Raw genomic sequence first — 56,526 nt, 5'->3', positions numbered from 1 at the left:
CCTGCTCGTTCGGGTAGACCGCGCAGGTGTATGTCATCGAGGGGCCGAGCAACATCTCGTAGAAGGTGTTGGAGACGTCGTAGTGGTGGTGGATCGCCTCGGCATCGCGAATCTTGGAGTGCCGCAGGCCTTCCAGGGCACGCCGCCAGTCGGGCAGCGTCTCCTGCGGAGGGGGCGGTGGCGGGACCAGACGCTTCATGCCCAGGCTGCGGGCGATCCGCATAGTGGTGCGCACGTCGGGGCGGCGCCACTTCAGCTGATCCATGGCTACTAACAGAGCGTAGGGATTTCCGGGGTGAACGCCGGTGACCTGGAGTTCGCCGGTGACGTAGGCCCGGGCCAGCCCGAGCGAACCCGGGGCAGTGGCCAGATAGGCGGCGGCACGGGGAGTGTTCAGGCTGACGGTGATCTCGGCGTCGGCCCGGCCGGTCGAACTGCCGTCGTACGCGGTGAAGCGCACAGGTGAGGGCTCCGCGAGGAGCAGATCGAGGATTTCGGCCAGTAAGAGGGGGGTCTGGGCGTCATCGACGGTACGGCCCAGGATTGTGGTGAGGCTCAACTCATCTCCTCGTGACGAATCTCGCGCGACGATTGAATCGTAAGCCGACAAAAGGACCGTCGCGCGACCAAGCCCGAATCACTTTGCGTGACAGCGGACCCTCTTAGATTGAGCTATTAGTTGCCTTAAGCACAAGTCGTAACTTCAGTGTCGTCCCACCGTTTTGGCGTAGAGGTCCAGAAGTCGCCCCTCGCCGTCGTACTTGGCCTTCAACGCGGGATAGTCGTTACCGCCATAAGCCGCCCAAAACGTCGCCTCGTCGTAGTAGGCGTCCGAGTACAAAGACTTGTGACCCCCGAAACCAGCCACTGCGTCCTCAATTTCACGGTTCTTGTCGCCGTCACGACGGCCCGGCTCGATCGCCACGGTGCCCCAGAAACCGGCGTTCACGTACGTGTGCCCGCTCCGGAGCGGGTAGAGCGACCAGGGTTTCGAGTCGGCCGGCAGACTGTTGCCGGAATCACGCAGCCGCAGCGGGCAGAGCCAGACCGGAGTCATCGGGACGTGCTCCAGGTACCACTCGAGGAACTCGGCGGTGCGCCCGACCGGCAGCTCGACGTCCTGAATCACCCGCTCGCGCGCGGGCTTACCCCGCCAGGCGTCGATCCGCGAGACGAACCCGTACTTGGTCTCCAGCCCGACCAGCTTGTGGAAGACGTCGCTGCGCCGGTACCGGGCCGGCCAGTACTTGCGCACTTTCGGGTTCTGCGCGCCGAACGCGGCCGAGCACCAGAACCAGTCGGTGTCCCAGCGCCAGAGGTAGTCGTGAACGGTGAGTTTGTCCTGCTGCCGCCGCTGGATCGAGCGGTAGTAGGGCTCGGCACCGGTGTAGTCGCTCAGGCCGCTCAGGTCGTCGGTGTAAGTGCCCAGAGTGAGGTAGCTCTCGGTGGCGGAGAACACCACGCCGTCGAGAAAGTCCACGTCGCCGCCACCGGTGCTGATCGTCTCGATCGCCTGGGTCAGCTTGTGCAGATCGTCGAAGCGCACGTGCCGCAGATCGACCGCGGGCCGGACCGGCTCGAGCTCGATCCGCAGCCGGGTGGCGTAGCCGAGCGTGCCGTAGGAGTTGGGGAACCCGCGGAACAGCTCGTCCGGGGGCCGGACCGTGACCAGTTCACCGTCGCCGGTGAGGATGTCCATCTCCAGCACCGACTCGTGCGGCAGGCCGTTGCGGAACGAGCTGGACTCGATCCCCAGCCCGGTCACCGCCCCGCCCAGGGTGATCGTCTTGAGCTGGGGCACCACCAGCGGGATCAGGCCGTAGGGCAGCGTGGTGGCGACCAGCGTCTCGTAGGTGCACATCGCCTGGACATCGGCGGTGCGGGCCGCCGGGTCGATCGAGATCACCCCGTCCAGGCCGGACACGTCCAGCCCGGGCGAGGTGACCGGAGCACGGTTGCGGAACAGGTTCGACGTGCGTTTGGCCAGCCGTACCCGCTGCCCGGCCGGGATCGCCCGGTACGAGGACAGCAATCGCTCGACCGCCGCCCGGTGGGCCTGGGCCCCACGGACCAGCGACACCACCGGGGCAACGGCGGAAGTGGACAGGACAGGCGTCACAGTCATCTGTTCATCCCGTGCTTTCTAGCTCAAAGAACGGCGGACACCAGGTCTTTCGCTGCCTGCTGCACCTGAGCCAGGTGATCGGGACCGCGGTAGGACTCGGCGTAGATCTTGTACACGTCCTCGGTCCCGGACGGCCGGGCGGCGAACCAGGCGCTCTCGGTGGTGACCTTGAGCCCGCCGATCGAGGCTCCGTTGCCCGGCGCCGCGGTGAGCGTCGCCGTGATCGGTTCGCCGGCCAGTTCGGTGGCGCTGACCTGCTCTGGGGACAACTTCGCTAGAACGGCCTTCTGTTCCCGGGTGGCCGGAGCGTCAATCCGCGCATACACCGGGTCACCGTGCTTGGCCACCAGGTCGGCGTACAACTGGCTCGGTGTGCGGCCGGTGTTCACGGTGATCTCGGAGGCCAGCAGGGCCAGCAGGATGCCGTCCTTGTCGGTGGTCCAGACCGAGCCGTCCTTACGCAGGAACGAGGCCCCGGCCGACTCCTCGCCGCCGAAGCCGACCGAGCCGTCGAGCAGGCCGGGCACGAACCACTTGAAGCCGACCGGCACCTCGACGAGCTTGCGGCCCAGGTCGGCGGCCACCCGGTCGATCATCGAGGAGGAGACCAGGGTCTTGCCGATCCCGGCGTCCGGGGCCCAGCCCGGGCGCGAGGCGTACAGGTAGTTGATCGCCACCGCGAGGTAGTGGTTGGGATTCATCAGCCCGCCGTCCGGCGTGACGATGCCGTGCCGGTCGGAGTCGGCGTCGTTGCCGGTGGCGATCGCGTACCGGTCCTTGGCGCCGATCAGCGAGGCCATCGCCGAGGGCGAGGAGCAGTCCATCCGGATCTTGCCGTCCCAGTCCAGCGTCATGAACCGGAAGGTGGAGTCGACCAGCGGGTTGACCACCTCCAGGTTGAGCCGGTGGCGCTCGGCGATCTCGCCCCAGTAGGCCACCGCCGCCCCACCCAGCGGGTCGGCGCCGATCCGCAGGCCGTTCTCCCGGATCGCGTCCAGGTCCAGGATGCTCGGCAGGTCGTCCACGTAGGTGCCGAGGAAGTCGTACCCGGACACCGCGGCCCGGGCCCGGTCGAACGGAATCCGCTTGACTCCAGCCAGATTCGCGGCCAGCAGCTCGTTGGCGCGGCGGGCGATCCAGCCGGTGGCGTCGGTGTCGGCCGGGCCACCGTGCGGCGGGTTGTACTTGAAACCACCGTCGGCGGGCGGGTTGTGGGACGGGGTGACCACGATGCCGTCCGCCAGGCCCTCGGTGCGCCCGCGGTTGTAGGTCAAGATGGCGTGCGACACGGCGGGGGTGGGCGTGTACCCGTCCCGGTCGTCGACCAGCGTGCGCACGTCGTTGGCGGCCAGTACCTCCAGGGCACTGGCCCAGGCCGGCTCGGACAGCGCATGTGTGTCCCGGCCGATGAACAACGGCCCGGAGATGCCCTGACCAGCGCGGTACTCGACGATTGCCTGGGTGGTGGCGACGATGTGCGCCTCGTTGAACGAGCCGTTCAGGCTGCTGCCGCGGTGGCCGGAGGTGCCGAAGGCGACCTTCTGGGCGGCCTCGGCGGGATCCGGCTGGGTGGTGTAGTAACTGGTCACGACGTGTGCGACGTCGATCAGATCTTCCGGCTCGGCCGGCGACCCGGCCCGGTCGTGTGGCATGACTCCTCCTGACAGCGGCGCTCCGCCTGGAGGTTATCCAATGCCTTCACGCCGCGGCAGGTCAGCGTCGCGGCGCGTCCTGCAGCACGTCCTCGATCCGGTCCAGCATCCGCCCGGTGGCGGCCGGCCAGTCGGGCCTTTGTACCCGGTGCGGGCCGGTGGCCAGGCTCATCAGCACCCCGGCGACCCGCATACGCAACTGCCGGGCGTCCACTCGTTCCTCGAAAACCGGCTGCCACAGGCGGGACATGGCGTAGGACCGCTCGGCGTGCGCCGACGAACTCAGGCCCAAAGCCTCACAGTGCGCCAGGGCACAGGCCAGATCGTCCACCCGCGAGCCCGGGCCCACGGTGTCCACGTCCAGCAGGCCCACGATCCGGCCCGAGGAATCCACCATCATCTGCGCCTCGTAGAAGTCGCCGTGAGTCGGATCGCTACCCAGGGGAACGTCTTTCAGGGCCGATGCGATCACCTCGGCGAGCTGGCGGGCACGTTCCGCCTCGGCGGGCAGCGAATGCCCGATCATCTGGGCGTACTGCGGGGCCCGGCGGCTCCAGGGCCGGCGCCGGTTCAGCCCGAGCACCCCGGGTGGGAAACGCTCGAGCACCGAGATCACGTCGTCGGGCTGGGGCAGTTTGCCGTCGGGCTGCAGCAGGCGCCGGCGCAACGGGGTTCCCGGCAGGTTCTCCAGCACCAGCAGCCCGTCGTCGGTCCAGCCCAGGCTGTGCGGCACGGGAACCCCGGCGTTGTAAAGCATCTCGTGCCGCCGGTGCAGCGCCTCGACATCTTCGGGCGGCAGCACCTTGGCGTACAGCATCCCACCGGCTGAACTCACCCGGATCACCGCGCGCCGCTTGGGCCGGTAGGAGACCAGCTCGGTGCGCAGCCCGGCCGGATCCAGCCCGAACGAGCGCAGCAGGGCCGAGAGAGTCTCCGCCCCTAACGCCGCACTCAGCCCGGGCAGACCCGGATCGTCCGGCAGCCGCCAGACACACACCCGGTTCTGGCCGTCGGACAGCGTGAGCGCCCCCGGCGGGGCCTCGTCGTCCGCGGCCAGCGAACTGGCGCCCAGCACGTCGTCGGTCCGCCCGGTCGGCCACTGCACGGTGGCCTGGTAGGCGACCGTGGTGCCCTCACCCCGGTGGTCGACCTGGGTGACCCGCCAGGCCTCCAGATGCCCGCCCGCGGTCGAGACCGCAGCCTCCAGCAACTCGCCGGCATCGGGACCGGTGAGCATGTCAAGGCCCATCTCAGGCCACCTCCACCAGCCGGTAACCCATGCCCCGCACCGTCTCGAACCACTGGGCGCCGAGCTTCTTGCGCAAGTACCGAACGTACACGTCCACCACGTTCGAGCCGGGGTCGAAGTCGTACCCCCAGACGTGGCTGAGCAGCTGTTCCCGGCTCAGGACCTGGCCCGGGTGCCGGATGAAGGTCTCGGCCAGGGCGAACTCACGCGCGGACAACTCCACGGTTCGGCCCTCCACCGCGGCCCGGCGGCTGCGCAGATCCAGCGCCAGCGCACCGTGGGTGAGCACGGTGGCCTCCGGCTCGCGCGGGTCCTCGCGCAGGCGCAGCCGGATCCGGGCCAGCAGCTCCTCGAACCGGAACGGCTTGGACATGTAGTCGTCCGCCCCGCCCTCCAGCCCGGCCACCGTGTCGGTGATCGACTGCCGGGCGGTCAGGATGATCACCGGCAGGCCGCTGCGCCCGGCCCGCAGCCGCTTGAGCACCTCGAAACCGTCCAGCCCGGGCAGGCCGATGTCCAGCACCAGCAGGTCGAACTCACCCGTACAGGCGTAGTCCAGCGCGCTGATCCCGTCGGCCACCACAGTCGGGGTGAACCCGGCGGCCCGCAGCCCCTTCGAGACGAACGAGGCGATCCGGTCCTCGTCCTCCGCCACCAGAATCCGGTTCACGGCACCTCCTGCGCCATCGGCACGGTCGTTGCGGACGCGGGGACCGCGGCCCGCGGAATGCTCAGGGTGAAGATCGCGCCGGACTCCCCGGGCGCGGAGGAGAGCGAGACCGACCCCTCATGGGCGGCGGCGATCGCCCCGACGATGGACAGGCCCAGTCCGGAGCCCTCGACCCGGCGGGCATCGGCACCGCGACCGAACCGCTCGAAGATGCGCTCGGCGTCCTCCGCCGAAACTCCCGGACCGGTGTCGCGCACCGACAGGTGCACCACGTCCGCCCCGGCGCGGCTGCCGAAGGCGATCACCTGCCCGGGCGCCGTGTACTTCACCGCGTTGTGGGCCAGCTGCAGCAGACCCTGGGTGATCCGCTGGGGGTCGGCGTGGATCCAGACCGGGGACTGCTCGTCCAGCCGCCAGTCCCGGTCGGCCAGACCCACGGCCTTGTCCAGCACCTCGGCCATCAGGTCCGCCACCTTCACCGGCTCGCGGCGCACGAAGTCCGGGCGCTTGGTCTGAGCCAGCAGGATCAGGTCCTGCACCAGCCGGGCCATCCGGTCCAGCTCGTCCATCACCAGGGCGCGGGTCTCCTCCACGTCGGCCGCGTCGTCCGCCGCCATCAGCTCCAGGTGCCCCCGGATGATCGTGATCGGCGTCTTCAGCTCGTGCCCGGCGTCGTCCAGGAACTCCTGCTGGGCCCGGAAGGCGTGCTCCAGCCGGTCCAGCATCCGGTTGAACGTCCTCGCCATCTCGCTGACGTCGTCGGAGCCGGTGACCTCGATCCGCTCGGTGAAGTCGGCGTGCGAGATCTGCTCGGCGGTGGCTCGTAGCTGCCGCAGCGGGGCCAGCAGCCGGCCGGCCACGATCCAGCCGACCGCGCCGACCACCACCAGGGAAAGCAGGGAGACCAGGGCGAAGCGGGTGGCGATCTCGGAGATCTGCTTGGCGTTGCGGTCCAGGCCCTGGGCGATCACGTAGTTGCCGACCCGCGGGTCGCCGGGCACCCGGACCTTGATCGCGACGTACCGGATCCGTTCGCCGGATGTGGTGGTGACCTCCCGCATCCGGGTGGGCGCGTCGGCCGGCAGCGCACTCACCGCGCCGATCACCGCCTGCTCCGTCTCCAGGTTGATGAACTGGTCGAAGTTGGGCTTGTAGCCGGTCTGGCCGTCGTCGAGCAGGGCCAGGAAGGCCTCGTCGCGGTCGGGGGCCTGCTTCTGGGTGGCCGAGGCCAGCAGGTCCTCCACCGAGGCGTACGGCCGGCCGGTGGCCGGGTCGGGCTGCTTGGCGATCGCGGTGAACTCCTCGACCTCACCCCGCAGCGAGGCGTTGAGCCGTTCGTCGAGGCTGTTGCGCTGCATGATCACGATGCTGCTGCCGGCCAGGAACATCCCGAGCGCGGCCAGCAGCAGGACGGTGGCCAGGATCAGGGTGCGTACCCCGACCGCGGGCCGCCGGAAGCGCCCGCTACGGCCGGCGGGCAGTGGTTGCGTGGTTCCGGTCATTGTCAGTCGTCATCGCTGTCGTCGTCATCGTCGTCGTCGCTGTCATCATCGTCGTCGTCATCATCGTCATCGTCGTCCCCGACCTTCTTCGGTGCCGGCGGGTCCACCTTCTTGACCACCTTGTCCGCGGTCGGTGTGGGGGTCGCCGGGGTGGTCGCCGGTGAGCCGGTCTGGGTGCCGGTTGCGTTCGGTTCGGGGGTGGCATTGATGTTCGCCGCCGGGTCGGTGGCCTCCACGCTGGCGACCACGGCCGGGCCGATTTCGGCATCCAGGTCGGTGGTGTCGCCGGAGGCCGCAGCGGCGAACACGAACACGGCAAGTCCGCCCGCGCCCAGCAGCGCGGCGGTGATCAGCACGTTCCGTCGTCCCATGGCACTTACCCTGCCGGAGCCCGTAGGAGAGCTGATGAGAGAAAGATGAGAGCCCTCTCATCTAGGGCCTCACGGACGCTTCGGGGCGCCTGGGTCCTACTGCTTGCGGACGTCTACGGGCGCCTTTGGTTCTACTGCTTACGGACGCGTCTGGGCACCGATCACTGACAAGGCAGTGGGTGGCGGGGCATCCTGGGTAGCGTGCCTGAGCTGCCCGAGGTCGAGGCCCTGACCGGATTCCTGCGTGAGCGTCTGGTGGGGCGGGCGGTGGACAGCGTCGAAATCGGGGCGATCAGCGCGCTGAAGACCTACGACCCGCCGCCTACCGCCCTGAGCGGCCTGAGCGTGACCGGAGTGCATCGGCACGGCAAGTTCATCGACCTGGACGTGGACGGCCTGCACCTGATCTTCCACCTGGCCCGGGGCGGCTGGCTGCGCTGGAACGACACCGCGGTGAAGACCGTGCTCAAGCCGGGCAAGAGCCCGCTGGCCCTGCGCGTGCGCTTCACCCCGAACCTCGAGGACCCGGACGACGAGTCCACCCCCGGCTTCGACCTGACCGAGGCCGGCACCAAGAAACGGCTGGCGATCTACCTGGCCCGGAACCCGTCCGAGGTGCCCGGCATCGCCACTCTGGGACCCGATCCGCTGGCCGAGGCCTTCACCCTGGAGGTCTTCGCCGGGATCCTCAAGGGCCAGCGGGCGCAGATCAAGGGCCTGCTGCGGGACCAGAGCACGATCGCCGGCGTGGGTAACGCCTACAGCGACGAGGTGCTGCACGCGGCCCGGATGTCGCCGTTCGCGCTGGCCGCCAAGCTCGACCCGGACCAGGTCCGCACCCTGTACGAGGCGCTGCAGAACACCCTGCGCACGGCTGTCGCGGCGGCCGCGGGCAAGCCGGCCAAGGAGCTGAAGGACGCCAAGCGGGCCGGTCTGGCGGTGCACGCCCGCACCGGCCAGGAGTGCCCGGTCTGCGGCGATGTGGTGCGCGAGGTCTCGTTCGCCGACTCCTCGCTGCAGTACTGCGCCACCTGCCAGACCGGCGGCAAGGTGCTGGCCGACCGCCGGATGTCGCGCCTGCTGAAATAGGGCTCAGACGCGCCGAAGCCCTCGTCCGCAACGCGGGACGAGGGCTTCGGCTTTGGGCGGTTACTTCACCGAGACCGAGAACTCGTTGTAGTACCAGGCGACCGCGCCGTCCACTTCCTTGGTGCGGCTGGTGGTCAGCGGTTCCCCTTCGCCGTCTTCGCTGTAGAGGGTGAGCTGGCTGCTCACCGAGTTACCGGCCGGCAGGTTGTTGAGCTCCTCGATCAGCTCGTCGAGGGCGTCCGGGTCCTCGCCCTCCTCTGCGGCCTTCTGCTCGTCGTAGTACCAGTCGCTGTCCCCGGCCTGGACGCTCAGCCAGCCGGAGGAACCGCTGGTGCTCTCCTCCGGCACCGTGAGGTTGAGGTTCAGCGTGCGCTTCTCGTCAGAGCTGCGGTAACCCTTGAGCGTGGCCCGCACCGGCAGAGTTGCGCCGGGCGAGACCTCCACGTCCTTCAGGGGTACCCACGTCTTGCCTTCCTTGGTCTCCACCTTGTTCACGCTGAACTGGTTGATCTTGGTCGAGACCTCACCGCTGACGTCGATCCCGGTGATCTTCAGGTCCTCGTACGGCTGGCTCACCAGCGGGTACACCAGCGACCAGACCTTGTCGGCGGTCGGGTAGCTGACGTCGTAGGTGTCGGCGAAGTAGTTCTCGTGGGTGATCTTGAACTTCTCGCCGTCCGCCCGGGTGCCCTTGATGGTGATCTTCACCTCGGAGGAGCCGGCCGACTGGGCGCCCAGCGCCTTGATCACGGCCGACTGTACGTGCAGAGCGGCGAAGTCGGCGGTGAACGGCTCGTACAGCGAGACCGTCTTGCCCGAGAACTTCTTACCGGCGTCGTTGGTCAGCGACGTGGTGACCGGGATCTGGTAGTCCGGCTTCTCTCCCAGGGTGCCACGCAGGCCCACCGTGCCGTCCCAGGTGACGGTGCCGACCACTCCGCCCGGGTTGGCCACCTTGAACGCGCTGAACGACGGGTCCGGCTGGATGAACAGGGCCTGGGCCGGGTGCATGCTGTAGCCGACCGGGCCGTTGGACAGGAACGGGTGACCCCACGCGACCGCGGTGTCGTCGCAGACGAACGTGGTGGTGCCGACCCCGCCCGCGGTGATGTCGCCGTAGGACATCGCCGCCACGTAGTTCGAGCCGGCGAAGATCTCGTTGGGCGAGGAGTCGGCCTTGGTGCCCGCGCTCGAGCCGGTGCTGGTCTTGACCGGCACGCCGCTCTTGTCCTCGAGCTGCTTGAGGAACTTGTTCTCCTTCTTGGTCTTGGCCACTCCGGTGACGCTGAGCGGAGTGGAGACCGTCCGGAAACCCTTCAGGGCCTCGGCACTGGTGGCCTCGCCGGTCTTGGCGATCCGGGCGGCGAGCGCGGCCGAGACCGCCACCTTCTCGTTCGCCTCGGTGCCCGACCCGGCCCGGCGGGCGTTCTCCGACGGGTCGTTGCGCAGGGCCAGCATGTCGGCGGCCGGGGTGATGCCGGCAATGTTCGTGTTCCCGGCGATCAGGGTGTACGAGACCGAGCCGATCAGCTTCTTGTCGGCGGTGTAGACCGGGGAACCGGACATCCCGCTCCACACCCCGCCCGCCCGGGTCAGGGCCGGCGAGTCGAGGTCAGCGATGATCATGTCGGTACCCGGCTGGATGCCGTCGGTGATCCGGCCCAGCACCACGGCGCTGAACGGGTCGGCCTTGTTGCCCTTTTCGACCGTGTAGCCGGTGCCCTTCAGCCCGTCGACGGCCTTGTCCGTCGGGAGCGCCTCCGGGCATGCGGTCGCGGCCTTGTTGGCGGCCGAGGAGTTCAGTGCCGGAACGCCGACCAGAAGACCGGATACGGCCACTCCGGCGACCATGGCACTTGCCGTACGAGTTCTGGACATTGAGCCCCCACTCACTTGTCCGAGCTGCCGGCACGGATGTGTGACCGGCAGACAGGCCCGAGATCCGCCCGGTGGTATCCGGTTCGGGTTCTTCGGGTGCGGGTTCACCATAGGGCTTCGGAAAGTGTTATTGGTGGGTAGCTTTCGGTGTCGTGACGGTTGTTTTAATTGCGTGTTACGGGTTTTGCGCACGGACGCGCAACCAGAAGGTGAACATGGGGGCGTTGTGGCCCGGCGGCTGGGGACCTGTGGTAAATGCTGATTCTGATGGGGACAAACGAAAAGGGCTCCCGTTCTGCCGGAACGGGAGCCCTTTTCGTGCTAGGCGCTACTTCACCGTGATCGAGGCGAGCTTCAGGTACGGGCTCACCGCCGCGTCCAGTTTCGTCTTCCGGGTGCTGCTGAGTACGCCGCCGGTCGGGGTGTCCAGGTCGACCTGGCTGATCACCGAATCACTGGAGGGAGTGTTGCGCAGTTGGTTCAGCAGACCGTTCAGCGAGTTCGGTTCCCGGGTGGCCGGCAGGGCACTGAGGCCGTCCGAAATCGTCAGCGCGCCGGTGTATCCGCTGCTCTTCTTCGGCACCCGCACGGTGAGCGGCACGGTGACCTGCTTGGTGCTGCGGTAGGCGGTCAGGGTGGCGCGCAGCGGGATCGTCGCCCCGGACGAGACGCTCTGCGTGCTCGTCAGCTTCACCCACTTGCCCTTCTTCTTGGTCTCCACCTTGGCCACCCGGTACTTCTCGATGTCGGTGGTGACCTTGCCGGTGATCTTCACCCCGGTGATCTTCACGTCCTCGAACGACTGCTCCACCAGCGGCAGCAGCAGGAAGTAGAGGCTGTCGGCGGTGGGGTAGCTGACGTCCAGCGAGTCGGCGAAGTGGTCGCTGTGGCTGAGCGAGAACTTCTTGCCGCCGGCCCGGGTGCCGGTGACGGTGATCTTCACCTCGGCCGAACCGGCCCCCTGGGCGCCGTTCGCCTTGATCACCGCGCTCTGCAGGTGCAGCGCGGCGATGTCGGCGACGTAGGCCTGGTACACCCCCACGGTGCTCCCCTTGACCGTCTTGCCCTCCTCGTTGACCAGCGAGGTGGTGATCGGGAAGTCGTGCTTCGGGGCCTGACCCAGGGTGCTGCGCAGGCCGACCGTGTTGTCCCGGGTGACCGTGCCGACCACGCCGCCGGGGTTGCCCACCTTGAACGGCCCGAACACCGGGTCGGCCTGCACGTACACCGCGGTGGCCGGGTGCACCGAGAACTCGGCCCGGCCGGCCGAGAGGAACGGGTGGCCGAAGGCGACCGCGGTGCCGTCGCAGACGTAGGTGGTGGTGCCCAGGCCGGTCAGCGAGACGTCACCGTACGAGAGGGCGGCCGTGTAGTTGGACCCGGCGAAGATCTCGCTGGGCGAGGACTCGGCCTTGGTGCTGATCTTCGAGCCGCCGCTGCGTACCGCCAGGCCGCTGCTCTTGGCGATCCCGCTGAGGTAGCGCTTGGTGTTCTTCTTGGCGATGCCGGAGGCGCTCACCGGCACCGGCAGTCGCTCGAATCCCTTGGCCGCCAGCGTCTTCGAGGCCTCACCGGTCTTGGCGATCCGGGCCGCCTTCTGCTGCGAGACCGAGATCGTGGGCCTCCCAGTGCTGCTGTCGCGCAGGGCCATCAGGTCCTCGGCCGGGGTGATGCCGGCGATCTTGGAGGATGCCGCCAGACCGTAGGAGACCGAGCCGATCAGCTTGCCGTCCGCGGCGTACACCGGCGAGCCGGACATCCCGCCCCAGACCCCGCCTGCCCGCTCAAGCGCCGGGGAGTCCAGTTCGGCCATGATCATGTCCACCCCAGGAGCGATCCCGTCGGTGATCCGGCCGAGCACCTTGGCGCTGAACTCGTCGGCGGTGGTGCCGCGCTCGACCGTGTAGCCGGTGCCGGTGACTCCGTCGACCGCGTCGGCGGTGGGGAACACCGTCGGGCAGTCCGTTGCCGCCGCGGACGAGGATGTTGCGGGAAGTGCGACGAGCAGACCTGAGACGGCCGCGGTCGTGATGAACCCACAGGCCGCACGGGACCTGGTCATGGTGCCCCCACTTGATCGGGATCCGGCGGGCACGAGCGTGCCGGCCGACGCCTGAGCAGTCGCCCCCGGACCCGGCAGATCCGAACAACCCCCCAGTTGTGAGCGCCACCATAAGCCCTGGGAAGCGGCTGGAAAACACCCCTTTCGGACGTCTTGTGTGCGGTTTCGTCTGATGCACACCGGTTTTGCGATCTTCACACCGATCACCGGTGCCTCACGGGGGCGTCGTTCTCCCCGGCGTACCAGGCGAGCTCGCGATCCGGACGGGCTACTGGGCGCTCTCGGCGGAGACCTTCGGCAGCAGCGGGGCGAGGGCGTCCCAGCGGGAGATCTCACAGCCGTCCTGGCGGCTGAAGGTCGCCTCGACCGCCCTCCCTTGCCACGAGCCGGTGACAACTGCGGTCTGCTCGCCCCCGAAGATCTGCGTGCACACGGTGTCCGGGCCGGTGGCCGGCAGCGCCTTGGCGCCGTGCTCGGCCAGCGCGGCGCAGGCGGCCTTGGCATCGGGGTGGTCGCCGCCGGCCGGATCACAGGACAGTTGCCAGGTGGTGCTCTCGCCGTCGGTCACCTCGATGCTCAGCTCGGTGCCCTCGGCGGTCTGGGCGCCCGGGTCCGCGGTGGCGTCCTGCGGGGTCACCGACCCGTCGGAGGAGCTGCCGCCGCAGGCGCTCAGGGCGACGACCGCGCCCAGCGAGAGGGCGGCGAGCCAGGGGCGACGCGAAGATCGGTGGTTCACGGTCTCATCCTTTCGTGCGGAGGCCGGTACGCGTGGTGTCGCGGGGGTTGCGGAGTGTCGTGCCGGTGATGCGGCATCAGTTTGGACGCGGTCGGTGTCCAGAGGGTTCCCGCCGGGCTTTGCCCGTTTTGCTCGTCTGTTCTGCCGAGAGCCGGCTCCGATCTGCCGAGAACCGGATCCGCCGCACCGGCGACAGGCCGCCGCAGATGTCCGGTCGCTCGCGGGCGCCTGCGAGGATGGAGGAACCCGATCATCCCCCCGGAGGTTGTTGCATGTTCCCGCCGCAGGTCCCCTCGGTGGACCCCGCCCAGGTGCCCGCCGAGGCCGCGATCCTTGATGTGCGTGAGCCCGACGAGTGGGAAGCCGGTCACGTCGACGGCGCGGTCCACATCCCGCTGATGGAACTGCCGGCCCGCACCGGCGAACTGCCCGAGGGCCCGGACGGCCAGGTGTACGTGATCTGCCGGTCCGGCGGCCGCTCCGCCCGGGCGGTGGCCTGGCTCGGGCAGAACGGCTTCGACGCGGTGAACGTCGACGGTGGCATGGGTGCCTGGCAGGCGGTCGGCCGCGAGATGGTGAGCGAGACCGGTGAAGCACCCACGGTCCGCTGAGGACGCCCCGACCCTGACGCTGACGGACCTGGGCGAGCCCGGGCCCGGGTCTGAGCTGGTCGATCACCTTGGGCCGGTGCTGGAGCGGCTGGCCCGGGGTGAGCTGTCCGAGGTCGTCGCGGGGGAGGCGACGTCCGAGACCACCGACGAGGCCTCGGACGTGATGGTCCCGGTCGACGGCACCGACGAGGATGCGCCGGTCGAGGCGTTGCGGGCCGATCTGATCGACCTGTTCGAGGCCCAGGCGGCCAGCCGCTGGCTGGACGTGGCCGCGCGCCGGATGGCGGCCGCCGGGCTGGGCAGTCACACCGTGGCCTCGGCCGGGCACGAGGGCAACGCCGCCGTGGCCCTGGCCCTGCGCAGCAACGACCCCGCGGTGCTGCATCACCGTTCCACCGCTTTCTACCTGGCCCGTCTGGCTTCGGCCGGGCTGGAAGACGGCATCTCCGCCGTGGCCCGGGGCCTGGCCGGCAGCGTGGAACAGCCTGCAGGTGGGGGTCGCCGCGCTACCCCCGCGCATGCTGAGGTCGCGGTGCTGCCCTCGCCCTCCACGGTGGCCGGTCACCTACCCCGGGCACTCGGCCTGGCCTGGGCCATCGGCCGCCAGCCCCGCGATCGCAGCCGGATGAGCAGCGGAAGGCTGAACTGGCCGGCCGATGCTGTGGCGGTGGCCAGCTTCGGCGACGGTACGGCCGGTCACAGCACCGCCCAGGGCGCGATCAACTCGGCGTTGTGGGCGTCCCGTCAGGGTGTGCCGCTACCCCTGCTCCTGGTCTGCGAAGACAACGGTCTCGGGTTTTCCACCTCCGGCCCGCCCGGCTGGATCCGCTCGATGTTCGGCTCCCGCGAGGGTCTGCGGTACTTCTCCGCCGACTCGGCGGGTGATGCCTCCGCCCTGTTCCAGACCGCCCGGCGCGCGGTCGAGACCGCCCGTGCCCACCGACGTCCGGTGTTATTGCACTTGTCGTGTGTACGGATCGGCGGGCACAGCGGGGCGGACGACGAGTCCGGCTACCGCAGGCCCGGCCGGATCGCCGCCGACCTGGCCCGCGATCCGCTCGTGGCCACGATGAACGCGCTGGTGCGGCACGAGGCGATGAACGGCGAGGAGGTGGGCCGGCGGCTGCTGAACCTGCGCGACCGGGTCGCCTCGGCTCTGGAAGACGCTACCCAGCAACGAGTCCGGCCGAAGAGCGCGGCCGAGGTGATGGCCTCGCTCGCCCCGCGTCGCCCGGCCGTGGTCGGCATGGCCGCGGCCCGTGAGCCTTTGGCCGACCAGCGCCAGAGCGTCTTCTCCGCCGGCCGGCCCGAGACCGAAGGGCCGCTGACCCTGGCCGAGAGCATCAACCGCGCCCTGCTCGACGCGGCGATCGCGCATCCCGCAGTTGTGGTGATGGGCCGCGACGTGGCCCGGGCCGGCGGTCTGCACGGAGTCACCCGGGGCCTGCAGAAACGGCTGGGCCCCGGGCAGGTCACCGACACCACGCCCGATGCCCGTTCGATCCTCGGACTGGCCATGGGCGCGGCGGTCAGCGGGTTGCTGCCGATCGCCGAGCTCGGTCTGGACGACCTGCACGCGGCCGAGGAACTGCTGCGGACCGAGGCCGCCACGCTGGCCTTCAGCAGCGGCAACGCGTTCCGCAATCCGATGGTCCTGCGGGTGCCTGGACTGGGCTATCACAGCGGTTTCGGTGGCGCGGTGACGGTGGACAACACGCTCGGTGGGCTGCGTGACATCCCCGGCCTGGTGATCGCCTGCGCAGCTCATCCGGCCCAGGCTCCGGCCCTGCTGCGCACCTGCCTGGCCGCAGCTGAGGCGGACGGCACGATCAGCGTGATGCTCGAGCCGGTAGCCCTTTACCACCAGCGTGACCTGGCTGTGGATGGTGACGACGGCTGGCTGGCGCCCTACCCCGAGCCCGCGCAGTGGGGTGCCCAGCACCTGGCGATCGGCCGCGCGGTGGTGCACGGGACCGGTACGGACCTGACCATCGCGGCCTACGGCAACGGGCTGCGGATGGCGCTGCGGGTGGCGGCCCAATTGGAGGACGAGGGCGTGGGCTGCCGGGTGGTGGACCTGTGCTGGCTGGCGCCCTTGCCGGTCGCCGACCTGATGAGCGCGGCCTCGGCCACCAAGAACCTGCTGATCGTGGACGAGACCCGGCGCACCGGGGGGATATCCGAGAGCATCGTGACCGCGGTGCTGGAGGAGGGCTACGACGGCCGGCTGGCCCGGGTCACGGCCAAGGACAGCCCGCTGCCGGCCGGTCCGGCCGCTGAGTTCGTCCAGCTCACCGAGGCTCGGATCCGGTCCACCGCCCGAGCTCTGTGCGGTGAACTGGCTGATGCCTGAGAATCGTTCTGATGTAGTACTTCTGGTCGATGTCGCGAACGTGATGGGCAGTCGGCCGGACGGGTGGTGGCGCGATCGGCTCGGCGCCGCCACCCGGTTGCTGGGTGGTCTTGCTGCAGTCTCAGAACTGTCGGTGGACGGCGATACTCTCTCGGTGGTCAGGATTCTCGCGGTGGTCGAGGGCAAGGCGAAGGGAGCGGTGGGGCCCGCGCCGGTCGAGGTCATCCGGGCCACCGCCGACGGCGACACCACGATAGTTGCGGTGGCTGAGGAAATCGTTGCCGAGGGCCGGGTTCCGCTCGTGGTCACCGCCGACCGGGGGCTGCGGGCGCGGCTGCCTGAGGGGTCATTGGTGGCCGGCCCGCGCACGCTGCTGGACGTGCTGCCCTGACGGCTTGATGTTTGTGCTCAAGCCGCGCTGATCGCGCCCCGGATCAAGGTCTTGCTGGTCACCGCACCAGTCGGCCGACGAGCGGATCCATTCCTCGCCCGATGCACACGCGGCTCCTAGTCAGTGCCATTGCACAGGACCCGGCGAGCGGCTACTCGCGATGTGTAAAGATGGTCCATCTGGTACCAGGTGTACACATCGTCGAGTTGTCCCCATCCGCCTGACAACTCGCGGTCCGAAGGCCGCTCCTGGACCTGAAGCCGTCTGGTCTGACCGGCCCCACCAGCCTTTTCGCGCTCGGCTTGGCACTGTGAAAGCCGGCCTCATCCGGCCTCATCCGGCCTCATCCGGCCTCATCCGACCGGGGCCGGGGTCCCGGGCGCGTCACAAACCGGGCCGACTCTCCGTTTCCCGCCGGCGTGCCCCAGCTCGAAATCTCCGACCCTCCATTCGGCCGGGGGCTCGAATCGCCCATAAATCGCTATTCGTTGCTCTAGTACCGGGCGTAGACACCTGGATACGCTCTGATCGTGGATCCGGTGCGCAATCCCTATGCCCCCGGCGCCGGGCAGCGTCCGCCCGAGCTGGCCGGCCGTGATGCCGAGCTGGGCAGCTTCGACGTGGTCCTAGAACGGATCAGCCGGGGTCGGCCCGAACGCAGCCTGGTGCTGATCGGCCTGCGCGGTGTGGGCAAGACCGTGCTGCTCAACGCCCTGCGCTCGGGTGCAGTCCGGCGGCAGTGGGGCACCGGCAAGCTTGAGGCCCGGCCCGATACTCCGCTGCGGCGTCCGCTGGCTGCGGCTCTTCACCAGGCCATTCGGGAGCTTGGTCCGGCTCATCGGGACGATGCCACGCATGTGCTCGGCGTCCTGAAGTCCTTCGCCATGAAGGAGCCTGCGGCCCCGTCCAGTCGTGGCAAGACCGCGCTGCGCGACCGTTGGCAGCCTGGCATCGACGTGCCCGCGGTGTCCGGCCGTGCCGATTCTGGCGACATCGAGATCGACCTGGTGGAGCTGTTCACCGACATCGCCGGCGTGGCAGCCGGGGCCGGGCGCGGCGTCGCGGTGTTCATTGACGAGATGCAGGACCTGCTGCCTGAAGACGTGTCCGCCCTCTGCGCCGCCTGCCACGAACTCGGCCAGCAAGGTCTGCCCCTGGTCGTGGTCGGCGCGGGCCTGCCCCACCTGCCCGCGGTGCTCTCGGCCAGCAAGTCATACTCCGAGCGCCTTTTCCGCTACGCCCGCATCGACCGCCTGGACCCGGAAGCCGCCGCCCAGGCTCTGCGCAGCCCGGCTCAGGAAGAGGGAGCAGACTTCACCGAGGACGCCCTGGCCGAGATGTACGAGGTCACGGCCGGGTACCCCTACTTCATCCAGGCTTACGGCAAGGTGGCCTGGGACGTCGCTCCGCGCACCCCGATCACCGCCGACGACGTGCGAGTGGCCGCCCCCGAAGCCGAGGCCGAGCTGGCCGTGGGCTTCTTCGGCTCCCGGTACGAGCGAGCCACCCCGTCGGAACGCGAGTATCTGCGGGCCATGGCCGACGTCTCCGCCGAACTACCGGCCGGACTGTCGATGGCCGACGCCGGCGTAGCCACCTCCGAGATCGCGGTGCTCCTGGGCCGAAAGCCGCAGTCGCTGTCCCCGGCCCGCGACTCCCTGATCAAGAAGGGCCTGATCTACAGCGGTGAACGCGGTCGAATCGCCTTCACCGTGCCGCACTTCGGCCGCTACCTCCGCCGCCAGGCCGGCGACTGAACCTCTCGATCGTTCCTTCTAGCTCTATCTACCTCTCCTTCTAGTCATCCCGATACTCAGCCAGAGCGCCTTCCGCCATCGGGATCGGGAAGACAGAACGACGTCATAGCGACTTTTGTCTTCCCGATGAGCTGGTTGACGAGGCACGGTGGTCGTCGTACGGTCGCTCAAACGATTGACCGGTCGATGGGGACGGACATGACGCAGTTCGGCGACGGCGCTTCTGGGCCGGATCCGGGCGCCGGTGTGGGTACCGCTGAGAACACCGGCGGGGGCGCGGGTGTTGGTGCAGGTGCGGGGTGGCAAGGGCTTTCGGTGAATCTGGCTGGTAGGACGGCGCTGATCACCGGGGGCGGGGGTGGTCTGGGTCAGGCGTGTGCGGCCGCGTTGCTGGGGTGTGGGGCCACCGTGGTGTTGGCGGACTTGCCCGGGGTGCGGCTGGACCGGGCGGTCGGCGAGCTGCTGGCTCAGGCCAGCGCCTTGGCGCCGGTCGGCGGGCGAGCCAAAGCTGAGCGAGCTGATGGTGAGCCAGTCAAAGGTGAGCCAGTCAAAAGTGAGCCAGCCAAAGGTGAGGGCGAAAACTGGGGCGGGCCAACCGTCCATAAGCTCGAATGTGATCTTTCCAGCCCGCGCGAGGCCCGCGAAATCGTGGCCCGAGCGCAGGCCACATCGAACGAACTGCCGCTGAGGATCCTGGTCAATGCCGTGGGGATCATGCAGACCCGGCCGTTCGCCGAAGTCACCGACGAAAGTTGGCAGCGCACCCTGGATATCAATCTGACCGGGGTATTTCAGACCACCCGGGCTGCGGCCGAGCTGATGGTGGCCGATCAGGGCGGCAGCATTGTCACGTTGTCCTCGGTGGCCGGGCGTTCGGGCCGCGCCAATGCCGTGGATTACTCCGCCACCAAGACCGCCCTGCTCAGCCTGACCAGATCGGCGGCCTTGGCCTATGCACCCAAGGTACGGGTGAATGCGGTCTGCCCGGGCGTTTTCCTGACCGATATGTGGGCGCAGATCATGGCCGACCGGGATCGGGAATTCGGTAGTGGGGCCGGGCAGAAATATCTGGACGAGGTGGCCGCGCGCACCCCGCTGAACCGGGTCGGACGGCCGGCCGAGCTGGCTGCGGTGGTCGCCTTCCTGGCCGGTGACCTGGCCTCTTTCATCACCGGCCAGGCCCTGAACGTCGACGGTGGACTGGAGATGGACTGAATGGCCGAGCCCCTGGAACACCTGCTGGGAATGTGGCGGATCCGGATTCTGGAAGAGACGGTTCAGCAGCTGCGGCTGGACGGCGACATCGTCGGATCGGTGCATCTGGCCAATGGGCAGGAGGCGATCGCGGTCGGGGCCTGCGCCCAGCTCAAGAGCCAGGATGCAGTCTTCGCTACTTATCGGGGGCACGGTTGGGCATTGGCCCGGGGCGTTCCGGCGCACGGAATTCTGGCCGAGTTGCTAGCGCGTAAGACCGGGGTGAATGGCGGGCGCGGTGGTTCGGCCTATTTCTCGGCGCCGGAATACGGTTTCTACGGCGAGAACTCGATCGTCGGGGCCGGGGTTCCGATTGCCGTCGGGGCAGCTTTGGCGGCGAAGTTCGACAACAGTGGACGGGTGTCGCTGGCGGTTTTCGGGGACGGCGCGATGAACCAGGGCGGCGTTACCGAGGCGATGAATCTGGCCGCGGTGAAAAGTCTTCCGGTGATTCTGGTGTGCGAGAACAACCGGTACAGTGAACTCACGCCGATCGAAGACATGGTCCGCAACCCTGACCTTTCGGCCCGCGCCGGAGCTCTGGGCATCCCGGCGGTGCGGATCGACGGGAATGACCCGGTGCAGGTGAGTACCGCGATCGCCCTGGCCCGGCAAAATGCTGCGCATGGATTAGGCCCGACCTTCGTGGAGGCGGAAACCCGGCGGATCGTGGGGCATTACATCGGCGACGCCCAGCAGTACCGGCCGGAGGGCGAACTGGAAGCCGATCTGCAAGCCGAGCCGATCAAAAGGTTCCGGAGGCAACTCGAGGGCGCCGGCGTCCCCAATGAAATCGTGGACGGGGTTGAAGAAAAGGCCCGGCGCGAGATCAAGGAAGCCACCGAACGAGCACTCGCCGATCCGCCCGTAGACCCGTCGACCGCGCTGGAGCACCTCTATGTCTGACAAGGTCAAGCTCACCTACGGCGGCGCGGTCAACGCAGCCCTGGCCCGCTGCTTGGAGCAATACCCCGAGACGATCCTCTACGGCGAGGATGTGGCTCTCCCCGGCGGCGTGTTCGGCGTGACGCGTGGTCTGCAGAAAGCCTTCGGGGAGCGCGTTTTCGATACCCCCATCTCCGAGACGGCCATGCTCGGCGCGGCCGTAGGGGCGGCGATGATGGGACGCCGGCCGATCGTCGAGATCATGTGGATGGATTTTGCTCTGGTGGCCTTCGACCAGATCGTCAACCAGGCCGCGAACGTCCGCTACGTCTCTGAAGGCCGCCTCAGCGCCCCGCTGACCATCCGCACCCAGCAGGGCAACGCCCCCGGAGCCTGCGCCCAGCACTCGCAGAACCTGGAGGCGCTGCTCCTGCACGTACCCGGTATCCGGGTGGCCATGCCGGTGAGCGCGCAAGACGCCCACGACGTCTTGATCGCCGCCGTGGCCTGCGACGATCCGGTGGTCGTGATCGAGAATCGGACGCTCTACCCCGGAGCCAAGGCTGAGGTCCAGCTCAACCAGCCACCCCAGCCGATCGGTGGGCACCGCCGGCGGCGCCGCGGTGACGACGTCACCGTGGTCACCTGGGGCGCGATCAGTGCATCAGTCCAGGCCGCGGCAGATCTGGTGGCGGCCGAAGGGATCGGCGCCGACGTGATCGAGGCGGTCTGGCTCAACCCGTTCGACACGGAAGCTGTGCAGGACAGCGTTCGCCGCACCGGACGTCTACTGGTTGTGCACGAAGCCAACGTCACCGGCGGCTTCGGCGCCGAGGTGGTGGCCCGGGTGGTCGAGGCGGGCGTTCCCCTCAAGGCACCGCCGCGACGGCTGGGCGCCCAAGACACGCGCATCCCCGCCGCCGTCGCGCTGGCCCAGGCCGTACTCCCGCAGACCGCGCAGATCGCCGACGCTCTTCGAGCCCTGGTGAAGGGGTAGACGCCGATGCACGGGGTATGGCACTTCAGCTTCACGGTCGCCGACCTCGACCGCTCGGTGGAGTTCTACGCCGGGCTGCTGGGGTTCCAGCTGATCCACCGCCAGGCCCAGAACAACGAGTACACCCGCCGGCTGGTGGGCTACCCCGACGCCGATCTGCGGGTGGCTCAGCTGGCAGTGCCGGGTCAGCCGCGCGGCCGGAGCGGACACGATCTGGAACTGGTGGAGTACCGGCAGCCCCGGGGAGAGGGCTTCGGTCCGCACCACCGGCATCGTCCCGGCGCGGCGCATCTGGCTCTCTGTGTGCCGGATGCGCCGGGGGAGCACGCCCGGCTCACCCGGGCTGGGGTGCGCTTCGTCAGTGAGCCCCAGCGGATCACCGCCGGAATCAACACCGGCGGGTTCACCTGCTACTTTCTCGATCCGGACGACATCACCCTGGAACTGGTACAGCCCCCCGGAGAGCAGTGACCCCGACGAAGCCCGGCCGCACAACGCTGGTAGACGTAGCCCGACTGGCCGGGGTGGATAAGGCCGTGGTCTCCCGCGTGATCAACTCTGACCCCGCGCTGGTGATCCGCCCGGAGACCCGGGAGCGGGTGCTGGCGGCGGTACGGGAGCTGGACTACCGGCCCAACATCGCGGCCCGGAGCCTGCGCACGTCGAAGGCGGCAACCCTCGGCCTGGTCATCCCCGACTTCGCCAACCCGGTCTACGCCCAGATCATCACCGGCGCCGAGAGCGCAGCCCTGGCCCGGGGGTATGTGCTGGTCACGGGCTCTTCGTCGGGGAACCGGACGGGCCCGCGGCGCTATCTGGAGCTGCTCGGGCAGGGTCGGGTGGACGGTCTGCTGCTGGCCGGGGGTCAGCTCACCGCGGCCGATCAGAGCATGCTGGCCACGCTGGGGCTGCCCTGGATACTGGTGAACCGGCACGGCGGGCGCACGTGGAACCGCCACGTAACCTTGGACGATACCCACGCCGCGGCGATCGCGGTGAACCATTTGCTGGACCTGGGACACTCGCGAGTTGCGCACGTGGCTGGGCCGGCGGGGGCGGATACGGCGCGGCGGCGGCGCAGTGGTTACGTCAAGGCGCTCAAGTCGGCTGGGGTAACACCTGAAGACGTAGAGACGGCGGCGGGCGACTACACGCCGGGCGGGGGAGCAGAGGCAACGGCTAAGTTGCTGGACGAAGGTCCGGCGCCGACCGCGATCTTCGTGGCCAACGTCGCGATGGCGGTTGGGGTGCTGAACACGTTGCGGCGCAGGGGGCTGCGGGTTCCGGAGGATGTTTCGGTGGTGGCGGTGCACGACCTGCCGCTGGCCGAGCACCTCGTGCCGGCCCTGACCACGGTGCGGATGCCGCTGCAGACCTTGGGCGCCCGGGCGGTGGATCTGCTGCTGAGAACGCCGCCGGATCAGCCGGTGGAAGAGGTCGTGGGTGACGAGACCGTGCTCGTGATAAGGGAATCCACTGCTGCACCGTCAGGTCAGTAGCCGGTTCAGCTTCTCGTGCGCGTCCTGCAGCGACTCAAAACCCTTGCGGTCGGCGATCAATCCGCGCATCAACTCGTTCACAATTCCCGCCATCCTCGGCCACCGCGGATCGGAAGGAACCGAGCGGGAGTTGCGGTGCGCCGTCTCCAATACCTCGTAATAGGGCGCCGATGAACGGACGCGTGGGTTGGCCCAGGAGTCCCGGCGAGTTGCGGAGCCTCCCGAGAGGGCGGTGACGACGTCCATTTCGGGTGTGGCGAGTTTCCGGATCAGAGCCTGGGACTGCTGCGGATCGGGGGCATCGGACGGAATGGCCAGCACCCAGTAGGCGTTCATCGTGGTGGCTCCGGGCACCGGCGCGCAGCCGTCGTGCGGTGAGGCGAATCCGGCCCAGTTCACCATCATCGCCGCTTCACCGGCCGCGAACCGCTGTCCCGACTCCACGCTGTCCCATTGCGCAGCAGCCGGATTCACCACCTGACTGATGTGCCAGAGGTCGTGGAAGAACGCTACCGTCTCCAGGGCCGGAGCGCTGTCCAGGCCGGACCGACCGCCTACGATCAGGTCTCCGCCGCGGCTCCACAGCTGGGTCAGGAAGTCGTAGACCGGGTTGTGCTCGTCGGGGAATCCGGCCTGCACCGTGCCGTAGAGTCCTTTCTCCGGCCGGTTGAACCAGATCGCCTGATCCATGAACTGGTTCCAGTCCAGCGGGTTCTCGAGCTCGTAGCCGAAGCGCTCCCGGAACCCGGCCTGTTCCTGCGGGTCCCGGTAGAGGTCGGTGCGGTAGAGGAAGAGCATGGGCCCGTCGTGATAGGCCACGCCGTAGGTGCGCCCGTCCGGCCCTTGCTGCAACTGCCGCAGCGCGGGGGCGTAGGCGTCCGGCCAGCCCTGGATGCTGGTGGTTTCGATCGGCAGCAGGCGTCCGGCCTCGATCAGTGCGGGCAGCCAGTCGGTGATCAGGAGCAGCACGTCGGCCTCGGGCGCCCGGGTGTGCACCACCCGCCGTTCCAGCTCCAGGATGTCGACGAGTTCGTGCTCCACATCGAGGTTTTGGAGCTGCTTGGTGAAGGCTCGGTCGAACCCGTCGAAGGCCCGGCCGAGAATCCTTAACGGCATCCATGTCCCCCATGTCCGTCTGAGATCAAACGATTGACTATCCCTATCACGCGGTGATCTGATGGCCAAGGCTCATCTTCGGCGAAGAAGCGGAGAATCACGTGCTGGACCGGCTGCGCCCTCTCGCTCAAGCCTGTGACCTGACCATTGCGGCCGAACTGCACCGGCCCGTCGCGGTGGTCGGGGCCGGGGCGATCACCCGCCTCGCGCACCTGCCGGCCTACCGCGCGGCTGGGCTACCAGTGCTGGGTATCTGCGATCTGGATGTCGCTCGCGCCGAGGCGGTGCGGGCCGAGTTCGATCTGCCGCGCACTTACACGCTGGAGCAGATCCTGGCCGACGACGAGATCGAGGTCGTCGACGTGGCGGTGTTCCCCGAGGCCCAGCCCGCCATCGTCCAGGCCCTGCTGGCGGCGGGCAAGCACGTGTTGGCGCAGAAGCCGCTGGCCGTGAGCTCCGGGCTCGGCGCGCAGCTGGTGGCCCAGGCTCAGGCCGCTCAGCGCTCGCTCGTGGTGAATCAGCAGATGCGTTACGGCGAGGGCATGGCCGCGGCCCGGGCGATCGTCGAGGCCGGCTGGATCGGCGAGGTCACCGCGGTCACCATCGACGTCAGCATCATCACCGACTGGTCGGCCTGGCCCTGGCTGGTCAAGTCCCCGAAGCTCGACCTGATGTACCACTCGATCCACTACTTCGACACCGTGCGCTCCTTCCTGGGCACCCCGGACTCGGTGTACTGCGTGGCGGGCCGCCGCCCCGGGCAGCTGGCCGTCGGGGAGACGCGCACGACCACCACCATGACGTTCGCCTCGGGAGCGCGGGCCCTGGTCAACGTCAATCACGAGAACATCACCGGCGATCAGTGGGCCACGCTGCGCATCGACGGTTCGGCCGGGTCGATCCGGGGCACCATCGGCCTGCTGTACGACTACCCGCACGGCCGTCCGGACACGCTGGAGTTCAACAGCTCAGTACTACCAACGGACGGGTGGCTGGCCTACCCGGTCAGCACCCGTTGGATTCCGGATGCGTTTGCTGGGCCGATGCGGGCCCTGCTGTTGGAGATTGCCGGTGCGGGGGCGGCGCCGACCACGGCTTCGGATGCCCTGCAGACGTTGCGGGTGGTGGAGGCGGGGTACGCGTCGATTGCGAGTGGGTCGGTTCAGGTTCTGGACCGCCAAGCTTCTACCGCGGCCGCACAGGCTTGCGGCGCGGCACCGATGTAGTCTTCGGGCTCGGGCAATCTGGGCTCGACCACGGACCAGATTGCCTCACCAGCAGCGGATTTCACTGCTTCTCGGAGCGGCAGGCCTTGCTCGCGGGAGGTGCGCACTGCCGCGTAGACCACCTCGTGCGCCTTGTCCCGGCCCAACTTCCCGGCCAGCGAGATCATGTAGGCCTCGGACATCAGGCGCCCACCGTCGGCGTTCAGATTCTGCCGCATTCTTTCTGGGAAAACCCTTAGACCAGAGGCAATTGCGGCAACTGACCGCAAGGAGCCAGCTGTGGCGATCAGGGCCGCGGGTACGGCCTGCCACTCCACCTGCCATTCCCCTGCCGCGCGTTCGTGGCCCACCTCCAGCGCACGAAGTACGGCCTGGGCGTTGACTTCGGCCATCACCCCGAAACCCACAGCCAGCTCGGACGAGATGGGGTTGGCCTTCTGCGGCATGGTCGAGCTGGCGCCGCGGTAGACGCCGTCGGCCTCGGCCACTTCGGCGATCTCGGTGCGCGACAGGTCGATGATCTCGCGGCCGAAGCGCACGCAGGTGGCGGCGATCAGCGCGGCGGTCTGGGTGAGTTCGGCCACCCGGTCTCGGGATACGTGCCAGGGGACGGGTGGATCGGCCAGGTCGAGACGGCGGGCCAGTTCGGCACGGACCGCGGGCGCGGCACTGCCGAGCGCGGCCGAGGTGCCGCCGGCGCCGAACAGCGAGACCACGCTGACCGACTTGCGGGCCCTGGCCAGGCGGGTGCGGTGGCGGGTGAGCTCGTCCAGGAACACCGCGCACTTGGCCCCGAACGTGGTCGGAACTGCCTGCTGGGCGTGGGTTCGGCCGGGCATCACGGTTTCTGCGTGCGCCTCGGTCAGCTCGGCCAGGGCGTCGCCGAATTCAGCGAGGAGCTCGTTCAGCCGGGCGGCCGCATCGCGTAGTTGCAGGGCCAGGGCGCTGTCCATGATGTCCTGGGTGGTGGCGCCGTAGTGCACGTGGGCCGCGTCCTCGGCCGGCAGCGCCGCGCAGATCTGCTTCACCAGTGGGAAGATCGGGTAGCCGACGTTGGCCGATTCGGTCCACAGCCGCTCGACATCGATCGCCTCGTACCGGCAGGCCGCGGCGATCCGGCTACCCGTCCCAGTCGCGATAACGCCTGCTGCCTCAAGGGCTTCGGCCAGCCGGGCCTCGACCAGGAGCCAGTCCTCGATCAGCCGGCGTTCGGCGAACACGGCGGTCAGGGCTTCGTCCCCACCAAGTCTGGACAGGAGGTCCACCGGCGGCTCCTTCGCTCGCAGTCAAACGTTTGACCTTCGCCGAGCCTAGGTTCGCCCGCGCGGCCGGTCAAGCATCAGGTCTAGGAGAGCAGCACGCTCACGCTGTGGATGACCAGGCCGGCCAGGGCGCCCACCACGGTGCCGTTGATCCGGATGAACTGCAGGTCGCGGCCCACGTGCAGCTCGATCTTGCGGGAGGCGTCCTCGGCGTCCCAGCGCTGCACCGTCTCGCTGATCACCATCGACAGCTCGCCGGCGTAGTTGCGCACCACGTAGCCGATGACGTCCTCGGCGTAGCTGTCCAGCCGGGCCTGCAGGGTCTTGTCGCCGGAGAGCCGGGCCCCCAGGTCCACCAGGGCCGAGACCATCCGGCGGCGCAGCTCGCCCTCCGGGTCGGCCAGGGCGTCGATCAGCATCCGGCGGACCGTGGACCACAGCGCGATCGTGGCCTTGCGCAGCTCCGGGTGCTCCAGCAGGCGGATCTTGATCGCCTCGACCTTGGCCTGGGTCTCCGGATCGGTGCGCAGGTCGCGGGCCAGGCGGCGCAGCAGGTCGTCGAGGGCCTGGCGGGCCGGGTGCTGCTGGTCGTCGGAGACCTCGCTCAGCCAGCGGTGCATCTCGGTGTAGACCCGGGTGGCGATCCGGTTGTCCACCCACTGCGGGGTCCACCCGGGGGCCTGCTCGGTGACCAGAAGCATCACCCGCTCCTGATTGGTCTCCAGCCACGAACGTCCCTCATCGAGAAGGAGGTCCACCAGCCGCCGGTGCGCGCCATCGTCCAGAATTCCGTCCAGCAACCCGCCCGCCAGCGGACTCACCGGAATGTCGGCGGCCCGGGGGACCACCACCTGCTCGAGCATCGCGGCCACGTCGTCGTCGCGCAGCACACTCAGCACGCCGTGCCCGGCGGTGGCCAGCTCCGCCCCGACCCGCTCGGCATGCTCCGGCTCGGCCAGCCAGCTGCCCACCCGGCTGGTGACCTCGGCCTGGCGGATCTTCTCCCGGACGATCTCCTCGGACAGGAAGTTGTCGGCCACGAACTCCTGCAGGCTCTCGCCGATCTGGTCCTTGCGGGTGGGGATCAGCGCGGTGTGCGGGATCGGCAGGCCCAGCGGGTGCCGGAACAGCGCGGTCACCGCGAACCAGTCGGCCAGGGCGCCGACCATGGCCGCCTCGGCGCCGGCGTTGACGAAGCCGAGCCAGCCGTCCTGGTTGAGCGTGAGCAGGTAGATCACCGCGGCGATGACCAGCAGCGTGGTGGCGACCAGCTTCATCCGCCGCAGCCGGACCCGGCGGATCTCGTCGGCCTCGGCCGAACCGGAGACTTTGGGGGCGATCGGCGGGCGGCCGGTGGCAACGGACATGAGTAGATCCTTTCAAGGGATCGCCGTCGGCGCCCGATCTCGGTGACGGGACGGTTGCCGTTCGGCCAAGCGCGGGAATTTATCCGCGCAGAGGTAGTTAGATGAACGTTGAATCATCTAGGGTTCAACCAGCACCGCCCACCGACGACTTCAGGGAGAACAGATCATGAGCAACTTCCCCGCCGAGCTCACCGGCACCTGGGTGATCGACGCCGGTCACAGCACCGTGGGCTTCGCCGTGAAGCACGCGATGATCTCCACCACGCGTGGCCAGTTCAAGACCTTCTCGGGCGAGGCGACCATCGACGCCGCCAACCCGGAGGCCTCCAGCGCGTTCATCGAGATCGACGCCACCAGCGTCGACACCGGCAGCGAGCAGCGCGACGGCCACCTGCGCTCGGCCGACTTCTGGGACGCCGAGAACAACCCGAAGATCACCTTCAAGAGCACCTCGGCCAAGCTCGACGGTGACGACCTGATCCTCACCGGTGACCTGACGATCAAGGGCATCACCAAGCCGGTCGACATCAAGTGGGAGTTCAACGGCGTCGGTGGCGACCCGTGGGGCACGGTCAAGGCCGGCTTCGAGGGCACCGCCACGATCAACCGCACCGACTGGGGCGTGTCCTGGAACGCCGCCCTGGAGACCGGTGGCTTCCTGGTGTCCGACAAGGTCAAGCTGGTCCTCGAGATCGAGGCCGACAAGAAGCAGGCCTGAGCCTCCCCCTTAAACCGTCGGTGGTTCCCGGCCGGTTGCGTGCATCGCACGCGACCGGCCGGGAACGCCGGTGTTAACGGCCGGCGAGCATTCGCGGGACAGGCTCTCACCAGCGCCTTTGGTGTGGCACGCTTTTCCGCGTGACATCGGAACGGCCCCAGGTAGTCGCTCATCGGGGGGCGAGTGACCGAGAGCCCGAGCACACGCTCGCGGCCTATCTCCAAGCCATCGAACTCGGCGCCGACGCGCTGGAGTGCGACGTCCGGCTGACCGCCGACGGCCACCTGGTCTGTGTGCACGACCGCACGGTGAACCGCACCTCCAACGGCACCGGCATCGTCTCCACCCTCGAGCTGGCGCAGCTGGAGGGCCTGGACTGGGGCTCCTGGAAGAAGCTGTCCCGCGCGCAGGGCGACCTGAGCACCGAGGCGCCCGACGTGGTCAGCATGTCCGACCGCTCGCACCTGCTGACCGCGCGCAAGCTGTTCAGCGTGGTCGCCGACCTGAACCGGCCGGTGCAGATCGCGGTCGAGACCAAGCACCCCACCCGTTACGGCGGTCTGGTCGAGCGCAAGCTGTTGCAGCTGCTCAAGGAGTTCGGCTGGGACCAGCACACCCCCGAGCGGCCTTCGCCGGTGCGGATGATGAGTTTCTCGGCCCTGGCGGTGCGCCGGATGCGCGCCCTGGCCCCCACGCTGTCGCTGGTCTACCTGGTCGAACGCCGGATGCCGGTGGCGATGCTGGACCAGCAGGTGCCGGCCGGGGTGGCGATCGGCCCGGACGTGGAGCTGCTCGCGCAGAACCCCCGGCTCGGCGAGCGGATCCGGGCGCGCGGGCGCGACCTTCATGTCTGGACGGTCGACACCCCTGAGCAGGTCCGCGTCTGTCTGGATGCGGGCGCCTCGGTGATCATCAGCAACCGTCCCGCCGAGACGCGCAAGACGCTGAACGAGATGCTGGTTCCGGCCTAGCTCGTTCTACTCCGCCTTCTCGCTCTGGGCCGGAGCCTTGGCGACCTCGGCTGCGGGCAACGGGTCGGTGTCGGCCAGTTCCAGTGCGCGCACGCTGATCGCGATCAGCAGGGGCAGGGCCACGGTGGCGGCCACCGCCGGGATCGCCACACCGGAGTCGTTCACGCCGAAGCCGATCAGCATCATCACGCCGAACGAGATCAGCCCGGCCTTCAGCACCGGCGAGCGGTCGTAGACCAGTTGCAGCGGGCGCACACCCCAGGACACCGGGCGGGCCAGCACCAGCACCACGAAAGCCACCGCGAACGGCACCAGGATGGTCAGGTGCGAGGTGAACAGGATGTCCAGGTTGGCCGCGGCCTTGCGCTGGATCACCGTGAACGCCCCGCCGTCCAGCACGGTCTGCGCGAAGCGGCCCAGGTGGGTGCGCTGCTCCGGGCCGCGCAGCCAGTCCAGCAGGGCGATCAGGGTGATCGCGACGATCGTCACGCCGGCGATCAGCACGGCCCGGCGCAGGGTGATCCGGATGCCCAGGGCCAGCAGGGCCAGCACCGCGAAGCCCGGGATGATCGCGGGCGGGCCGCCGAAGTCGCTGCCCCAGCCGGGGGTGCCGTCGATGATCGTGGCCACGATGCCGACCACGCCGACCGCGGCCGCGGCCAGGAGCCGGCGGTTGCGCCGGACCAGGGTGTCGGCCAGGGCTACGGCCAGCAGCAGGGAACCGGTGGCGAAGATCGCGAAGGCGGGGTTGCCGAAGCCGTAGAACCGGCCCGCCACCACCGGCTGCAGGCCCATCATGCTGGAGAGCATCAGATGTGAACCGGTGACCACGTCGGCGCCGAGCACCAGCATGGTCATCCCGCCGGCCGCGCCCATCGGGCCCAGCAGAGCGTGCTTCCAGGGCCCGAGGTTGGCGATCAGCGCCATCGGGATCACGAACAGGATGGTCGCCGCGGTGGCCGCCAGGCCGGAGTGGTCGGCCCGCCACCAGGGCAGCAGGTTGGCCAGGAAGGTGGCGGCGGGGATGCAGGCGAACACCACGGCCACCCGCCGCAGCCAGCGCAGCAGCACGATGCGGCGCCCCGCCACCTGAGCGGCGTCCAGGCTGCGCGAGCGCCGGCGCATCACGAAGGTGGCGGCCAGGTACAGCACCACCTGGGCCACCACGATGCCCACGAAGAAGACCGGGACGATCGGAGTGACTGCGATCGAGGCCTGGTCGATGTCGAGCAGCTTGCGCTCGCGCGCCGCGTCTTCCATACCGGAGGCCGCCGGGCGCACCACCGAGCCCACTGCCGATTCGGGAACGCTTACCCCAAGGCCGGACAGGATGGTCGGGAACAGGTCGGTGGTCTGAGCCAGGCCGTCCTGGCGGGTGGAGGAGCTACCGAGCAGCGAGTCGCCGTAGTCGCCGCCGCCCGGCACCGGACCGGTCGCGGCCAGTACCCGCAGCCGCGACTTGGACCCGGAGTCGGCCAGCGAGGCCAGGTAGACCGTGGCGTCGTTCGGGAGTTCGGCCAGCACTGCTTCGAGCCGCTGCTCCAGCGCGGTGACCTGCTCGGCCCGGGGCCGGGCGTAGGCACCGGTCAGCGCGGGAATGTTCTTGGGCTGCTTGTATTCCTGCTCGGCCGGGTCGATGACGGCGCCGAGATCGACCGCGAGCACCTCCGGCCCGGTGGCCAGGGCGGCGTCCACGTCGGCGGCGAGTTGCTCCGGATCATCGGTGCTCCCGGCCCAGGCGTTGGCCACGCCACCGGTCGAGTCGGCCAGGGCAATCGCCGCGCCGGCCCCCACCGCCGCGCTGTCCACGCTGTTGGCGGCCAGAGTGTCGCCCAGCAGGCCGGGCTTGGCGTCGAAGTCCTCGGCCTGGGCCGCGCTCAGGTAGCGGTCCCACTGGTCAACCGTGCCCGCCTGACCGGCCTGGCCCACCGTGACCTGCGGATCCCGGCAGACCGCCTCGCCGTCGTTCGCGGAGGCGTCCCCGGCCCGGGCCCCGGCCGAGACGCCGAGCCAGCCGTCGGCCGGGCAGGTGGTCGAGCGCACGCTGCGCACCGCCAGCCAGCCCGAGGAGCCGGCCTCCTGCAGCCCCGACAGCGCCGGGTGCTCGTCGGTGACATCGCTCCAGCGCAGCCCGCCGGTACCCAGCAGCACCACCGGACCCGGCACGGAGGAGTCGGCGCCACGAACCGCCGCTGCAGCCGTCGCCGAGGGTGCCGCCGCACCGGCGATCAGCGTTGTCAGGACGCCGAGCGCCGCCCACCGTTTCCGCAGTCCGAATCTCACCTGCGCCACTGTATGGGCTGGCCACCCTTGGCTGATCCGCGATCGACCGGACCACCGCAAGCGTGGACGCTGAGGACAAAGGCCACCCCAGATCAGCGGTCTGACCAGGGGCGTTCAGCGTTTGCCAGGTGGGCACGCAAGAATCGACCCCGTGGACAACGCTGGAACGCTCAGGCAGCGCGCGCCCTGGCTGATGCTGGGGATCGTCGTGCTGACCGCCTCCGCGTTGCCGCTGGCCTGGCACTACCTGGTCAGCTACCCGCGCGAGAACTGGCAGGTGGACCTCGAGGTCTACCGCGAGGGCGCGCGGGCCGTGGTCACCGGGTTCCCGCTCTACGAACTGCGCACCACCCAGCCGCAGTTCCTGCCCTTCACCTACCCGCCGTTCGCCGCCTTCACCGCGTTTCCCCTGCTCATCGCGCCGTTCTCGGTCATGGGCTGGGCGTGGACGGTGCTGCAGTGCGCGCTGCTGTGGTGGATGGTCGGGATCGCCTTCCGGCCGTTCCTGCGCCGGTTCGGCCACCGCGCCGGCCTGGTGCAGGGCGTGCTCGCGGCGGGCGGGGTCTGGCTGCTGCCGGTGTCCGACGGGGTTCGGTTCGGTCAGGTCAACGCGGTCATCGTGGCGTTGTGCCTGTGGGACCTGACGCGGCGCTCGCGCGAGAGCGGCACCTGGGCGGGCGGCAGCGGGGTAGGCGTCGCGCTGGCCACGGCGGTCAAGCTCACGCCGGGGGTGTTCTGGCTGCACTGGGCGTTCACCCGGCGCTGGAAGGTGCTGGCCACCTCGATCGGCACGGCGGCCGGGGTGACCATCGTCGCCTGGCTGCTCCTGCCCCCGGCCTCGGCCACCTACTGGACCGACGCGCTGCTCAACCCCGAGCGCCTCGGGCCCAACGGCGGCACCTCGAACCAGTCGCTGCGCGGCGTGCTGCTGCGGATCGGGCCGGACGAGGAGAGCCTGGCCTTCACCGCGATCAACCTGCTGATGATCGTCGCGGTGCTGGCCGCCGCCCTGCCTCTGGCCCGCAAGTTCGATCGGCTGGGCCAGCCCGTGGCCGTGGTCGCGGTGCTGGGCATGATGGCCTACCTGATCTCGCCGGTCTCCTGGGTGCACCACATGCACTGGGGCGTCGTGGTGCTCGGCGCGATCCTGGGCAGCGGCCGGGACTGGCGCCGGGTGGCGGTCGTGGTGGCCGGCGCGGTGCTCCTGTGGGTCCGGATGCCCTGGTGGGGTGCGAACCTGCTGGCCGGGAACGACGTGCCGAACTTCCTGGCCCGGATCGTGCAGAACACCTACAGCTGGTGGGCGATCCTGGCCCTGCTGGCGCTGTGGCTGCTGGTCTCCCGCGAGGAACCCCAGCCCGAGCGCCAGGCCGCCGAACCCGAACCGATCTCGAGCTCTACGACCTGACGCCCTTGCCCAGTTCTCGGCCCGGCTACTGAGCGGCCTTCTTGGTGGCTCGCCGGGTCTTGGGCCGGGGCGCGGGCACTCCCGGCTCGGCCGAGGCGCTCTTGGCGGCTGTCTTGCCGGCCGCCGACTTACGCGTGGTGGTCTTACCAGCCGCAGCCTTGCGAGGCGTGGCCGCCTTCCGGGCCGCGGGAGCCTTGCGCGGAGCCGGCGTCTTGGCCTTCTTCACCGGTTTCACCGGCGCAACCGGCACCGCCGGGGCGTCCCAGAAGGTCAGCCGCACCGAACCGACCTGCTCGGCGAACATCACACCGGAAGCCGCGTGCGACGTCAGCAGTTCCCGCAGTTCGTGGTCGAACTCGTCCCGGCGCTCCCCGAACAGGTGCGGCGCGGAGTACGACAGCGAGTACACCGCGGCCATCACCTCCTTGACCGTGCGCACCCGGGCCACGTTGTGGGGCACCTCGATGATCCGCGGGTCACCGAAACCGGCGGCCGCGAACACCTCGATCTCGCCGTCGAACATCTCCAGCGGCCGCACGCCCTGCCCGGCCCGGCGCTCCTCGCCCAGGTAACGGGTGACCAGCTCGCGGATCTCGGCCCAGGGCGGCTGCGGGAAGCGCAGCGCGGTCCGCGGCGTCTCGCCCGTGCCCTTGTCGGTGCTGGCGGCCACGTGCACCACCGAGCCACCCTCCTCGAGCAGCCCGGCCACGATGTTCGCCACCCGGGCCTGCTCCATCCAGTGGAACGACTGGGCGAACGTGACCACGCGGAACTTGCCCAGCTCGGCGCCCAGCTCCTCGGCGCGCAGCGCGTGCCACGAGATCGAGTGCAGGCCAAGGGATTCCGCCTCGGCCCGGCCGGCCTCGACCATCGCCGCATCGGCGTCCACTGCCACTGTCTCGGCGAAGGACCGGGTCAGCGGGAAGGTCAGCGAACCCGGCCCGGAGCCCACGTCGAGCAGCCGGCCGGTCCCGTCCAGGCCGAGAGTCTGCTGGATCGCCTGCACCGCGCTCGGCGGGTAGGGCATGCGCCCAGTTGCGTAGTAGTCGGCGCTCCCCGAGTAGAGCGACGGATCCCATTGCCACACGGTCATTCCCGCAACCTATTCAGTCGGCCTGGCCGGCGTCGAATCGTTAGCCACGGTGGCCGAGGAGCGGCGTTGCTCATCGTCGTGGAGAACAGTAGAAGCCTGGAAGTCCTTCCGGCGCAAGCAGGTCCAGACCAGCACCGTGACGATCACGGCGAGTTCCAGCCAGGGCGCTACGGATTTGCGGAATCCCAGAGTGAGTTCCTCGACCTGTACGGACATCCCGACCACCCGGCCCGGGACGTAGGCCAGAACGAGGACGAACAGCCGGGCCAGCAGCGCACCGTCGAGCAGCGTCGGGGTGAGCAGCGCCAGCGGTGCCCACACCATGCTGTCGTACCACGGAAGTGAGTACGGCGTCATGAGCAGCCAGCCGGTGGTCAGGGCGAACGCTGCGAGAACCATTGACGCCGTTTCGGTGTCACGCGCTGCGATCCCGGTCGGGCGCCCCTGCAGGCGGCGCAGCAGAAGCACCGCGAGTGCGGCGCCGAGGCCCATCGCGACCGGGCCGACCACGTCGCGCACCACACTGCCGAAAACCGGGTCCAGTTCGTTGGTCAGCAGGCGCCAGGGCGTGGCCAGCGAGACCTGCCCGCCGGCCGCCTCCAGCCGGTCGTAGGTGTGCCGTCCGCTCCACAGATGGGCCGGAACCAGCAGCGCCAGGCCGGAGAGCGTCATGATGCCGAGGTGGCGGGCCAGCTGCGGCAGCGGCCGATGCCGCAGGCCCCAGAGGATGGCCAGGGCGAACAGTCCGAAGGTGATCTTGCTGCCGACCGCGGCGCCGATCAGCAGGCCGGCCACCGCGGGGCGGCGCGCGGCGAAGGCCAGCGCCCCGATCGCGAAGGCCACCGAGATCACGTCCAGGTGCCCGCCGAGCACGAGCTGGCCGAGCATCAGCGGGTTCAGCGTCCAGAGCACCCAGGTGCGGGCCCGGGCCTGCGCATCGCCTCTGGTCAATCGGTCCAGAGTCAGCGCCACGGCCAGGAAGGCCAGGCCGCACAGGATCTGCCAGAACCAGACGGTCAGTCGCAGCGAGCCGTCTCCGGCCCAGGCCACCAGGGCCTGGGCGGCGGTGGAGACCGGGCCGTACACGCTGGGGGTGTCCTGCCAGGGCGGCTGCACTGCGCCGGCCACCGGGTCGGTGCCTGCGCGCCACTCGATCGGCGACTCGGCGTAGGGGTCGTCACCAGCGGCGGCGATGCGTCCGTAGGCCAGGTACGAAAGGTGGTCGGCCGAGCCGAGCGGCGGCAGGAAGGTGAACACGGTGACCACGCCGACCGCGGCCAGCAGCACGCTGCGCGGCGCGAGGAACTGGCACGAGCGCACGGCCAGCAGCCCAGCCCCGATCGCCACCGCACCGAGCACCGCGGCCAGCACCAGCAGGCCGCTGACCAGCCCGGAGTTCAGCCCGAGATCGAGGTCCCAGGTGGGATGCCAGGTGGCGCCGCCCAGTCCGGGCACCGCGGCCGAGTCACCGGCGAGGGCCACCCCGGCCAGCAGCAGGACGGAAAGCGCACCCGACCCGCTGAAGACCCATTTGGATGACACGAGCCCATCGAACCAGCATCGCCCGCCACAAAGTGCGCGCGGGTGGACTCGGCTTGGAAAAGGCACGCCGAATTGACCGAAAGTTCAGTTCGGTGTGGTGCAGGCCACGTCCGGAATTACCCGCCGAGGACCTTGCGGACCACCTTGGCGGCCGGCCGGAACCCGCGGCTCAGGGCCGGGATCGAGCGGGCCCGGCGTTCCAGCAGGGCCAGTCCGACGTCGCGGTACTGCCCGGCGCGGTGCAGTTGCCCGCGCAGGTCCGCGCCGGTGACCCGGTGGTGCAGTTCGCACGGCACCTCGATCACCCGGTAGCCGGCGCCGAGCACGTCGATGGTCAGGCCGGTCTCCACGCCCCAGCCCAGGGCCAGGGGTAGGGCGGCGTCGAAGGCTGGTCGACTGATGCAGCGGGTACCTGACAGGGGCTGCGTGGCCGTCCAGCCGGTGGCTTGACGGATGCCCTTGCGCGACAGACGTACCACCCGTCCGCTGCCCCCGCCGGCCGTGGCCTGCGGGGGGATCAGCGCGATCGTCATGTCAGCCTCGCCGGCCAGTACCGGCTCGACGATGGTGGCGGTGGCGGCGGCGCTCTCCTGGAGGTCGGCGTCGATGAAGAGCAACGCCCGCGGCCCGGCCGGCAGAACCGCGGAGTCCAGCACCGCGGCGCGGGCCGCGCCGGTCTCCATCGCGGCCGCCTTGCCCTGGTTCACCTCGTGGCTGACCACCTGGGCGCCGGCCTTGAGCGCGATCGAGGCGGTGGCGTCGCTGGAGCCGTCGTCCACCACGATCACCACGTCGGCACCGGGCAGGGCCAGGGCGGCCTCGACGGTCTTGGCGATCCGCTCGGCCTCGTCCTTCGCCGGGATGATCACCGCAAGCCCACCGGGCACGTTCACGTCTGCCACGCCTCCAGAGGCTAGGGGGTCAGCCGAACAGTGGGGTAGTCCGGGTGCGCAAACCCGTAGGGATCAACAACTGGGGACGGGGTGCGCAAGGCTCGCGGGCGTCTCCAGTTCGGTTCTAAGTACCTCAGAACAAACGGGGGACGCCGGTGCGCAACGTGCGCGCCTGCGTCCCCCTGTCGGTTGTGGTGACGAACGGCTCAGCGCAGCGTGACCTGGCGCGAGACCACACCCGCGCGGGCCCGGCGCTCTTCGGCGGTCAGCGGCTCGGTCCGGCCCATCGCCTCACGCAGCCGCTCGGCGAAGGCCAGGATCGGCTTCTCCAGCTCTTCCGGCTCGGTGTCGTCGGCCAGGTCCCAGACCGGCACGATCAGGCCGCAGGCCCGGAACGAGCCCACGTACTTGGTCTCCGGCAGCAGCGCCGACTCACCCGCGGCGTGCAGCCGGGCGATGCCGTCGAGCACCTTGGTCTCGTCGTCCGGCAGCACCCAGCGCAGGTGCCGGCGCGGGCCCATCTGCACCCAGTAGGCCGCCTCGACCGACTTCAGCCGCTTGGTCGGCACCGCGGCGCCGTTGGCCTGCTCGAGCGACTCGCGCACCTCGGGGGTGAGGTCGTTGTCCTCGGCGAACCAGAACTCGAAGCCCTCGTGCACGGTGACCTCGAGGCCGCCGGACAGGTCCAGGACGTCCTGCAGCCGCGGGCCCGGGCCGGGCAGGTCGCCCTCGGGCACCGGGTTGCCGGCCTCCAGTTCGCGGGCCTGCAGCAGGGCCGCGGCCACGTCCCGGCTGGCGTCGCCGGAGCCACCGTTGGTCTGCAGACCGGCCAGCACCGTGCCGTCCGCCCGGTGCAGGGCCGACCAGGCCATCGGCAGGATCGTGGCGATGGTGACCACCCCGCCGCCGAACTCCTCCTTGACCGGCACGACGGCGGTCGCGGCGGGCACCACCTCACGCATCGCGACCAGGTCGCACTCGCCGGTCAGGCCCTCGAAGGGGCGCACGACCATCTTCATCGCCTCGATCCGGGCCGCCCGCCCGTGGCACGCCTTGTACCGCTTGCCCGAGCCGCACGGGCAGGCCTCACGACCACCGACGACCGGGATGTCACCGTCGAGGACGGCGGCGGGGGCGGATCCGGTTCGGCGCTGCTTCTTTCCCATGGGCGGGGAGCCTAGCGATCCGGCATGAGGATTCTGTCGTCTAATGCTTTCTAGCTCAGTAACTAGATTGATGTAGACGATCCAATTCGGCCGTACACCCGGTTGTCCGCTCGTCCGGGCAGCGCGCAAGGATGAGCCCCGCTCAGTCCGGACCGACCTTGGGGAACACCACGATGAACGGCCTGCAGAACCACTGGGTCGAGGATCCGCAGTGGCGGCCCGGCCGCGAACTCTGGGCCTTCTACCTGACCTTCGCCCAGGCAGACGGCCTGCACGCCCGGGTGGAGCGTGACCAGGCCGCGCTGTCCGGCATCCCCGGCCTGGCCCCGATCGCCCGCCACGGCCTGCACATGACGGTCCAGGGCGTGACCTTCCGCGACCTGGTGCCCGACGCGCAGATCGAGCGGCTGGCCGAGGCGGTGGGCTCGGTCGTGGCCCGGCGCCAGCTGCCCCGGCTGTATGCCGGCCCGGCCACCGACGACATCGATGCGGTGGTGCTGCCGGTGTATCCGGTCGAGGAGATCGTGGCCCTGCGCGACCTGCTGCAACTGGCCGCGGCCGAACTGCTCGGCCCGGAACGGATCCACCAGTTCCCACCCTCGGCCGGTGGTTTCGTGCCGCACGTCAGCATCGCCTACGCCGGGGCCGACATCCCCGGCCCGGTGCTGGCCGAGGGCCTGGCCCGGACCGACCAGGGCCTGACCGCGATCGACGTGCGCCACCTCTCGCTGGTGGCCCTGCGCCGCGCGAACCAGACCTGGTCCTGGGAACAGGAGATCCGCCTGCCCTTCGCCGATCGCGTCGCCGTTTCTTAACCAGGCACCCGCACGACCAGGGCCAGCGGGTCCACCCGGGCCCTCAGCGACTGAGCCTTACCCGCCGGATCCCCGTCCAGCTGGGCGAACATCGGGCGGTCGGCCTGGATCTCCACCGTCTTGCAGCGGAAGTGCTCGACCGTGGCGTGGTTGCGGCGGGTCAGCACCGCCCCCACTACCGGCACCCAGCCGGTCACACCCCGCGGGGAGACCACCACCACGTCCAGCCAGCCGTCGTCGGGCAGGGCGGCCGGCATCAGCTGAATGCCGCCCTGCAGCATCCCCACGTTCCCGACCAGCACCGCGCGGATCCGGCGCTGCACCGCCGGGCCGTCGTCCACCCGCAGCGTCACCGGGGTGCGACGCCCCCGCAGCCGGCTCATCCCGGCGACCACGTAGGCCACCCAGCCGATCTTCTTCTTCAGCTCCGGCGCGGTGGTGGCCATCACCTCGGCGTCGAAGCCCAGGCCGGACATCACCAGGAAGGTCTCTTTGCGGGGTGGGCTGTCCAGGGTGTCGGCCAGTTCCACGTGCCCGATGTCGATCGTCCGGTTCCGCCCGGTCAGGGCGATGTGCAGGGACGACTCCAGCCGGTTGGGTGGCACCCCCAGATTGCGGGCCAGCAGGTTGCCCGTCCCGGCCGGCAGCAGCCCCATCGGAACACCCGTCTGGGCCAGCGACTCGGCCACCGCCCGGGTAGTTCCGTCGCCTCCGAAGGCGACCACCACCGAAGCGCCGTCCTCCACCGCTTTCCTGGTCTGCCCCCGGCCCGGATCCTCGGCCGTGGTCTCCAGCCAGACCGGGGCCCGCCAGCCCAGACGCCCCGAGAGCACCTCGATCTGCCGGCGCCGGGCGTCGTGGTCGTCCACCTTCTTGCTGTGCACCACCACGGCCGCCTGCGGCGCCGCCGACTCGTCGGCCGACTCCTCCCGCCGCCGGGCGAACAGCAACCGGCGCCGGGTCACCACCAGGGCGATCAGCAGCGCGACGGCCAGCACGAGCACCACAACCAGCACGACGTCCCTGATGACATCGCTACCGATCGACATGACGTGCACGTTAGCCGGGGATCGGGTCCCGGCCCGCCCAGACGCGAGGTGATGCAACCCGCTGTTCGCCAGGCCTTCGCCGGTTTCAGCCGGACGGGGGCTACGGCCTGCGAAGTTTCAAGCAGAACCGAATCGTCCACCCCGGCTTGGCTTCGTACGTCATCAATCGACCCCGGACCGTAACCTCCGGGCCTTTAAACTCGGCGAATGACAGAGCACGTGATCGAAAACCGACCCCGCACCGACCCCTGGGCCCCCAAGCTGGTCGCCCTGGACATCGACGGCACCATCCTCGACCACGACCAGCGGCTCACCGACCGGGTCCGCGAGGCCGTCCGGGCGGTCGCCGACCTGGGCGTGCACGTGGTGATCGCCACCGGCCGCTCGCTGTACGAGACGTTGCCCGTGCTGGACCGGCTGGGCCTGGTCAACGGCTGGGCGGTGTGCAGCAACGGTTCCGTGACGCTGCGCCTGGACCCGACGGTGCCGAACGGCTACGAGGTGTCCGACACCGTCACCTTCGACCCGGCCAATGTCCTGGCCCTGCTGCGCGAACAGCTCCCCACGGCGCTGTACGCGCTGGAGACCGGCAACGGCGACTTCCTGGTCACCGGGGACTTCCCCGAGGGCGAGATGGAAGGCCCGCACGTGCGCGTGGGTACGTTCGAGGAGCTCTCCGCCGAACCGGCCTGCCGCGTGGTGGTCCGCAGCCCGGAGCACACCTCGGACGACTTCCTGGAGCTGACCAAGTCGGTGGGGATGCACGGGGTGAACTACTCGGTGGGCTGGACGGCCTGGCTGGACCTGGCTCCCGACGGGGTCAGCAAGGCCAGTGCGCTGGAGGTGATCCGCGGTCGCCTCGGCGTGGACGACGGCGCCACGCTGGCGGTCGGGGACGGCCGCAACGACATCGAGATGTTCGGCTGGGCCACCCGGGCGGTCGCCATGGGCAACGCCACCGACGACGTGAAGGTGCACGCCGACGTGGTCACCTCTCCGGTGGGCGAGGACGGTCTGGCCGAGGTGCTCGAGCAGTTGCTGGCCCGGTAATTCGCTTCAGGACTCGCCGCGGGGGCGGCATGATCGCCGGATGAGTCCAGAAGCCGAGGCAAGCCAAGTAGCCGGTGCAGGGACGGACGCGGCCAGTCAACGGCCCGTCGTCCTGGTCACCGGCGCCGGTCGGCTGGCGGGGATAGCCGCCGGGATCGCGGTACGGCTGGCCGAGGACGGCTGGGACGTCGCGACCACGCACTGGTCGCCGTACGACGCGCGGATGCCCTGGGGCGAGCAGATCGGGGACGTCGGTGAGCTCGGCTCCCGGTTGCGGGAAGCCGGGGCCCAGACCTTGGCCGTTCCGGCCGATCTGAGTGATGCCACGGCCCCCGAGGCGGTGTTCGACGCCGTGAACGATCGGCTCGGTCCAGTGAACGCCCTGGTGATGTGCCACGCCGAGTCGGTGGACTCGGACCTGCTGAGCACCACCGTGGAGAGCTTCGACCGGCATTTCGCGGTGAACGCCCGGGGCACCTGGCTGCTGGTGCGCGAGTTCGCCCGCCGGTTGTCCGCAGCGACCGTCGACCACCCCCGGATCGTGGCCCTGACCAGCGACCACACCACGTTCAACCTGCCCTACGGGGCCAGCAAGGGCGCGCTCGACCGGATCGTGCTGGCCGCCGCCCGCGAGTTCGCCCACCTCCACCTCAGCGCGAACGTGATCAACCCGGGGCCGATCGACACCGGCTGGATGGACTCCGAACTGCATCAGGAGCTCGAGCAGAGGACGCCCTTGGGTCGCCTTGGGCGCCCGAAGGACACCGCCGCCCTGGTCTCGTTCCTGCTCTCGCCGGACGGCGGCTGGATCAACGGGCAGTTGCTGTACTCCGACGGCGGGATCAAGAGCTAAAGGGAGGCAGCCCGGTCGAGGTCGTCGAACTGCCGCCGGAGCTGGTGGTACCAGGCCCGGCGGCGGGGGTTCTCACCGTCCACTGGGGGTAGGCCCAGGGCGATCACCGGGTCGGTCACGGAGTACGTGGTGCGGTAGGCCAGCAGGCTCGTCGCCACGTCCATCCAGGCCCGGGTGTCCTGTGCCGCCGGCATCGGACCGAGCACCGAGGTGAACCAGTTGGGCAGCAGCGCGCCCCCGCCCACCGCGTCGGCCACCCGCGCTCGCAGCCGGACCTGCAACGCCGCCCAGGCCCGTTCCCCCTCCGCGATCACATCGGCCACGGCCACCTGGTTCTCCTCGTCCGCGGCCAGCAACTCGGCGGCTTCCAGCGCCGGTGCGGCCAGACTCCGCATCCGGTCACGGGTCTCGGTCAGCCCGGCCACCGCCAGCTCGAACTCCTCGATGGCGGCCGCGTGCCGAGGATCGTCGCGGTGCGTCTCGGCCAGCACCTCGCTGGCGCCCAGGGCCACCTCCCGGTGATGCGAGTGCTGGCGCACCGCTCCGGCGTGCGACGTGACCGCGGCCTCCAGCGAGGAACGGTTGGCCGGCTGCAGCAGCCCGGCCTTGGCCAGATGCCCCTCCTCGGCCACCTGCGCCAGCTCCAGATCCCGCCGCTCCAGCGCGTCCAGCTCGGCCTCGGGCACGTCCGCCTGCAGCCGGATGTTGCGCTCCAGCCATTCCACCCGGGCGTTCAGCCGCTTCACCAGCGCGCCCAGGTCGTGCACGGAGACTTCGGCCTCCTCGGAACGCCTTTCGACCTGCCGCACCGCCTTGCGGACCTCCTCCAGCGAGGAGCCCAGGGTGTCGAAGCGGCCGGGCAGGTCGGCGATCGCGATGCCCAGGTCTTCCACGTCGTCGCGCAGCTGGGCGACCGCGTGATGCAGTTCGGTGTCGGGTGAGGAGCGAGGCCGGATCAGCGCCATGAGTCGCGAAACCTCCCGGGCAGGGTCCCGATTCGCAGAGGTGTCTGCTGCACGTGCCAGATTCCCACGCCGATCGCCACGATGCCCAGCAGCAGCACCGTCGACGGCAGCCCGGAAGTGGCGCAGATCGCGGTGACCAGCGCCCCGAACGCGGTGACCACCGAGCCCGGCCGCAGTGACTCGTGCCGGTCGCCGGGCGGATGCACCGGAAGCCGCAGCAGCAGGTAGCCCGCGCCCCCACTGATCAGCGCGGGCAGCACCCACCAGCGCGCGATCCCGCCGGCCAGTGCGGTTACCAGCAGACCGGCGGCCACCGCGGCGGCCAGCACGCCCGACCAGCGCACGATCCGCAGGCTCAGGAGGCGGGGCTGGGCATCCAGCAGCATGGGCAGCCGGCGTTCGTAGTTGATCAGTTCGCGGGTGGCGGCGATGACCGCGTCGGTCGCCTCGGCCAATGAGGGACGATCGCGGCCGGTCAGCCGGGCGGCAGCACCCACGTTGTCGAGACCCTGATCGCCAGAGCCGTCCAGATCGATCGAACGTGGTGCCCCAGAAGCGCTGGACGACCCAGGGGAGCCGGACCTCCCGGACCGCCCTGAGCTCTGCGCGTTCCCGAGCAGCCGGGGCCCGGCGTCGGCGAACTCGCCGTCTTCCTCCGGGGCACGGTCATCCTCCTGACCGTCTTCATCCTCTGGAGCCCGGCGCCCGCCGATCCCCCGAAGTCCGCGCCAGCCGTCCCGGCCGACGAGCCCGCCCAACGCACCCAGTCCACCTCGACCGCCGAAGCCGTTCAGGCCACCGAAGCCGCCCCGCCCGCCCCGCCCGTCCCGGCTGTGCGACCCACCCCGGCCACCGACGTCCTCTTGCCCTTCAGCCCGATCCAAGCCACTGAACCAACTCAGCCCATCGCGATCGTCCTGCCCGTCGGAGCCTGACCCGCCGCCGTCCGCCTGATCTGAGCCGTCATCTTCGTGGTCTTCAGGCCGGCCCAGGTCACCAAGCCCACCCCGCCCGGACCGCGCATCCGAATCAGACCGGCCGCCCCCGTCCGCTGGTTGTCCTTGCCAGTCCGGCCCACCGATCCTGCCCCGGCCGCCGCCGTCCCCTGGTTCTTCCGGCTCGCCCGGCAGATCCCGGCCGCCGTACTGATCCGGCTCGTCCTCGTCGTCCTCGTGCGCATTCAGGTCGACGACGCCACCACCCGGGCCCGGCTCGTCCCAGCCTGCTTCGGCCAGCCGGGCGTCGGTCAGGTCGATGCCGTCGGTGAGGTCGATCTCGCGCAGTTCGTCCCGCGCCCGCTCGTTCAGGGCCGAGTCGAAGGCCGGGTCGTCCAGCATCCTGTCTTCCAGACCGCCGTCCGGATCGAGGCTTTCGTGCCCACCGGCGCCGACCCGTACTCCCCGCCCGACCGCGCGCAACTGAGCCAGGCGCTCATGGATGCGCGCCTGCAGGACCGCGACCTGCTCCTCCGGGTCTACCCCCATAGCACCGACGGTAACCACCGCGAGGGGCAAAGTCAGCCAGCGACCACCACGGCGTACTTACCTATTCCAAGAAGCCGGCCACCGTCGACGAAACTGTCCTTCAGCAGCAAGTTGGTTACCCGCCCGTCGGACGGGTCGAACTCCACGTCCTTGACCTTGCCCAGCGGATGCCCGTGCTCGGTCAGGACCGGCCGCTTGAGCACGTCGAGCTTGCGCCCCGAACGGTCTTTCAGCTCCGGCGGCGGGTCGCTGACCTGCTCGGCCGAGGACACCGTGACGGCATCCGGCCCGAGCCCGGCCACCGAGGCCCACAGCAGCACGTCCCCCGGGCCCTTGCTCTTCTTCACCCGGAAACCGACGATGCGATGCGTGGCCGGGTCGATGATCGGGGCCTCGAGCTTGCCCACGGTGGTCGCGGTGGAAGTGTCCATCACCGGGTTGCCCGCGATGTCGCTGAACCTGATCACGGCGTCGGCTCCTCACTCGGGTGGGCCTCGGGCCGGCCCAGGCGGGAACGGAACTCGTCCACGGCCGCACCGAAGCCGGCCAGGTCGTCGCGGATGAACTCGAGTGCGGTGTCCGGCAGGATCAGCGCCTCACCGGAGACCGAGAGCGTGTCGGGCAGCGGCACGAACTGCCGGCGCGGAGCGGTCTTGTCGCTCGGCTCGATCTCGTAACCGACCGCATCGGTGGACTTCTCACGCACGTCAAGAATCACGTCGGTGACCACCCCGAGGTTGCGCCCGCTGTGGGTGAGCACCATCGAGCCGATCACCACGCCACCGGCCCCCTCCAGTTCGCCGTCGAAGGCCTGCCGGTCGGCCAGGCTGTCCAGGTCGCGGATCATCACCGCCGCCGGGCCCAGACCGTGCACGTTCGACCAGGGCAGCGTCTGCTTCAGCGGCCCGGCGAAGATCCCCCGCCCGTTCAGCGTGAAACCGGCCAGCTCACCGGACCCGGACGAATAGATCACGTCCTTGATCTGGGCGACGTCGTCACCGGCCAGGGTGACCACCGGCCGCTTGAGCAGATCCGCAGCCCGCAGCAACACGCTCACAGCTGCCCTCCCGGAGCCCCGCCGCCTCGCGGACCACTACTGCCGCTACCGCTGCGTGAGCGCTGTGCCACCACACTGCCCCGGCGCCGTCGGGCCTGGATGCCGTAGACCACCGCGGCCAGCAGGATCAGCACCCCCAGGAACACCACGGCCCACTGCCACAAGTCCACCGTGAACTCCCCTCTGACCGGCGCAAAGGCGCGCCACGCCCATCGTTGCGCGTTCCGGTCGCCACGGCATCCTGAAGAGCTGACCACACCGCCACCTCTGCTGAGACACCTTCCAAGGCGCCCACCCGCACTTTCCCGCAGGTTCACCAGCTCTGGTCGCAGTAGTCGCAGCAGATTCCTGCGACTACTGCGACCACGCCTGGTGAACCTGTCCGCGCTACTTGCTGCGGCGGCTTCGGGCTTCTCGGCGGGTGCGTGGCTGCTTGGACGCGTAGGGCTGGCGGGGTTCGTAGCCTTCGAAGAAGCTCTCGCCTGGTTCGTACGTCTGCGCTTCGGGCACCAGTGCGGACTGGCCGTACGCGGGGGTGGCGTGTCGGGCCATACCGGTGGGCGGGGTGCGGCGCTGGACGGCGTTGGGGCCGGTCACGGCCTGAATGGCGCCGGTGATCGGGTCGTTGGTCGCGGGCCTGGGCAGGGAACCAGTGGCGGATCCGGTCTGGTTCTGGGCTGCGCGTCGGCTGCGGCGGGTCGGTGGTGGGGTCGTGCTGGGAGCAAGGGGAGGAGAGGGTGCAGGGGGTGCAGCCCAGTCGGCTGGCTGCGCAGGGAAGCTGGAGGTGTTCGGGCCCGAGGTTGGTGCAGCGATGGGCGTCGGAGCCGGTAGGGGAGTTGCGGGGGTGCGCGGCGACCTTCTGGTGGGTACCGGGGGAGAGGCAGCTGCGGGGGTAGAGCGGTTGGTGGTGCGGCGTTGGGTGGGCTGCGGGCCGGTGGCGGCCTTGATCGCGCCGGTGATCGGGTCGGCGGCGTTGGGCGTGACCAGGCGGTTCGTGGCCTCGGTCTCGACCAGCAGCAACGCCAGGGTGGGGCAGGAGGCCACCGCGCGCTGGGCATGCGACTGCACACCCCGGGTCACCGCCTGGTCGGCCAGGATCGGGTAGCCCCACTCGTCCAGGGTGACCAGCTCCGGAACCAGCTCGGCGCACAGGCCGTGGCCCTTGCAGGCCGGCCAGTCCACACTCAGCCGTCGTTCCGCCGCCATGTGCGGAATCTACCTTCCGAGGAGGTGATCACGTTCGGCCAGCAGCGCCTCGATCACCTGAGCGACCCCGTCCTCGTCACAGGGCGGAGCCTGACGACTCGCCGCCGCAATCGCGTCCGGGTGCCCGCCGGTCATCGCGTAGCCGGTCCCGGCCCAGGTCAGCATGGGGATGTCGTTGGGCATGTCACCGAACGCGATCACGTCGGGGGCGGCCAGGCCCAGCTCGCCGGCCAGCCAGGCCAGGGCCGTCGCCTTGGTCACGCCCGGTGCGGAGATCTCCAGCAGATGACTGTGCGGATCGGAGTGCACCACCTCGGCCAGCGCACCGAGCGCACCCCGGGCCAGCACCAGCAGCTCGTCGGAGTCCAGCTCGCCGTAGTGCTCGGCCGACTGCTTGCACAGCACCTTCACCACCGTGGGGCTGTCGTCCAGCAAGGTCGCGACCGGGCCGGTGGCAGCGTGCGGGTCGGCCGTGTAGATCGGCATGTACTCGGGTTCGCGGCGGTAGCCGTCCAGCGTCTCCAGGGCGAACGAGGCCCCGGGGATGAGTTCACGCAGCCGCTCGGTGACGGTCAGCACGGTGGGCAGCGGCAGCGCCCGGCTGCTGACCACGTCGCCGGTGGCGAGGTTCAGCACCACCGCGCCGTTGCCGCACAGCGCCAGGCCCTGATGGCCGGTCATCTGCACGATCGGGTTCATCCAGCGCGGCGGCCGGCCGGTGACGAACACGACGTGGATGCCCAGCCGTTCACAGGCGGTCAGCGCGGCCAGGGTGCGCGGTGAGATCTCGCCGTCCTTGCGCACGATCGTGCCGTCCAGGTCGCACGCAACCATTCGCATCCGTACATCCTGCCCTGCCGCAGCCACCCCCGTTTACCCCGTGTCTACAGTTAGACCTATGGAAGACGAGGACGAGCGCGAGGTGACCCTCGTGTCCGAGGAGGGCCTGACGGTAAAGGCCTACCTGGACGACGGCGCGCTGGTGATCCTCGGCGAGGATCTGAACGCCACCGAACTGTTCGGGGAGGACGTCGCCGAGTACGCCTACGGGCTCACCGTCGCCGCCGAGGACGTCCCCAAGGTGCTCGACGCCCTTGATGTAGCGGCTGGCCTCGACGTTCTCGACGCCTTGGTGCTGCGCGGCGCCGACCTGGTCAAGATCGGTGAGGCCGGCTGGCTGGAGAGTATCGGCGTGAGCGCGGAGTTCTGGTCGCGCATCAGCTGAGCTGGTCACCTCAGCTGGGTCGGAGAGACGCCGGGCGGGCGCGAAAACCTTCGCGGCGCCGCCCGGCGCCGAGGCTCTCGGACCGAGCCGGATCCGCAGGGCCCGGTCCTCGCCTCGCCGGACACCCCCCGCGGCGTCCCGGCCATAACCCACGCTAGGCGGCTACCGACCGGTTTGCATGCCCCGTTTTCCGGGGACTAGTCGTCGTTGCGGCCCTGTGCCTCGTGCAGCAGACCGTCCTCCACCGCACGCCGGTGCAGGGCGATCTTGGTACGGGCCTCGCGTCCGGCGTGCGCGTACTTCTCGCGGACCCGGGTGAGGTAGGTCTTGGCCGTTTCCACCGAGATGTCCAGCTGCCGGGCAACGGTTTTCAGCGGAAGGCCGGAGGCGTACAGCACCAGTGCCCGGCGTTCCTGCGGGCTCAGGGCCGGTCCGGGCTCACCGTGCTCGTCGGCCACCAGCATCGCCGCCAAGGCCGGGGTCACGTGCCCTTCGCCCCGAGCGGCCGCGCGCACGGCATGGGCCATCTCGTCGGCGTTCTCGCTCTTGGGCACGTACCCCAGGGCACCCGCCGAGACGCACTCCCGCACCCGGCGTGGGTCGGAGAACGTGCTGACCACCACCACGGCAACCCCGGCCGCGGACAGCTCGACGATCTTGGCCCCGGCCGGCACGTCGTCGCCCAGATCGATGTCCAGCAGCACCACGTCGACCGGAAACTGCGGGTGCCGCACCAGTTCCCGGAACTCGGTGACCGCGATCACCACGTCCAGGTCCTCGGCCCTGGTGGTCAGCCAGGTACTGAGCCCGTCGAGCATCAGCCGGTGATCGTCCACGATGCCCACCCGGACCCGGGGGACCGGATGCTGCCGGGGGATGAGCTCGAGCCGGTCACGGTGTTGCAGATGCACTTCGCCGGCTTCCTTGGAGCGGCCCTCTCTCAGCCGGCTCACCTGGTCGCGCTCGTCCACCCCGCCCTCACATCCTCCCGTTCGGACCCAAAGTCACCCTGCGAACCTCGAGCAGCTGTGACCTCGCCATCATGCCGAGTGGAGAGCGCCGTTCCAGCAGGCCAGATCGGGAGAGTCTGCGCAGCCTTTGGGGGAACTGCCGGACCACGAACCAAATGGGGGACGTCCGTGCCCGACGAGCGCACGCACGTCCCCAGTTCGGTTTCTCAGTGGTTCAGAGCGCTCGACTCCTCGTCGGTCAGCAATCGGGAGCGGATCAGGAACCGCACACCCTCCGGCGCCTCGAGCGAAAAACCCGCTCCCCGGCCGGGAACCACGTCGATCGTCAGATGCGTGTGCTTCCAGTACTCGAACTGGTTGCGCGACATCCAGACCGGTACTTTCTCCTCCGGCTCGCCTGATTCGACGGCCAGCGGCAGCTCGGCCAGGAGCACATCGCTGTCGCCGGTGAGGAAATCGCCCAGGGGGTAACACATCGGCGAACTACCGTCGCAGCAGCCGCCGGACTGGTGGAACATCAGCGGCCCGTGCTGCGCGCGCAACTTGCGCAGCATCTCGACCGCCGCCGGGGTGAAGGCCACCCTGGTGTACGGGTCATCCTTCACCTCGTCGGCCAGTTCGGCCTCGACCTCGGTCACGGTTGACCACCTCCCATCTGAGTCTCACCGCGGAAGCCGCCGCCGGCCACCCCAATCCGCCTGTGTGCGTCGGCAGTTTGGGGCGACCGGCGGGGCTACCCGCAGCGGGCACGCTCACCGGAGTTGTGCGGCCCTGCGCCCCCGCCCAGCCGGGAGCGCGCGTTCGGGGGAGCGACTGTCGATCAGAAGAAGCCGAGCTTGTTCGGCGAGTAGCTGACCAGCATGTTCTTGGTCTGCTGGTAGTGGTCCAGCATCATCTTGTGGTTCTCCCGGCCGATGCCCGAGCCCTTGTAACCGCCGAACGCCGCGGCTGCCGGATAGGCGTGGTAGTTGTTCGTCCACACCCGCCCGGCCTGGATGCCCCGGCCGAATCGGTAGGCGGTGTTGATATCGCGCGACCAGACCCCGGCGCCGAGGCCGTACAGCGTGTCGTTGGCGATCTTCATCGCCTCGTCCTGGCTGTCGAACTTGGTCACCGAGACCACCGGGCCGAAGATCTCCTCCTGGAAGATCCGCATCGCGTTGTCGCCCTCGAAGATCGTCGGCTTGACGTAGTAGCCGCCGGACAGCTCGCCGCCCAGGTCGGCCCGCTCGCCGCCGGTGACCAGGCGGGCGCCCTCGGCCTTGCCGATCTCGAAGTACGAAAGGATCTTCTCCAGCTGGTCGTTGCTGGCCTGAGCACCGATCATGGTGTCGGTGTCCAGCGGGTTGCCGGCCACGATCGCCTCGGTCCGGGCGGTGCCGTCGGCCAGGAACTGGTCGTAGATCGAGCTCTGGATCAGCGCCCGCGAGGGACAGGTGCAGACCTCGCCGTTGTTCAGCGCGAACATGGTGAAGCCCTCGAGCGACTTGTCGTAGAAGGCATCGTTCTGCGCGGCGACGTCCTCGAAGAAGATGTTCGGGCTCTTGCCGCCCAGCTCCAGGGTCACCGGGATGATGTTCTGGCTGGCGTACTGCATGATCAGCCGGCCGGTGGTGGTCTCCCCGGTGAAGGCGATCTTGCTGATCCGGCTGCTGGAGGCCAGCGGCTTGCCCGCCTCCACCCCGAAACCGTTGACGATGTTGACCACACCGTCCGGCAGCAGGTCTCCGACCAGGTCGATCCAGTGCATGATCGAGGCCGGGGTCTGCTCGGCCGGCTTGAGCACCACGGCGTTACCGGCGGCCAGCGCCGGGGCCAGCTTCCAGACCCCCATCAGCAGCGGGAAGTTCCAGGGGATGATCTGGCCGACCACGCCCAGCGGCTCGTGGAAGTGGTAGGCCACGGTGTCGTCGTCGAGCTGGCTGATCGAGCCCTCCTGGGCCCGGATCGCTCCGGCGAAGTACCGGAAGTGGTCGATCGCCAGGGGCAGGTCGGCGGCCAGGGACTCCCGGACCGGCTTGCCGTTGTCCCAGGACTCGGCGACGGCGAGCGACTCGAGGTTCTGCTCCATCCGGTCGGCGATCTTGTTCAGGATGTTGGCCCGCTCCGCCGGGGAGGTCTTGCCCCAGGCCGGGGCGGCGGCGTGCGCGGCGTCCAGGGCCAGCTCGATGTCCTCGGCGGTGCCCCGGGCGACCTCGGTGAACGTCTTTCCGGTGACCGGGCTGGGGTTCTCGAAGTACTGGCCCTTGACCGGGGCGACGCGGCGGCCACCGATCCAGTTGTCGTAGCGGGAGGCGAAAGTGGTGGGGCTGCCCGGCTGGCCGGGCGCTGGGAAGACAGCCATGGAAAACCTCCGACTCATTTCGGCCCGACGGTGGACCGAAGCTGCGCCCGACGTTATTTCGGGGAAGGTTGCAGCTACGTTGCGGCCCGACGTTGTCAGCCGGGTTTTACGTCGGAAGGGCTAATTCCTGGGTTCTCGGAGCAGGCGTTCTCAGAGCAGGCGGGTGAGTCGGGCGCGGGCCAGGGCCTGCCGGGGGGAGTTGGCCGGTAGCGCATCGACCAGGGCCTGCCAGGCGGCGGCGTCCTCGCTGCCCTCGCTCAGGCTGACCCAGTGCTCCAACACCGCGACCTGCCCGCCGGCGAGCACGGCTTCTCTTACCTCGCAGACGAATTCATCCGTCATCGAGCGAATCCCGGGTGCGTCGGAGCCGGGCAGCGGACTGCCGGTGAACTGCTCCATCGCCTGCTCCAGCCGGCCTTCGGCGAGCGCCCGGCGAACCTGGGAAACATCGGTGCGCACCGGAACATTCAGCCGGTACGGCCGGGACGAGAGCAAGCTGGGGCCGAGAACCCGTCTCAGCCGGTTGATCTCGGCCCGCACCGTGATCAGGTGTTCGCCCTCATCGTGCAGGGCCACGTCCAGGGCCTGGGCCGAGAGCCCGTTCGGGGCGCTGGCCAGCAGCCAGACCAGTTCGGTGTGCCGCCGCGACAGATTCACCGTCCGGCCTTCCACCTCCAGGCTGCCCGCCTCCGGGCCCAGCAGCCGCAACCGGGCTCCGGGGTTGCGCGGCGGAGGCATGACGGTGCTGGGGGCCGGCGCACCGAACTGCTTGCTGGGCCAGCTCTGCAGCTGCAGCCCGGCCTCGACCGCCGCGGCGCAGGCCCGCACCAGGGCCAGGGTGCGCGGCCCGGCCACGTCGGCCTCCCCGGTCAGGTCGATCACGCCGAGCAGGTCACCGGTCAGCGGGTGGTACACCGGTGCGGCCACGCAGCTCCAGGTCCGCGCGCCCAGGCCGAAGTGCTCGCCCGCGCTGATCCCCACCGCCTTGCCCAGCGCCAGCGCGGTGCCGGGGGCGTTGGTGCCGGTGGCCCGCTCGCTCCACAGCGAGCCCTCCACGAAGTGCATCTGCTCGGCCCGGCTGCGCAGCCGGTGGTGCCCCTCCACCCAGAGCAGCCGGCCGAGCGCGTCGCCGACCGCCACGATGTGCCCGGCCTCGTCCGCGTCCTCGGTGAGCAGCCGCCGGATCAGCGGCATCATCGCCGCCAGCGGATGATTGGCCCGGTACTGGGCCAGGTCACTCTCGCTCATGTCCAGCGGCGCGGCCTCGGTCTGCGGGTCCACGCCCAGCGCCACCGAGCGCTTCCAGCTCTCGGCCACGACCGGGCGGACCAGGTCGCCCGGCAGCGGCGAGGTCGGGGCCGCCAGGAAATGCTCCTGGGCAGCCGCCAGCGCTCCGATCCGCTTCAGCGAGGACATGCCGCCGATATTAAGTGAGGCAGGTCACCGATGCGACGGGCGGCCGGGACCTATTTGCTGTGAGGCGCTGACCGGTGACCGGCGATCAGGGCTGAACCGGGGCAAGCGGGACGCTGGTCAGCACCCGGTCGACCAGGCCGTACTCGGCGGCCTCGGCGGCGGTGAACCAGCGGTCCCGGTCGGAGTCGGCCTGGATCTTCTCCATCGGCTGCCCGGAGTGCTCGGCGGTGAGCCGGGCGATCTGCTCCTTCATCCGCAGCATCTGCTCGGCCTGGATCCGGATGTCGGTGGCCGAACCGCCGATCCCGCCGAGCGGCTGATGCATCATCACCCGGGCCCGCGGCAGCGCGAAGCGCTTGCCCTGGGCACCGGCGGTGAGCAGGAACTGGCCCATCGAGGCGGCCATCCCCATCACCACGGTGGAGACGTCGCAGCTGATGAACTGCATGGTGTCGTAGATGGCCATGCCCGCGTCGACGGCTCCGCCGGGCGAGTTGATGTACAGCGAGATGTCCTTGTCCGGGTCCTGGGCGGCCAGCAGCAGCATGGCCGAGCAGAGCTGGTTGGCGTTCTCGTCGCGCACCTCGGAGCCGAGCAGCAGGATGCGCTCGTTCAGCAGGCGGGACAGCACCTGGTCGGCGCCGGGGACACTGATGGTTTCGCTCATGCCTCTACCGTCGGCCGTCTCCGGGGGCGGGTTCCAGCGATTCGGCTGGTGGGAGATTCGCTGCGGGCAGATGCTTTTCATTGAGGACGCCGGCCCGCCCGCCTCGGTCGGTCGGTGGCCCGGGCGATCTGCTGTGAGCAGAGTTGCCGCCCCGGTCCCGCCCAGGGCTCAATCTTGTCGGTGGGGCGCCGTAGTCTTGGGCACAGTCGCTGAGGGAGAGTGCCATGCTGCTGCGAGGCCTGATCGGGACCGTTCTGCGCCGGATCCGCCTCGGCCAGGGTCGCACCCTGAAAGACGTGGCCGAGACCGCCCGGGTGTCGGTGCCCTACCTGTCCGAGGTGGAGCGTGGCCGCAAGGAGGCCTCGTCCGAACTGCTCGCCTCGATCTGTGAGGCACTGGGCCTGGACATGATCGACCTGCTGTCCGAGGTCCGCTTCGAGCTGGAGACCGAGCGCCTGGCCGAACTGGCCGCCCAGCCCCGCGCCATCGGCTTCACCGCGCTCTCCCAGACCGAACTGGCCGGCCGCCCCGCCCTGTCGTCGTCCGGCACCGTCGGCCTGCACGCCGTCTCCATGGCCGCCGCCTGACCTGTCCTGCGGATCTTTGCCTACTGCGGGGCACCCGTGGCGCCGTCTGCCCGGGTTCGGTTGGCCTCACATAGAAAACCGCTACGAGGGGGCCTGGGACCCGAAAGTGGCTCCACCGGACGCTGACGATCACCAACTCCGGCCTGTGTGGGCCCCACCAGCCATGTCAGCCGACGTCGGGGGCACCTTCTCGCTACGGCAGTGAATTCCCAAATACTGCCTATCCGAGCGGCACCCTTGAATCGAGAATGTGTACACCTGGTACTCGATGACCCGGGTGTACGTTGCGTAGTGACTTCTGGATGCAGGCTCCGGATCTGGCTTTTCGCTGGGAGTGGCGCTGACCCGTCCTCAATTGGGGCCCTTCAGATCACTGCGCCCTCGACCATTTCGCGGACCTGCTTCACCGTGCGCCGCGCCGCGTCGATGTGGTCGCGCACGCTGTCCGCGTCTTTCATCCGCACCGCGACCCGCGTCATCATGGCCGACTCGGAGGCCCGGGCACACAGGGTTGCCGCCCGGGCCAGCCGGCGGTGCACGTCCAGGTAGACGTCGCCCGGGCCGACCGGCACGTCCGGGCCTTCGCTCGGCGCCACTGCCTGGGCATGGGCGCACGCCTCGCGGACCAGTTCCAGGATTTCGTCGAGGTCTTCGGCGATCTCGGCCAGCTCGGCCCGAACCGGTCGCGAGGGTACGACATCAATGACCGCTCGGTACCGGCGTACGGCCCGCGCAAACCGATCGTGAACGCGACGCCAGACGCCGTTGCCGAGGGGGCCCGGGCCGATCACCGGCGTCCGGATCCAGTCGAGCATCCCCACGGTGAGTCTTCGTCTCCTGTCTGCCGCTCCTTGATTACAGGTACTGGCCGGTGCCGCCCGGACGGGCCTGCGGCGCACCCGTCAGTCCTTCACCGCCCGGTGCCATCGCCCCGCCACCGCCCGGCAGGGCCCGGCGCATCTGCTCCAGCTGGGTCCGGGCCGCCATCTGCTGGGCGAACAGCACGGTCTGGATGCCGTGGAACAGGCCCTCCAGCCAGCCGACGAGCTGGGCCTGGGCGATCCGCAGCTCGGCGTCGGTCGGGGTGGAGTCGCCGTTGAACGGCAGCACGATCGAGTGCAGTTCCTCGACCAGCTCGGGGGCCAGGCCGTCCTCCAGCTCCTTCAGCGATCGCTCGTGGATGGCGGCCAGGCGGACCCGCCCGGCCTCGTCCAGCGGTGCGTTGCGGACCTCCTCCAGCAACTGCTTGATCATGCTGCCGATCCGCATGACCTTGGCGGGCTGCTCGATCTGGTTGGCCGGATTGGTCTCGCTGTCGCTCGGGCCGGTCACCGCCATCCCCTCGGGGGTGACCACGACGACGCGCTCCTCCACACCTTCGGACTGAGACTCCGCCGGGGAACCGGACATGTCGGTTACGTCCCCTGAATCGGCAGACGGGTGCGGCTGGCTGTTCATGGCTCCATCGTGCCCTGCCGCGGGGCCCCACGCGAGGCGTTCGCCGTCCGCGAAGCCCGATCTCCGCCGCTCGGATCTGCTGTGGATCAGCCGCTCGGCCGATGAAGAGGCATGACTTTGCGTGAAGTGACGAGAGTCATGCCCGCAGGAGGCCCGTTTCAGGTTTCAAAAATCTGCACGGAACGTGATTCCATCCGGGCCTCCTGGTGCGGGCGTGCAGCCGGCCGGTGACGCCTTGCTCAGGTGGTCAGCACAATCTTGCCGATGTGCTGCGACCCCGCCATCATCCGGTGCGCCTGAGCGGCTTCCTCCAGCGGCAGACGCGCGTGGATCACCGGTTTCACCAGGCCCGAGCTGAGCAGCGGCCACACGTGCTGCCCCACACTGGCCATGATCGTCTCCTTCTCGGCCGCGGGCCGGGCCCGCAGCGTGGTGGCGATCAGTGCGGCCCGGCGGCTCATCAGGTGGTTCAGGTTGATCTCGGTCTTCGCCCCGCCCTGCATGCCGATCACCACGATCCGGCCGCCGTAGGCCAGGGCGGCCAGGTTGCGGGCCAGGTACGAGGCGCCCATGTTGTCCAGCACGACGTCGGCGCCGTGCCCGTCGGTGGCCTCTTTCAGCGCCTCGACGAAGTCCTGCTCGCGGTAGTTGATCAGGATGTCGGCGCCCAGTTCGCGGCAGCGCTCCAGCTTGTCCGACGAGCCGCAGGTCACCGCCACCCGTGCCCCGATCTGCTGGGCCAGCTGAATCGCCATCGTGCCGATCCCGCTCGACCCGCCGTGCACCAGCAGCACCTCGTTGGGCCGTAGCCCGGCCGCCATGAAGACGTTGCTCCAGACCGTGGCCGTGACCTCGGGCAGGGCCGCGGCGTCGACCAGGTCGACCCCCTTGGGCACCGGCAGCACCTGACCCTGCGGCACCACGACCCGCTCGGCATAGCCACCGCCGCTGAGCAGCGCGCAGACCCGATCGCCGGGCGTCCAGTGATCGACGTCGGCCCCGACCGCGCTGATCGTGCCGCTGACCTCCATCCCCGGCCATTCCGGGCTCTCCGGGGGCGGCGGGTAGTGACCGGCCCGCTGCAGCAGGTCGGCCCGGTTCACCCCGGCGGCGGCGACGTCGATCAGTACCTCGCCGGCCCGTACGGTGGGATCCGGCACCTCCTGGAGGCGGAGCACGTCGGGATCGCCGAACTCGGTGATGACCACGGCCTTCATGGAATAGGACGATACGGCCGAGAAGCCTCCCGATCG

At 69.7% G+C, this 56,526-nt stretch carries 53 protein-coding genes (1 of these 53 cut by a window edge); 19 read left to right on the top strand and 34 right to left on the bottom strand.

Features of this window, described 5'->3' with window-relative positions; translation table 11 throughout:
• From LR394_RS27490 to LR394_RS27455, 7 genes are all read right to left on the bottom strand, one after another.
• Positions 1-559 carry the 5' portion of a class I SAM-dependent methyltransferase gene (locus LR394_RS27490; protein ID WP_231447372.1) on the bottom strand. It extends 761 nt beyond the left edge of the window, so 559 of the gene's 1,320 nt are visible here — the first part of the coding sequence; its start codon is at positions 557-559; the stop codon falls past the left edge of the window.
• A gap of 144 nt (positions 560-703) precedes the next feature.
• Positions 704-2,125, bottom strand: a complete 1,422-nt coding sequence (locus LR394_RS27485; RefSeq protein ID WP_231447370.1) for an FAD-binding oxidoreductase — start codon at positions 2,123-2,125, stop codon at positions 704-706.
• Positions 2,126-2,148: 23 nt separating this feature from the next.
• Positions 2,149-3,777, bottom strand: a complete 1,629-nt coding sequence (gene pgm, locus LR394_RS27480) for a phosphoglucomutase (alpha-D-glucose-1,6-bisphosphate-dependent) (RefSeq protein ID WP_231447368.1) — start codon at positions 3,775-3,777, stop codon at positions 2,149-2,151.
• A gap of 61 nt (positions 3,778-3,838) precedes the next feature.
• Positions 3,839-5,026 (bottom strand): aminoglycoside phosphotransferase family protein, encoded by a 1,188-nt coding sequence (locus tag LR394_RS27475; protein ID WP_231447366.1) that lies wholly within the window; start codon positions 5,024-5,026, stop codon positions 3,839-3,841.
• A 1-nt stretch (position 5,027) separates the two neighbouring features.
• Positions 5,028-5,696, bottom strand: coding sequence for a response regulator transcription factor (locus LR394_RS27470; RefSeq protein ID WP_231447364.1), 669 nt, complete (start codon positions 5,694-5,696; stop codon positions 5,028-5,030).
• Positions 5,693-7,198, bottom strand: a complete 1,506-nt coding sequence (locus LR394_RS42110) for a sensor histidine kinase (RefSeq protein ID WP_269329858.1) — start codon at positions 7,196-7,198, stop codon at positions 5,693-5,695. Before LR394_RS42110 ends, LR394_RS27470 begins: the two co-directional genes overlap by 4 nt.
• Positions 7,199-7,200: 2 nt before the next feature.
• Complete coding sequence (locus tag LR394_RS27455; protein WP_231447362.1) at positions 7,201-7,569, bottom strand: hypothetical protein; 369 nt, start codon at positions 7,567-7,569, stop codon at positions 7,201-7,203.
• Positions 7,570-7,770: 201 nt separating this feature from the next.
• On the opposite strand from LR394_RS27455, the gene LR394_RS27450 reads away from it, so the two are divergent.
• Complete coding sequence (locus LR394_RS27450) at positions 7,771-8,658, top strand: DNA-formamidopyrimidine glycosylase family protein (protein WP_231447360.1); 888 nt, start codon at positions 7,771-7,773, stop codon at positions 8,656-8,658.
• A 60-nt stretch (positions 8,659-8,718) separates the two neighbouring features.
• On the opposite strand, the gene LR394_RS27445 is transcribed toward LR394_RS27450, so the two are convergent.
• From LR394_RS27445 to LR394_RS27435, 3 genes are all read right to left on the bottom strand, one after another.
• On the bottom strand, positions 8,719-10,536 hold the full coding sequence (locus LR394_RS27445; protein ID WP_231447358.1) for a SpoIVB peptidase S55 domain-containing protein: 1,818 nt from the start codon (positions 10,534-10,536) through the stop codon (positions 8,719-8,721).
• Between the two features lie 328 nt (positions 10,537-10,864).
• Complete coding sequence (locus tag LR394_RS27440; protein ID WP_231447356.1) at positions 10,865-12,598, bottom strand: SpoIVB peptidase S55 domain-containing protein; 1,734 nt, start codon at positions 12,596-12,598, stop codon at positions 10,865-10,867.
• A gap of 268 nt (positions 12,599-12,866) precedes the next feature.
• Positions 12,867-13,334: an SSI family serine proteinase inhibitor gene (locus tag LR394_RS27435; RefSeq protein ID WP_231447354.1), complete on the bottom strand. Its 468-nt coding sequence runs from the start codon at positions 13,332-13,334 to the stop codon at positions 12,867-12,869.
• A 272-nt stretch (positions 13,335-13,606) separates the two neighbouring features.
• Here LR394_RS27435 and LR394_RS27430 point away from each other — a divergent pair, with 272 nt between their 5' ends.
• The 9 genes from LR394_RS27430 (at position 13,607) to LR394_RS27390 (ending at position 23,081) form a co-directional block, all read left to right on the top strand.
• Positions 13,607-13,945 (top strand): rhodanese-like domain-containing protein, encoded by a 339-nt coding sequence (locus tag LR394_RS27430; protein ID WP_231447352.1) that lies wholly within the window; start codon positions 13,607-13,609, stop codon positions 13,943-13,945.
• Positions 13,923-16,298 (top strand): transketolase C-terminal domain-containing protein, encoded by a 2,376-nt coding sequence (locus LR394_RS27425; RefSeq protein WP_231447350.1) that lies wholly within the window; start codon positions 13,923-13,925, stop codon positions 16,296-16,298. Before LR394_RS27430 ends, LR394_RS27425 begins: the two co-directional genes overlap by 23 nt.
• Positions 16,291-16,689 carry a hypothetical protein gene (locus tag LR394_RS27420; protein WP_231447348.1) on the top strand — a complete coding sequence of 133 codons (399 nt, stop codon included), beginning with the start codon at positions 16,291-16,293 and terminating at the stop codon, positions 16,687-16,689. Before LR394_RS27425 ends, LR394_RS27420 begins: the two co-directional genes overlap by 8 nt.
• A gap of 530 nt (positions 16,690-17,219) precedes the next feature.
• Complete coding sequence (locus LR394_RS27415; protein WP_231447347.1) at positions 17,220-18,446, top strand: ATP-binding protein; 1,227 nt, start codon at positions 17,220-17,222, stop codon at positions 18,444-18,446.
• Between the two features lie 198 nt (positions 18,447-18,644).
• Complete coding sequence (locus LR394_RS27410; protein WP_231447345.1) at positions 18,645-19,661, top strand: SDR family NAD(P)-dependent oxidoreductase; 1,017 nt, start codon at positions 18,645-18,647, stop codon at positions 19,659-19,661.
• On the top strand, positions 19,662-20,606 hold the full coding sequence (locus LR394_RS27405; RefSeq protein WP_231447342.1) for a thiamine pyrophosphate-dependent dehydrogenase E1 component subunit alpha: 945 nt from the start codon (positions 19,662-19,664) through the stop codon (positions 20,604-20,606).
• Entirely contained in the window at positions 20,599-21,582 is a 984-nt protein-coding gene (locus LR394_RS27400; RefSeq protein ID WP_231447340.1) for an alpha-ketoacid dehydrogenase subunit beta, read from the top strand. The genes LR394_RS27405 and LR394_RS27400 overlap by 8 nt, the downstream gene beginning before the upstream one ends.
• Before the next feature lie 6 nt (positions 21,583-21,588).
• Positions 21,589-22,053, top strand: a complete 465-nt coding sequence (locus tag LR394_RS27395; RefSeq protein WP_231447338.1) for a VOC family protein — start codon at positions 21,589-21,591, stop codon at positions 22,051-22,053.
• Positions 22,050-23,081, top strand: a complete 1,032-nt coding sequence (locus LR394_RS27390) for a LacI family DNA-binding transcriptional regulator (RefSeq protein ID WP_231447336.1) — start codon at positions 22,050-22,052, stop codon at positions 23,079-23,081. Before LR394_RS27395 ends, LR394_RS27390 begins: the two co-directional genes overlap by 4 nt.
• On the opposite strand, the gene LR394_RS27385 is transcribed toward LR394_RS27390, so the two are convergent.
• Entirely contained in the window at positions 23,070-24,197 is a 1,128-nt protein-coding gene (locus LR394_RS27385; protein ID WP_231447335.1) for an extracellular solute-binding protein, read from the bottom strand. The genes LR394_RS27390 and LR394_RS27385 overlap by 12 nt on opposite strands.
• A gap of 101 nt (positions 24,198-24,298) precedes the next feature.
• On the opposite strand from LR394_RS27385, the gene LR394_RS27380 reads away from it, so the two are divergent.
• The gene (locus LR394_RS27380; protein ID WP_231447333.1) at positions 24,299-25,423 is read left to right on the top strand and encodes a Gfo/Idh/MocA family protein; all 1,125 of its coding nucleotides are present in this window, start codon (positions 24,299-24,301) and stop codon (positions 25,421-25,423) included.
• Here the strand turns inward: LR394_RS27380 and LR394_RS27375 are convergent.
• Together LR394_RS27375 and LR394_RS27370 are read right to left on the bottom strand one after the other, a co-directional pair.
• Complete coding sequence (locus tag LR394_RS27375) at positions 25,360-26,688, bottom strand: class-II fumarase/aspartase family protein (RefSeq protein WP_231447330.1); 1,329 nt, start codon at positions 26,686-26,688, stop codon at positions 25,360-25,362. The two genes, LR394_RS27380 and LR394_RS27375, sit on opposite strands and share 64 nt — an antisense overlap.
• A gap of 80 nt (positions 26,689-26,768) precedes the next feature.
• Entirely contained in the window at positions 26,769-28,052 is a 1,284-nt protein-coding gene (locus LR394_RS27370) for a DUF445 domain-containing protein (RefSeq protein ID WP_231447328.1), read from the bottom strand.
• Between the two features lie 166 nt (positions 28,053-28,218).
• Between LR394_RS27370 and LR394_RS27365 the strand changes: the two genes are divergently transcribed.
• Positions 28,219-28,770, top strand: coding sequence for a YceI family protein (locus tag LR394_RS27365; RefSeq protein ID WP_231447326.1), 552 nt, complete (start codon positions 28,219-28,221; stop codon positions 28,768-28,770).
• A gap of 140 nt (positions 28,771-28,910) precedes the next feature.
• Positions 28,911-29,741, top strand: coding sequence for a glycerophosphodiester phosphodiesterase (locus LR394_RS27360; RefSeq protein ID WP_231447325.1), 831 nt, complete (start codon positions 28,911-28,913; stop codon positions 29,739-29,741).
• Between the two features lie 6 nt (positions 29,742-29,747).
• Here LR394_RS27360 and LR394_RS27355 read toward each other — a convergent pair whose 3' ends face one another.
• Positions 29,748-32,024 carry a glycosyltransferase family protein gene (locus LR394_RS27355; protein WP_231447324.1) on the bottom strand — a complete coding sequence of 759 codons (2,277 nt, stop codon included), beginning with the start codon at positions 32,022-32,024 and terminating at the stop codon, positions 29,748-29,750.
• Between the two features lie 151 nt (positions 32,025-32,175).
• Here LR394_RS27355 and LR394_RS27350 point away from each other — a divergent pair, with 151 nt between their 5' ends.
• A complete protein-coding gene (locus tag LR394_RS27350) occupies positions 32,176-33,432 on the top strand; it encodes a glycosyltransferase 87 family protein (RefSeq protein ID WP_231447323.1) in 1,257 nt (418 codons plus the stop codon).
• Positions 33,433-33,457: 25 nt separating this feature from the next.
• Here the strand turns inward: LR394_RS27350 and LR394_RS27345 are convergent, their stop codons facing one another.
• The 4 genes from LR394_RS27345 to LR394_RS27330 form a co-directional block, all read right to left on the bottom strand.
• Positions 33,458-34,525: a class I SAM-dependent methyltransferase gene (locus LR394_RS27345; protein ID WP_231447322.1), complete on the bottom strand. Its 1,068-nt coding sequence runs from the start codon at positions 34,523-34,525 to the stop codon at positions 33,458-33,460.
• 9 nt (positions 34,526-34,534) lie between these two features.
• On the bottom strand, positions 34,535-36,067 hold the full coding sequence (mptB, locus tag LR394_RS27340) for a polyprenol phosphomannose-dependent alpha 1,6 mannosyltransferase MptB (protein WP_231447320.1): 1,533 nt from the start codon (positions 36,065-36,067) through the stop codon (positions 34,535-34,537).
• A 116-nt stretch (positions 36,068-36,183) separates the two neighbouring features.
• Positions 36,184-36,969 carry a glycosyltransferase family 2 protein gene (locus LR394_RS27335; protein WP_231447318.1) on the bottom strand — a complete coding sequence of 262 codons (786 nt, stop codon included), beginning with the start codon at positions 36,967-36,969 and terminating at the stop codon, positions 36,184-36,186.
• Between the two features lie 197 nt (positions 36,970-37,166).
• The gene (locus LR394_RS27330) at positions 37,167-38,126 is read right to left on the bottom strand and encodes a DUF5926 family protein (protein ID WP_231447316.1); all 960 of its coding nucleotides are present in this window, start codon (positions 38,124-38,126) and stop codon (positions 37,167-37,169) included.
• Positions 38,127-38,257: 131 nt separating this feature from the next.
• Between LR394_RS27330 and LR394_RS27325 the strand changes: the two genes are divergently transcribed.
• The gene (locus LR394_RS27325) at positions 38,258-38,941 is read left to right on the top strand and encodes a 2'-5' RNA ligase family protein (RefSeq protein WP_231447314.1); all 684 of its coding nucleotides are present in this window, start codon (positions 38,258-38,260) and stop codon (positions 38,939-38,941) included.
• Here LR394_RS27325 and LR394_RS27320 read toward each other — a convergent pair.
• Complete coding sequence (locus LR394_RS27320) at positions 38,938-39,990, bottom strand: diacylglycerol/lipid kinase family protein (protein WP_231447312.1); 1,053 nt, start codon at positions 39,988-39,990, stop codon at positions 38,938-38,940. The genes LR394_RS27325 and LR394_RS27320 overlap by 4 nt on opposite strands.
• 207 nt (positions 39,991-40,197) lie before the next feature.
• Between LR394_RS27320 and LR394_RS27315 the strand changes: the two genes are divergently transcribed.
• Both LR394_RS27315 and LR394_RS27310 read left to right on the top strand, forming a co-directional pair.
• Positions 40,198-41,040, top strand: a complete 843-nt coding sequence (locus tag LR394_RS27315; RefSeq protein WP_231447311.1) for an HAD family hydrolase — start codon at positions 40,198-40,200, stop codon at positions 41,038-41,040.
• 40 nt (positions 41,041-41,080) lie between these two features.
• Complete coding sequence (locus LR394_RS27310) at positions 41,081-41,893, top strand: SDR family oxidoreductase (protein ID WP_231447308.1); 813 nt, start codon at positions 41,081-41,083, stop codon at positions 41,891-41,893.
• Here LR394_RS27310 and LR394_RS27305 read toward each other — a convergent pair.
• The 7 genes from LR394_RS27305 to LR394_RS27275 form a co-directional block, all read right to left on the bottom strand.
• Complete coding sequence (locus LR394_RS27305) at positions 41,890-42,858, bottom strand: hypothetical protein (RefSeq protein WP_231447306.1); 969 nt, start codon at positions 42,856-42,858, stop codon at positions 41,890-41,892. The two genes, LR394_RS27310 and LR394_RS27305, sit on opposite strands and share 4 nt — an antisense overlap.
• Entirely contained in the window at positions 42,849-44,342 is a 1,494-nt protein-coding gene (locus LR394_RS27300) for a hypothetical protein (RefSeq protein ID WP_231447304.1), read from the bottom strand. The genes LR394_RS27305 and LR394_RS27300 overlap by 10 nt, the downstream gene beginning before the upstream one ends.
• A gap of 32 nt (positions 44,343-44,374) precedes the next feature.
• Positions 44,375-44,809, bottom strand: coding sequence for a PRC-barrel domain-containing protein (locus tag LR394_RS27295; protein WP_231447303.1), 435 nt, complete (start codon positions 44,807-44,809; stop codon positions 44,375-44,377).
• A complete protein-coding gene (locus LR394_RS27290; RefSeq protein ID WP_231447301.1) occupies positions 44,806-45,399 on the bottom strand; it encodes a PRC-barrel domain-containing protein in 594 nt (197 codons plus the stop codon). Before LR394_RS27290 ends, LR394_RS27295 begins: the two co-directional genes overlap by 4 nt.
• Positions 45,396-45,569: a hypothetical protein gene (locus LR394_RS27285; RefSeq protein WP_231447299.1), complete on the bottom strand. Its 174-nt coding sequence runs from the start codon at positions 45,567-45,569 to the stop codon at positions 45,396-45,398. Before LR394_RS27285 ends, LR394_RS27290 begins: the two co-directional genes overlap by 4 nt.
• Before the next feature lie 217 nt (positions 45,570-45,786).
• A complete protein-coding gene (locus LR394_RS27280) occupies positions 45,787-46,605 on the bottom strand; it encodes a ferredoxin (protein WP_231447297.1) in 819 nt (272 codons plus the stop codon).
• Between the two features lie 9 nt (positions 46,606-46,614).
• The gene (locus LR394_RS27275) at positions 46,615-47,445 is read right to left on the bottom strand and encodes an HAD family hydrolase (RefSeq protein WP_231447296.1); all 831 of its coding nucleotides are present in this window, start codon (positions 47,443-47,445) and stop codon (positions 46,615-46,617) included.
• A gap of 58 nt (positions 47,446-47,503) precedes the next feature.
• Here LR394_RS27275 and LR394_RS27270 point away from each other — a divergent pair, with 58 nt between their 5' ends.
• The gene (locus LR394_RS27270) at positions 47,504-47,830 is read left to right on the top strand and encodes a hypothetical protein (protein ID WP_231447294.1); all 327 of its coding nucleotides are present in this window, start codon (positions 47,504-47,506) and stop codon (positions 47,828-47,830) included.
• 197 nt (positions 47,831-48,027) lie between these two features.
• Here the strand turns inward: LR394_RS27270 and LR394_RS27265 are convergent, their stop codons facing one another.
• The 5 genes from LR394_RS27265 to LR394_RS27245 all read right to left on the bottom strand — a co-directional run bounded on the left by LR394_RS27265 (position 48,028) and on the right by LR394_RS27245 (position 53,228).
• Complete coding sequence (locus tag LR394_RS27265) at positions 48,028-48,801, bottom strand: response regulator transcription factor (RefSeq protein ID WP_231447292.1); 774 nt, start codon at positions 48,799-48,801, stop codon at positions 48,028-48,030.
• Between the two features lie 206 nt (positions 48,802-49,007).
• The gene (locus LR394_RS27260; protein WP_269329883.1) at positions 49,008-49,355 is read right to left on the bottom strand and encodes a DUF779 domain-containing protein; all 348 of its coding nucleotides are present in this window, start codon (positions 49,353-49,355) and stop codon (positions 49,008-49,010) included.
• A 266-nt stretch (positions 49,356-49,621) separates the two neighbouring features.
• Positions 49,622-51,145 (bottom strand): aldehyde dehydrogenase, encoded by a 1,524-nt coding sequence (gene adh / locus LR394_RS27255; protein ID WP_269329857.1) that lies wholly within the window; start codon positions 51,143-51,145, stop codon positions 49,622-49,624.
• 150 nt (positions 51,146-51,295) lie between these two features.
• Positions 51,296-52,561 (bottom strand): helix-turn-helix domain-containing protein, encoded by a 1,266-nt coding sequence (locus LR394_RS27250; RefSeq protein ID WP_231447288.1) that lies wholly within the window; start codon positions 52,559-52,561, stop codon positions 51,296-51,298.
• An 85-nt stretch (positions 52,562-52,646) separates the two neighbouring features.
• Positions 52,647-53,228, bottom strand: coding sequence for an ATP-dependent Clp protease proteolytic subunit (locus LR394_RS27245; RefSeq protein ID WP_231447286.1), 582 nt, complete (start codon positions 53,226-53,228; stop codon positions 52,647-52,649).
• A 224-nt stretch (positions 53,229-53,452) separates the two neighbouring features.
• Here LR394_RS27245 and LR394_RS27240 point away from each other — a divergent pair, with 224 nt between their 5' ends.
• The gene (locus LR394_RS27240; RefSeq protein ID WP_231447284.1) at positions 53,453-53,815 is read left to right on the top strand and encodes a helix-turn-helix domain-containing protein; all 363 of its coding nucleotides are present in this window, start codon (positions 53,453-53,455) and stop codon (positions 53,813-53,815) included.
• Between the two features lie 365 nt (positions 53,816-54,180).
• Here the strand turns inward: LR394_RS27240 and LR394_RS27235 are convergent, their stop codons facing one another.
• The 3 genes from LR394_RS27235 to LR394_RS27225 all read right to left on the bottom strand — a co-directional run bounded on the left by LR394_RS27235 (position 54,181) and on the right by LR394_RS27225 (position 56,490).
• On the bottom strand, positions 54,181-54,636 hold the full coding sequence (locus LR394_RS27235) for a hypothetical protein (protein ID WP_231447282.1): 456 nt from the start codon (positions 54,634-54,636) through the stop codon (positions 54,181-54,183).
• A 34-nt stretch (positions 54,637-54,670) separates the two neighbouring features.
• Positions 54,671-55,225 carry a bacterial proteasome activator family protein gene (locus LR394_RS27230; RefSeq protein ID WP_407937138.1) on the bottom strand — a complete coding sequence of 185 codons (555 nt, stop codon included), beginning with the start codon at positions 55,223-55,225 and terminating at the stop codon, positions 54,671-54,673.
• A gap of 287 nt (positions 55,226-55,512) precedes the next feature.
• Positions 55,513-56,490, bottom strand: a complete 978-nt coding sequence (locus LR394_RS27225; RefSeq protein WP_231447280.1) for an NAD(P)H-quinone oxidoreductase — start codon at positions 56,488-56,490, stop codon at positions 55,513-55,515.
• Positions 56,491-56,526: the final 36 nt, after the last annotated feature.

The sequence above is a fragment of the Kineosporia babensis genome (genome assembly GCF_021129305.1).
Lineage (GTDB): Bacteria > Actinomycetota > Actinomycetes > Actinomycetales > Kineosporiaceae > Kineosporia > Kineosporia babensis.
Note: the sequence above shows the minus strand (reverse complement) of the source record. Positions and strands in the feature narration are given on the sequence as shown.

What these genes read in the sequence shown, in the direction of transcription:
- LR394_RS27370 (WP_231447328.1), bottom strand. Translation starts at nt 28,052, where the DNA reads ATGTCCGTTGCCACCGGCCGCCCGCCGATCGCCCCCAAAGTCTCCGGT.
- LR394_RS27270 (WP_231447294.1), top strand. Translation starts at nt 47,504, where the DNA reads ATGGAAGACGAGGACGAGCGCGAGGTGACCCTCGTGTCCGAGGAGGGC.
- LR394_RS27485 (WP_231447370.1), bottom strand. Translation starts at nt 2,125, where the DNA reads ATGACTGTGACGCCTGTCCTGTCCACTTCCGCCGTTGCCCCGGTGGTG.
- LR394_RS27440 (WP_231447356.1), bottom strand. Translation starts at nt 12,598, where the DNA reads ATGACCAGGTCCCGTGCGGCCTGTGGGTTCATCACGACCGCGGCCGTC.
- LR394_RS27455 (WP_231447362.1), bottom strand. Translation starts at nt 7,569, where the DNA reads ATGGGACGACGGAACGTGCTGATCACCGCCGCGCTGCTGGGCGCGGGC.
- LR394_RS27250 (WP_231447288.1), bottom strand. Translation starts at nt 52,561, where the DNA reads ATGTCCTCGCTGAAGCGGATCGGAGCGCTGGCGGCTGCCCAGGAGCAT.
- LR394_RS27405 (WP_231447342.1), top strand. Translation starts at nt 19,662, where the DNA reads ATGGCCGAGCCCCTGGAACACCTGCTGGGAATGTGGCGGATCCGGATT.
- LR394_RS27280 (WP_231447297.1), bottom strand. Translation starts at nt 46,605, where the DNA reads ATGGCGGCGGAACGACGGCTGAGTGTGGACTGGCCGGCCTGCAAGGGC.
- LR394_RS27330 (WP_231447316.1), bottom strand. Translation starts at nt 38,126, where the DNA reads ATGGGAAAGAAGCAGCGCCGAACCGGATCCGCCCCCGCCGCCGTCCTC.
- LR394_RS27345 (WP_231447322.1), bottom strand. Translation starts at nt 34,525, where the DNA reads ATGACCGTGTGGCAATGGGATCCGTCGCTCTACTCGGGGAGCGCCGAC.
- LR394_RS27305 (WP_231447306.1), bottom strand. Translation starts at nt 42,858, where the DNA reads ATGGCGCTGATCCGGCCTCGCTCCTCACCCGACACCGAACTGCATCAC.
- LR394_RS27395 (WP_231447338.1), top strand. Translation starts at nt 21,589, where the DNA reads ATGCACGGGGTATGGCACTTCAGCTTCACGGTCGCCGACCTCGACCGC.
- LR394_RS27240 (WP_231447284.1), top strand. Translation starts at nt 53,453, where the DNA reads ATGCTGCTGCGAGGCCTGATCGGGACCGTTCTGCGCCGGATCCGCCTC.
- LR394_RS27430 (WP_231447352.1), top strand. Translation starts at nt 13,607, where the DNA reads ATGTTCCCGCCGCAGGTCCCCTCGGTGGACCCCGCCCAGGTGCCCGCC.
- LR394_RS27475 (WP_231447366.1), bottom strand. Translation starts at nt 5,026, where the DNA reads ATGGGCCTTGACATGCTCACCGGTCCCGATGCCGGCGAGTTGCTGGAG.
- LR394_RS27230 (WP_407937138.1), bottom strand. Translation starts at nt 55,225, where the DNA reads ATGTCCGGTTCCCCGGCGGAGTCTCAGTCCGAAGGTGTGGAGGAGCGC.
- LR394_RS27385 (WP_231447335.1), bottom strand. Translation starts at nt 24,197, where the DNA reads ATGCCGTTAAGGATTCTCGGCCGGGCCTTCGACGGGTTCGACCGAGCC.
- LR394_RS27410 (WP_231447345.1), top strand. Translation starts at nt 18,645, where the DNA reads ATGACGCAGTTCGGCGACGGCGCTTCTGGGCCGGATCCGGGCGCCGGT.
- LR394_RS27300 (WP_231447304.1), bottom strand. Translation starts at nt 44,342, where the DNA reads ATGGGGGTAGACCCGGAGGAGCAGGTCGCGGTCCTGCAGGCGCGCATC.
- LR394_RS42110 (WP_269329858.1), bottom strand. Translation starts at nt 7,198, where the DNA reads ATGACCGGAACCACGCAACCACTGCCCGCCGGCCGTAGCGGGCGCTTC.
- LR394_RS27365 (WP_231447326.1), top strand. Translation starts at nt 28,219, where the DNA reads ATGAGCAACTTCCCCGCCGAGCTCACCGGCACCTGGGTGATCGACGCC.
- pgm (WP_231447368.1), bottom strand. Translation starts at nt 3,777, where the DNA reads ATGCCACACGACCGGGCCGGGTCGCCGGCCGAGCCGGAAGATCTGATC.
- adh (WP_269329857.1), bottom strand. Translation starts at nt 51,145, where the DNA reads ATGGCTGTCTTCCCAGCGCCCGGCCAGCCGGGCAGCCCCACCACTTTC.
- LR394_RS27400 (WP_231447340.1), top strand. Translation starts at nt 20,599, where the DNA reads ATGTCTGACAAGGTCAAGCTCACCTACGGCGGCGCGGTCAACGCAGCC.
- LR394_RS27225 (WP_231447280.1), bottom strand. Translation starts at nt 56,490, where the DNA reads ATGAAGGCCGTGGTCATCACCGAGTTCGGCGATCCCGACGTGCTCCGC.
- LR394_RS27275 (WP_231447296.1), bottom strand. Translation starts at nt 47,445, where the DNA reads ATGCGAATGGTTGCGTGCGACCTGGACGGCACGATCGTGCGCAAGGAC.
- LR394_RS27325 (WP_231447314.1), top strand. Translation starts at nt 38,258, where the DNA reads ATGAGCCCCGCTCAGTCCGGACCGACCTTGGGGAACACCACGATGAAC.
- LR394_RS27320 (WP_231447312.1), bottom strand. Translation starts at nt 39,990, where the DNA reads ATGTCGATCGGTAGCGATGTCATCAGGGACGTCGTGCTGGTTGTGGTG.
- LR394_RS27445 (WP_231447358.1), bottom strand. Translation starts at nt 10,536, where the DNA reads ATGTCCAGAACTCGTACGGCAAGTGCCATGGTCGCCGGAGTGGCCGTA.
- LR394_RS27315 (WP_231447311.1), top strand. Translation starts at nt 40,198, where the DNA reads ATGACAGAGCACGTGATCGAAAACCGACCCCGCACCGACCCCTGGGCC.
- LR394_RS27420 (WP_231447348.1), top strand. Translation starts at nt 16,291, where the DNA reads ATGCCTGAGAATCGTTCTGATGTAGTACTTCTGGTCGATGTCGCGAAC.
- LR394_RS27310 (WP_231447308.1), top strand. Translation starts at nt 41,081, where the DNA reads ATGAGTCCAGAAGCCGAGGCAAGCCAAGTAGCCGGTGCAGGGACGGAC.
- LR394_RS27245 (WP_231447286.1), bottom strand. Translation starts at nt 53,228, where the DNA reads ATGAGCGAAACCATCAGTGTCCCCGGCGCCGACCAGGTGCTGTCCCGC.
- LR394_RS27260 (WP_269329883.1), bottom strand. Translation starts at nt 49,355, where the DNA reads ATGCTGCGCAAGTTGCGCGCGCAGCACGGGCCGCTGATGTTCCACCAG.